This window comes from bacterium (genome assembly GCA_035380285.1).
Lineage (GTDB): Bacteria > Auribacterota > Erginobacteria > Erginobacterales > DAOSXE01 > DAOSXE01.
Map to the genome: position 1 here is coordinate 1 of DAOSXE010000014.1, position 48,333 is coordinate 48,333.

The window sequence follows — 48,333 nt, forward strand, 5'->3', positions numbered from 1 at the left end:
CCCTCCTTCTCCAGCGCCTCCCGGAGAACGTCGGGCTCCGCGCGCAGCCGGTTGGTCCGGGCAAAGACGGCGGGGATGCGCGCCGAACCCCGGCAGACGGCTTCGGCCCAGTCGGGGCCGCGGAATCCCAGCCAGCGCTCGATCATCCACAGGGGTATCGAATAGCGCCGGGACCACGCCTCGGGCCCGTCGCCGGAGGCGCCCGGCGGCAGGGAGCTCTTTTCCCGCAGGGCCCGGCGCAGAACCGCGTTGACGAACCCCGTCCAACGCGACCGGCCCAACCGCCGCAGCGTCTCCGCGGCCTGATGCAGAACCGCATATTCGGGGACCCGGTCGAAATAGAACAGGTGCGCCAGCGAAATTCTCAGCACCTGCCGGACCAGCGACCCGCGGGCGGGCGGACGGCCGGAGCAGAGAAGGTCGATGGTCTCGTCGATGGGCAGCAGATTCCTGACCGCGCCCTGGACGGTCGCGTACCAGAGCTTCCGATCCCGGGGGGAGAGTTTCCCGGCGCCGGGGAAACGCTCCATGAGGTCGGAGAGGTAGCCCTCCCCCCCCTCCCAGGCGGCCAGGACCCGCGCCGCGGCGACGCGGGAAGCGGTGCCGGCGGAGGAGTTCATCGCCCCAGGAAAACCTTGATCGCCTCTTCCACCATCTCCGCCGAGACCGTCGTATCCCGGCAGGGGCCCTGGGGGCGCTCGATGACCACCCCCAGAACCGGCTTCCTTTTCTTCTTGAGCATCCCTTCCAGCAGTTCGTTGAGACAGGCCACGGATACCACGCCTTTTACCTCGGGCCGGGCCAGCTCGGCCAGGGCGATTCCCCCGCCGGTGGCGATGGCCAGCCTGGTCCCGTAAGTCTCGGCCAGACGGTTGAGGTCCCCTACCCCGCAGCGGCCGCAGCGGCGGCATTCCCGGGGATCGACGGCCACGCGGGCGGTGCAGAGGCTGTTCTGGAGACAGCGGGGGCCCAGAATCAATACCTCGTCCGGGCGAAACCCGTATTTCCGGCGGCGGACGCGCCGGTTGTTCAGCAGAAGCAGCAGTTTTCTCACCGTGCCTTCCCTCCTTCCACCGGCGGGTATCCCCGCAGGAACTCCGGGGCCGTCAGCGCCTTTTTCCCGGGAACCTGGATTTCCGTTATTTCCACCGCGCCGGAACCCGCTGCGACCACCAGCCGTTCCCGCTCCGGCACGTGGACCGTGCCCGGCGCGCCCCAGTCCCCCGGCACGGCCCGGGCCCGAAGAATACGCACCTCGCGCTCGCGGCCGCCCGCGGGCAGAACGGTAAAACTCCCGGGCCAGGGGTGGAGCCCCCGGATCCGATTGACCGCGGCCGCCGAGGCCAGGGTCCAGTCGATCCTGCCGTCCTCCTTCCTCAACCGCGGTGCCGCGACCGCCCGGGAATGGTCCTGGGGAACGGCCCGGGCGGTTCCGGAGGCGATCGCCGCCGCCGTCTCCGCCAGGAGGACGGCGCCGGCCCGGGCCAGGCGGGCTTCCAGCGACGCCCGGTCGTCCTCGGGATCGATGGCCAGCGCGCGGGAAGCGAGGACGTCGCCGGCGTCGACCTCCTCGGCCAGATAGTGAACACAGACCCCGGTCTCCGCGTCGCCGTTGATCAGGGCCCAGGCCACCGGAGCCGCCCCCCGGTACCGGGGGAGCAGCGAGGGGTGGAGGTTGATCGCCCCCAGATGCGCCGACTCGATCAGGGCCGCCGGGATATAGGCGCCGTAGGCCGCGGCGACGATCAGGTCGGGGGCCAGCTTCCTGACCGCCTCGACGGTCCCCGGATCCCCCGGACGCTCGGGTTGCAGGACCGTCAACCCCAGACGGCGCCCCTCGACCGCGGCCGGAGGATCGGCCAGGCGCCGCCCCCGGCCCGCCGGACGCCCGGGGCGGGTGATCACTCCCAGGATCGGGTGCCCGGCGCCGGCCAATGTTTCGAGGGAAGGGACGCAGAACGAACCGGTCCCCATGAAAACCAGGGCGGGGAGGGATTTCACGGCAGGTTCCCGACCGGCGCGCCCAGCCCGATCCCGTTGCGCTCGAACCAGCCCCGGTTCATTTCCAGGGCATAGCGGTAGGGAACGGCGGGAGTATGCAGTACGGCCCCGTCGTCCGGAGCCATATCCTGAATTTCGACGATCAGCCCGTAGGGACTGATGAACGCGATGGAAAGGGGAACGCCGGTGTTTTTCATCCAGAACGCCCTCCGGGTCGTCTCCGGATAGGGAAAAAGCATCCCCTCGTCGTCTCCCAGGCTCTCCCGGTACATCAGCCCGCGTTCCTTCCGGGCGGGGGTATCGGCGACTTCCACCGTTATCCGCCGGGCGCCGATCGTGAGCTCCCGGCTGGGGCCCGGCTGGGGACGGGGCCCGCACCCCCAGGGCACCAGCAGGAGCGCGAACGCCCATCCCATCCTCGTTCGAATCACCGCCGCAGTTCCCCCAGATGCCGCGCGGCCAACCCGCAGTAGAGGAGGTAGGTCCCCAGGAAAATCAACCACATCATGGGGACGGGGGCCGGCAGCAGGGCCGAGGCCATGCCCAGAACCACCGGAACGGTGAGCGAGAACACGGCCGCCGCGAACGCTTTCCTGAACTCGACGCGTCCGATCTTATAGATGGAGGCAACGGCGTAAACGACCGCGCAGCCGAGCAGGGCCTGGAGCAGCCGGGCGATCAGGTACTGGATCAGATGCAGAACCGCGAACATCGGTCCCACGTGCATCAGGATCATCTTGACCGTCTCCCCCCAGGCCCGGACGTCGACGACCAGTTCCCCTTTCTCCCCCGCCATCGCCGCCAGGTCGAGGGGTTCGGGGAGGAACGGGGTCCAGAGCAGGATCCGGTCTCGGCCGACGATCATCCCTTCCTGGAACGGGGAATCGAAACCCGGTTCGTCGTCCTCCAGGTCGATACGGAAAACCAGGCCGTCGTCGCCCGCCGCCCGTGCTCCCCAGGCGGCGTCGGCCGAAAGTTCTCCGGCCGCGGCGGCGGCATCGAGGCGCGGCGAGAGCGTCTCCCATTTCAGTTCGGTTTCGGGGTCGGGATAAGCGGCCGCGGCCCACTCCGCCGCCGCGGCCAGGCCCCGGGCGCGGGAGCGGATCTTCTCCTCTTCCTCGGGGGAAGGCCGCTCGGAAGCGTCGGGAGCGAGCGAATCCAGGCGCGCCACCACGCGTTCGTACCCCTCGGCCAGTGTCTGCAGGCGCGCCCGGTAGGTTCCGGCGGTATAGGGGTTGTCGGAGCGGAAGGCGAAGGGAGAATTTTCGCAGCCGACGACGCCTTCCTTGACGGTTACCGCCGGAATCCCGGCGTCGAAACGGGTGCCGGTGCGGACGAGATAGCGGTAGGCTTCGAATACGTCCCGGGCGGTCAGAAGGGCGGTGGCGATCAGGACCAGAATGGCGAGGTAGCCGAAGACCCTGCCCCAGGAAGCCACGGTCAGTTCGCGGTACCCGGCCGGATTGCTCGCGGCCGTGACCGCCGTCTCCCGGAACCGGGGCCAGGTGTAGCCCAGGAAGCCCAGGGGCTTCTTCTCCGAAGCCGCTTTGTCGAGTTTTCCGAACATCGTCGTTTCCCGGGAACGCGCCGGACGCTCCCGCCCTTCGGGGCTCAGTCCACGACCTGGATCTGCGACGGGGAGTCGAGCTTGATCTGCATCGCTCCCTGATATTCGTCGATCCGGCCCTTCACCCGGACGGTCTTGTTCAGGTACTGCCGGGGGGGAAGGAAGCCGTTGTCGCTGCCGTCGCGGTTTTTCTTGTAGAAGATGAAGGTCAGGCTTTCCCTCCAGTTCCGGTCGACGTTCAGCTTGACCGGACCGCCCTTGCCCCGTTCCTCCGGGTCGTAGACGTTGATGATCCGCGTTTCCACCGTGACTTCGGCCCCCACTCCCTGTTTTATCGCCTCCTGCCAGGTCATGCCTCCCCCGGCGGCGGCGGCGACGCCGCCCGTCCCGGGCGCGGCGGTTTCGACGAAGACCCCCTCGTTGGCCCAATCCCCGTACATGGGGTTGGGGAGCACCACGAGGTCGGTCCCGAAGCGGGGAGCGGCCTCATCGAAAGAGACTTTCTTGGCGTCGTAGAGATCGTGGTTCTGGTCTCCGCAGAGCATGAGGATTTTCAAAGGGGGCAGCTTGGTCCCGGAAGGAAGGGTCTTGATCGTGCCTTGCTCGATGTCGCCGCGGCGCATGGTCTTGTCGCGGTCGAGGGCGTACGCCCCTTCCCTGACCAGGAGCACGTCGTAGGGGATGCCGACTTTTTTCAGGTTGGCGGCGGTGGCGTCCTTGACGTCCCCCTTGCGGTTGGTGCAGATGACGACTTTGCCGCCCAGCCGGCGGGCCAGAGCGCAGAACTCGGCCGCCCCGGGAAGAGCGGTGGCTTCCTCCTTCAAGCACCAGGTGGTCCAGAGGGGCCCGGAGTACTGTTCCCCCATCGCCTCCAGGTCGGCTTGAAACCGGACGTTGCTGAGGACGGTCTCGTCGGCGTCCAGGACGACGCACCAGGTTCCCGCCTGCTCGCCCGCGGCCAGTTTCTTCAGCCGCTCCATGCCGTTCAGATAAGCCTGGAGAACGCACTCCTTATACGTGTCCGCCGCCTGGCACCAGGCCACGGCGTTGCTCAGCCGGACTTCTTTAGCCCCGGCCGCGGGGATCAGGATCGACGCCAGAAAAACGACGGCGGCGAGTTTGAACCATTTCCGCTCCATGGTTGCTCTCCTTGTTGCCGGTTTATGGAAGTGTCTTCGATCGGTCAGGGAGTACTTTACCCGCTGGGCCTTCCGATCTCAAGACGATTCCCCGCGCCTGGAAGGAGGGAAGCGGTCGCGGTTGCCATTCCGCCGCGGGGGGGGTATGATCTCCGCAACCTCGAATCAAGGAAACGCCGATGAAGACCAAGAACCGCCACCCGCTCTCCCTCATCTCCCCGGACAGCCCCGTCCTCAAGGTTCTGGGCGAATTCCTGCAGCTTAAAAATCTCTACCGCCAGGGCTGGCTCAAGCGCCGGGTTCCGGAAGAAAGATGCGAATCGGTCGCCGACCACACCCTGGGCACCGCCATCCTCTCCATGTTCATGGTGGAAAATTATTATCCGGGGGCCGATCTGCTCAAAACCCTGCGCATGGCCCTGATCCACGAGGCCGGCGAAGTCTATGCCGGCGATATCACTCCGGTCGACGGCATCGCTCCCGAGGAGAAACACGCGCTGGAACAGGATTCCGCCGTCCGGGTCTTCGACGGGCTCCCCCAGGCCGAAGAATACCTGGCTCTGTGGGAGGAGTTCGAAGAGAGCGAAACCGTGGAGGCCCGGATCGTCAGACAGGCCGATCGCCTGGAGATGATGCTCCAGACCTGCTATTATGAAGCCGTCGGTTACTGGAATTTCACCGAGTTCTTCGACAACACCAGATCGCTGATGAAGGACCCTCCGTTCCGGGCCCTTTTTGGGGAAATCGAACGGATGCGGGTTCCCGTCTCGGAACCTTCGGGAGACAAGCCATGAAACTATTCGCCGTGGTCGCCGCCTTGATTCTGGGGGCGGGCGCCGTCTGCGCCCAGGAGGACTTCTACGCCGGCTCCAACTGGGAAGCCCCCGTCCCTCCGGAGGAGTTCGCACCCGAAGCCGGCGGAGTCGAAGCTCCTTCGCCCGCGCCCCGGACCTTCCTCCCCACCCCCGTCCAACCGCTCCCCGAATCTTCGCCCCTGCCCGCCCCCACCCTCCCCGTCCAGGGGGGGTTCGCCCCGAACTACTACCAGGGCGCCGGACAATACAACACCTCCGGACCCAACGTTCAGTATTTCGGCCCCGACGGCCAACCCCTGGGGACGACCCGCGACATCGGCGGAGGGAACACGCAGTATTACGACTCCCAGGGAGGGCTGGAACAGACCACCCGCACCGTCGGAGACACGACCACTTATTACGATTCCTCCGGCCAGATGACGGGGCGGGTCGAAGACCGCGGGGGCAACAAGCTTTTTTACGACGCCGCGGGAAGACTGACCCGGCGGGAGGTCGCCCAGGGCGACGCCACGTATTTCTATAACGGCAACGGCCAGCCCGAGGGGAGGATGGTCCAGGAGGGGGACGCCTTGACCTACTACGATTCCTCGGGACGCGTGAGCGAGCGCGTGGTCACCCGGGGAACCGACACCTATTACTACGGTCCCGACGGCCGCCAGACGCGGGTGCTCCGGAACTACTGAGGCCGCGGAGATGTCCGAACAACGCGACTTCATCCGCGACACCGTCCGTCAGGACCTCGACGCCGGTACGGTCGGCGCGGTCGTCACCCGGTTTCCCCCGGAACCCAACGGCTACCTTCATATCGGCCACGCCAAGAGCATCTGCCTGAACTTCGGCGTCGCCGAGGAGTTCGGGGGCCGCTGCCATCTGCGCTTCGACGACACCAACCCGGAGAAGGAGGACGAGGAGTACATCGACGCCATCCGCCGGGATATACGCTGGCTGGGGTTCGACTGGGGGGAACACGAGTACTTCGCTTCCGACTACTTCGAGCGCATGTACGGATACGCCCTCGACCTGATCCGCTCCGGCAAGGCCTACGTCGACGATCTTTCGTCCGACGAGATCAAGGCTTACCGGGGGACGTTGACCGAACCGGGAACGCCCAGTCCCTACCGGGGGCGTTCCCCCGAAGAGAACCTCGATCTCTTCCGGCGGATGCGCGACGGGGAGTTCCCGGACGGCTCCCGGGTCCTTCGGGCCAAGATCGACATGGCCTCTCCCAACCTGAACATGCGCGATCCCACCCTGTATCGGATCAAACATTCCTCCCACCATCGAACCGGGGACGCCTGGTGCCTCTACCCCATGTACGACTTCGCCCATTGTCTCGAGGATGCCGTCGAATCCGTCACCCACTCCATCTGCACCCTGGAATTCGAAGACCACCGCCCTCTTTACGACTGGGTCCTCGACAACCTTCCCGTCCCCGCCCGGCCCCGGCAGATCGAGTTCGCCCGGCTCAATCTGACCTATACGGTCATGAGCAAACGCCGCCTTCTGCATCTGGTGCGGGAGGGCGCGGTCTCGGGATGGGACGATCCCCGCATGCCGACCATCGCCGGCCTCAAGCGCCGGGGATACACTCCGGAGGCGATCCGGGAATTCTGCCGGCGCATCGGGGTGGCCAAGCGCGACAGCACCGTGGCCGTGGAACTCCTGGAGCACTGCCTGCGCGAGGACCTCAACCTCAGGGCGCCCCGCGCCATGGCCGTGCTCGATCCCCTGAAAGTGGTGATCGACAACTACCCCGAGGGCAAGGAAGAGATGCTGGAAGCCGTCAACAACCCCGAGGACCCCGGGGCCGGCACCCGGAAAGTCCCTTTTTCCCGGGAACTCTACATCGAACGCGCCGATTTCATGGAGGTCCCGGCCCGCAAGTTTCACCGTCTGGCCCCGGGCCGCGAGGTGCGTTTGCGCTACGGCTACTTCATCACCTGCGTCGAAACCGTCAAGAACGACGCCGGGGACGTGGCCGAGGTGCGCTGCGTCTACGATCCGCACACCCGGGGCGGCTACTCCCCCGACGGCAGGAAGGTCAAGGGAACCATCCACTGGGTGAGCGCTCCTCATTCCCGGGAAGGCACGGTCCGGCTCTACGACCGTTTGTTTTCGGTGGAAAACCCCGCGGCGGAAGAGGACTGGACATCCGTTCTCAACCCGGACTCGCTCCGAACTCTTGCCCGCTGCCGCCTGGAGCCGTCTCTGGGCGGGGCCCGGACCGGGGATATTTTCCAGTTCGAGAGGCTCGGGTATTTCTGCGCCGACCCCGACGGGGAGAATGCGTCGGAGCCGGTGTTCAACCGTACCGTCGGTCTTCGGGACACCTGGGCCAAAATCGCCGCCCGGGAAACCGATCCGGCTTGAGAAAACGGCGGTCCCGCCGTCGCGCGGGCGAAACCGAAGAGGCGAAGCTATGGGGATGCTGTCGTTTTTTGCCGTGCTCCTGGGAGTCTGCGCCCTGTTCGCTTACATCAACGAAAAGGTCCTGCGCCTGCCCGCCAATATCGGGCTGATGCTGATCTCCCTGGTCTGCGGAGGGACGATCATCGTTCTGCACCGGTTCGGCATCCACTTCTTTTTCCTGGAGGAGGTGGCCCTTCTTTCCGGCATCGACTTCAACCGCTTTCTGATGAAGGGGCTGCTCTGTTTCCTTCTCTTTGCCGGAGCGATCACGGTGCCCTCGGGCACCCTCCTGAAGAAGAAGTGGAGCGTGGCCATGCTCGCCCTCCTGGCCACCGTGATCTCCGCGGCGCTGGTCGGCGGCTTCGCCTATCTGATTTTCGCGTTGGTCGGCGCCCCCGTCGCCCTGGTCACGGCCATGATCTTCGGCTCCATCATCTGCCCCACCGATCCCATCGCCGCCATCGCCATCCTGGTTCCGATCGGCCTCCCTCCCAAAATCGAAACCCTCATCAACGGGGAATCCCTCTTCAACGACGGCGTCGGCGTCGTCCTTTTCACCACCTTCACCGCCCTCGCCTCCCACTCGCACGAAGCCGGACCGGTCGTCCTCTTCCTCCGCGAAGTGGCCGGAGGGCTGGGTCTGGGGGCGGTATTCGGGCTTCTCACCGTCTTTTTCCTCCGCGGCATCCGGGAGAATACCACCGCTCTCCTCATCACTCTGGCGGCCGTGACCGGCTGCTACGCCATCGGGCTGGCCCTGGTCGTCTCGGGGCCCATCGCCACGGTCGTGCTCGGTTTGATCGTCGGCGGCCATTTCGAAAGCCGCGGGCACCAGGATATGGTCGTGGGCAAAGCCCGCGATTTCTGGCATTTTCTCGACAACATCCTCAACGCCGTGCTCTTCGTCCTCCTCGGCCTCCAGGTACTCGACCTGAGCTGGTCCCGGGCCGCGATCGTCGCCCTCGTTCCCATGATCCCGGCCATTCTCGCTTCCCGCTGGCTGAGCGTGGCCGCCGCCATCTACCTCCTCAACCTCCCCCACCGCTCCCGGATACGGCATCTTCCCCTGATCAACCTCCTCACCTGGACCGGGATGCGAGGGGGGCTGGCCGTGGCCCTGGCCCTATCCCTGGACCCGAGCTTGGGGCGGAACCTGCTGCTCAACGTCACGTTCGGGGTCGTGGCCTTCTCGATCCTGGTCCAGGGTTTGACCGTCAAGGCCTTCTTCCCCGCCCGGGTGCTCCGGGGAATCTCCCGGGAGGTCTAGCGCCCATGGGAACAGCCGATCGGAAAAGCAGGAAGGCCGAGGAGCTGATGGCCGACTTCATCATCGACGCCCTGGGCGACGGCGGCGGAGACGACGAAAAGAGCGAGCGCATACGCCGCCTCAGCCGGGGACTGAACTTCCGGCCTCCCGCGCCCGGCGGCGAAGAGAAGGAACGCTAGGGAACTGCGCCGGGGCAATCGGCCAGCACCTGCAGGACCTGAGCGGTGCAGTAGACGTCCTCCCGCTTGAGACGGGACCCCCCCGGCGCCGGAAATCGGCCGCCGGCCCAGGAGCCATCGGCTTCCTGGCGGTTCAGCAACCAGGAAAGAGCGCGACGGATCCGCGGGTCGCGGGAGTCCAGTCCGCTCCCGAGCAGGGCCCGCAGGGCCAGGGCCGTTTCCAGCTGCTCCGACGGGCCGGAGGGGTCGCGGACGGAGGCGAAGGAAAATCCTCCGTCGGGGGTCTGGACGGAAAAGATGAAGTTCCGGGCGCGGTCGCGCAGGGCGTCGACCTCAGCCCCCCCGGGCCGGCTCCCCAGCGCGCTCAGGATCGGGGCCAGGGCGTAGAACGGGGTCCCGTAATAGTAGGGGTCGGACCCCCAGTTGCCCTCCTCCCGGAACGTGCGCGAAAGGAACTCCAGAGCCGCCCGCGACCGGAGCGGGGAAAGGCCCCGGTCGGCCAGGGCCCGGAGGGCGAACCCGGTGACGGAAGGGTAGTTGCGCCGCCCCCGGGGCACCGCGGAATTTCCGAGGTCCCACCCCCCCGCCGGAGGCTGGAGGCCTCGGATCCGCTGCGCCACGCGGTCCGCACTTTCCGAAACGCCGATCCCGCGGCTTTCCAGCCGACCCAGGAGCCGGCAGTATTCCGCCGAAGTTTCCAGACAATATTCGCCGCGACGGCCGCTGCGGTGCAGGAGCATCCCCCCGCCGTCCTCCCAGAAGCGGAGAAAGTCCAGGGCCTTCCGCACCGGCGGGGCCGAGGCCAGGTAGGCGTTCGTCTTCCAGGAGGCGATCGCCGTCAAGGCCTCCACCGTTTCCCAAACGTCGAACTTCCTCGACTCCGCCGCGGCGATGGCCCCGTCTTCGCGCTGCCGGGAGAGCAGAAACGAGATTCCCGACTCGACCGGGGCGGGAAGTTCGGCCTCGCCGGCGGGCGCCGGCGGCGGCGCGAACGATGCCGCCAGCAGAAGCAGAACCGCCGCGGCGGACGGGAAAAGCGCGCGCCGGGGAGTGATCCTCCGCTGCCGGGGTTCCACTTTCTAGCGACCCCGGGCGCGGCGGCTCATGGTCAGGCGCAGCGGCACTCCTTCGAATCCGAAAGCCGCGCGCAGGCAGTTGAGCAGGTAGGAGCGGTAGTTGGCCGTGATCAGAGCAGGGTTATTGACGAAAACCCGGAACACCGGGGGCTCGGTCTTGACCTGGGCGGCGTAGTAGATTTTCAAGCGCGATCCTTTCCGCCGGGGCGGCGGGGATTGTTCCTCGGCCCGGGCCAAGACCCGGTTAAGCAGGGAGGTCTGCACCGTCTTGCGTCTCTCCTGGGCGACGTAAGCGCAGACGTCCAGAAGACGGTCCAACCCGTGTCGACGGAGAGCGGAGATGAACACTACGGGGATGAACCCGGCGTAAGGGAGCTTCTCCTGCAACCGGCGGCGGTATTCTTTGGTGGTCAGCTCGCCGGAAACGTCCCACTTGTTGACGGCGACGACCACGCCCTTTCCTTTCTCCAAAGCCGTGCGGATGAAGCTGGAGTCGACGCGCCCGGGGTCTTCCCCCGGGTCCATGAGCAGAAGCACCACCTCCGCGCGGGCGATGGTCTCCATGGTTCGAGCCAAGGCGAAGCGGTCGAGGGGGGAGTGGTGCTTGGCCTTGCGGAAAAGGCCGGCGGTGTCGATGAGAAGAAAGCCGCGGCCGTCCTGATCGAAAGCGATATCGACCGGGTCCCGGGTCGTACCCGGAAGATCGTGGACCAAAGCCCGCTCGCTCCGGCTCAAGCGGTTGACCAGCGTGGACTTGCCCACGTTGGGACGTCCGACGATGGCGAGCGCCGTCCGCGCCGGCGCGGCGGAAGGTTGTCCCGGGGGGATCCGCTCCAGGATCGCGGATAAGAGTTCGCCGATTCCCAGTCCGTGGAGGGCGGAAACGGGCGGAACCGCCGGAAATCCCAGAACCGAGAATTCTCCGGAGGTCAGCTCCTTGCCGGGACTGTCCGCCTTGTTCATCACTACCAGGACCTTTTTCCCCTGCTCGCGCAGCCAGGAAGCTATTTCCCGGTCCGAAGGAAGCAGGCCGTCGCCGAGGTCCACCACCAGCAGGCAGAGATCCGCCTCGGCCACCGCCGGGCGCGCCTGGTCGAGGATCAGTTTCCCCATCCCTTCCTTCTCCCCCGGAAGCAGGCCGCCGGTATCGACGAGGCGGAAGGCCTGCCCGTTCCAGGCCACCTCTCCGTAGATGCGGTCCCGGGTGGTTCCGGCCTGGTCGTGGACGACCGCGACCCGTTTCCCCAAAAGACGGTTGAAAAGCGTGGACTTGCCCACGTTGGGGCGTCCGACGACGGCGACCAGGGCCGAGACCGGGGCGGCGACGCTCATCGGGAAAACCCCCGGTCGGCCCCGAGTTGGACCGCGCCCGAACGAGCGTAGTCCAGCCCCGAAACCACGGTCAGGAAAGCGGTCGCGTAGAAAATCGCCTCCGGGTGAGCGAACCCGAGCATGACCCAAACCACGGCTACCATCTGGCCCACCGCCGCGGATTTTCCCCACCAGCTGGGACGGACCGTCAGCGGCCGGCGGCGGAGCTTGATCGCCGCCGCGCCGGCCAGAAGCAGCAGGTCCCTGCCCAGAACCACCGCCGCGAACCAGAGGGGAACGGGGAAGCGTTCATAGCCGACGGCGTTCAGGACGGCCATGCCCGCCAGAGCGGTATTGAGGAAAAATTTGTCGGCCATGGGGTCGAGGAGCGCGCCCAACCGGGTCTGTTGGCCGAGAGAACGGGCCAGAAAGCCGTCGAGGCCGTCGCTGATCGATGCCAGCAGGAAGACGCCCAGGGCCGCCCAGTAATAGCCGCGGTGGCCGCTGCGGCAGTACGCGTAGAGCGCGAAGATGAACAGCGGGGGAACGAAGAACCGGGAGATCGTTATCTTGTTCGGCAGGTTCATCCTCGGTCGCCGCCCCCGGGTCGGCCCGGCCTCCGGGTTCAGTCCGTCCGCGCCAGGCGCTCCAGCGCCCGGTCGAGCCGCTTCAGGGTTTGTTCCCTTCCTAAAAACTCCATGACCTCGTAGATCCCGGGGCTGTCGGCGCGGCCCGTCAGAGCCACCCTCAGGGGGTGGAAGAAATCCCCGGGGGCGAGCCCCCGCTCGGCGATCAACCGCCCGTACCGGGCTTCCAGCTCGGCGGGGGCGAAAGGCTCCGCCGCCGCGGCCTGCTCCCGCGCCGACCGGAGGAGATCGGCCGTCCGCGGGTCGGCCCAGTACCGCTCGACCGCGGCCTCCTCCCAGGGCGGGGATTCTTCGAAAAGATACGCTCCCAGTTCCGGGATCTCTCCCAGAACCCTGACCCGGTGCCCCAGGAGCTCCACCGCCCGGCTCAACCGGTCCGGGGCCACCCCGCGCTCGCGCTTCCAGTCGTCGAGGACTTCGGCCGCGGCCCGGGCCCGGGCTTCCGGAGAAAGGTTGCGTAGGTGCAGCCCGTTCAACCATGCCAGCTTCTGATAATCGAACACCGCCGCGCGACGGATGATCCGCTTCAGGGAAAAACTTTTGACGATCTCGTCCACGGTCATGAATTCCCGTCCGTCGCCGGGCGACCAACCCAGCAGGGCCAGGTAGTTGACCAGGGCCGCGGGAATATAACCCTCTTCCCGGAACGCGGTTAGGGAAGTCGCCCCGTGGCGTTTGCTCAAGGGAGCCTTGTCCTCTCCCAGAATCAGGGGAAGGTGGGCGAATTTCGGGGGCTTCCAGCCCAGGGCCCGGTAGAGCAGAACCTGCTTGGGCGTATTGGGGATATGATCTTCCCCCCGGACGATGTGCGTTATCCCCATCTCCATGTCGTCGACCACGCAGGCGAAGTTATACGCGGGAGAGCCGTCCGATTTGATCAGGACTATGTCTTTGATCTCCGCGGTCGAGGTCGAAATTTTCTCTCTGACCAGATCGTGGAAAACGACCTCTTCGTCGGGGGGGACTCGGAAAATGACCGCCCCGCCCTCCCGGTAAGCCGCCCCCGATTCGAGCAGACCCAGGGCGTGGGGAAGATAGCGGTTCTCCTGCATGCGCTCGGATTGGAAATACGGACCCTCGTCCCAATCCAAGCCCAGCCAGGCCATCTCCTTGAGAATCTCTTCGGTCAACTCCGGCTGAGAACGCTGCCGGTCGGTGTCCTCCACCCGCAGGATGAAAACGCCCCCCGTTTTTCGGGCGTAGAGCCAGTTGAAGAGAGCGGTGCGGGCGCCTCCGATATGGAGGTGGCCGGTGGGGCTGGGGGCGAACCTGACCCGGGGTCCGTTATCGTTCTTCATGGTTCGAAGTCGTAGCCCTGTTCCAGCGCCTTGAGGTTGGCCTCGAGCAAATCCCGATGGCGGCCGGGAAGGAAACGGATCAGCGTCTCCTTCAGCGTGTCGGGATCGAGCAGGCGGGAGCGCCGCAGAAACGCCCCGAGCATGACCATGTTGGCGACCTTGGCGGAGCCCAGGGTTTCCGCCATCTCGGTGGCCGGGATACCGATTATCGTCCCCGAAGACGAGACCCGGCCGGGATCGGCCAGGGAACGGTTGCAGATGACGATTCCCCCCGTCTCGACGCGGGCCGAGAATTTGATCAGCGACGGCGTATTCAGAACCAGGGCGAAGTCCGGATGTTCGATGATCGGGGAGGCTATTTCCTCTTCGGAGACGATCAGATGGCAATGCGCGGTTCCGCCCCGCACTTCCGCCCCGTAGGAGGGGATGTAGGTGACGTTGAGGTTCTTTTCCATCCCCGCCCGGATGACGAGCTTCCCCGCCAGGAGTATCCCCTGCCCCCCGAAACCGGCGACGATGATCCGTTCCCTCATTCCGTCCCTCCGCCGGCGGTATCCTTGATCACCCCCAGGGGGAATTCGGGGATGACGACCTCGGTGATGTGCCGCCGCGCCTCGTCCGGCTCCATCCTCCAGTAGGTGGGGCACGGGGAGAGGATCTCCACCAGCGAATATCCCCGTCCCTGCACCTGATTTTCGAAAGCGCGGCGCAGGTACCCGCGCGCCTGACGGATATGGGCGGGAGTGTCCAGGGCCCCGCGGGCCAGGTAGACGGTCCCCCCCAGCGACGCCAGCAGCTCGCAGACCTTGATGGGGGGCCCCGTCTCTTCCAGGGAGCGGCCGCCGGGAGTGGTGACGGTCTCCTGCCCGACCATGGTGGTGGGGGCCATTTGACCGCCCGTCATGCCGTAGACGGAGTTATTGACGAAAACCACGGTGAAGTTCTCCCCCCGGTTGGCGGCGTGGATGGTTTCGGCCGTTCCGATCGCCGCCAGGTCGCCGTCCCCCTGGTACACGACCACGAAAAGATCGGGGCGGGCCCGTTTGATCCCGGTCGCCACCGCCGGCGGCCGGCCGTGAGACGCCTCGGTGACGTCGAAGTTGAAGTAGTAATACCCCAAGACCGCGCAGCCGACGGGAGCGATCCCCACCGCCCGTTCCCTCAACCCCATCTCGTCGATAAGTTCGGCGATCAAGCGGTGGACCACGCCGTGTCCGCACCCGGGACAATAGTGGGTGGGGGTATCGGTCAGGCTTTCCGGACGCCGGAACAGATAACGTTCTCCCCGTTCGTCGCTCACGGGTTCCCCTCCCGGGTCAACAGGCCGCGGGCCGCGGCCATGATTTCCTCCTCCGCGAATATCTCCCCGCCCCCGTTCCCGAAGAAGACCGTTTCGGCTCGGCCGCCGACGGCGATGCGGACATCGTCGATCATCTGGCCGCAGCTCATCTCCACCACCAGGAAGATCCGCCCCGGCGCCACCAGTTCGTTCAATCGGCGGGAGGGATAGGGCCAGAGGGTGACGGGGCGGAAAAGCCCGGCCCGCAGGCCGGCGGCGCGCAGGTCCCTGACCGCGTCCCGGCAGAGCCGGGCGCTGATCCCGTAGGCGACCATGATCAGATCGGCGTCGGCGCAGAGGTACTCCTCCCATCTGACTTCGTTTTCCTCGATCCGTCGGTAGGTTTCCTGAAGGGCCTCGTTATGCTCCCGCAACTCCCCGGGCCCCAGCAGCAGCGATCTGATCATCCGGGGAGGACGGCCCCGGGCCCCGGTCAAAGCCCAATCCTTGGGGGGGAGGGGGCGGGGGAGTGGGTCCCTGAACTCCACCGGCTCGATCATCTGCCCCAGCACTCCGTCGCCCAGGATCATCACCGGGGTCCGGTATTCGTCGGCGATATCGAAGGCGAGCATGGTCAGGTCCGCCAGCTCCTGAACCGATCCCCCCGCCAGGACCGGGGTCCGATAATCCCCGTGGCCGCCTCCCCGGGTGGCCTGGAAATAATCGGCCTGGGAAGGGCCGATGTTGCCCAGGCCCGGCCCTCCCCTCATCATGTTGACGATGACGGCCGGGAGACGGCAGCCCGCCAGGTAGGAGATGCCTTCCTGCTTCAGGCTGATCCCCGGGCTGGAGGAGGAAGTCATGGCCCGCTTCCCCACCGCCGAAGCCCCGAAGACCATGTTGATGGCGGCCAGTTCGCTTTCGGACTGCAGGAAGACGCGGCCGTGCTCCGGCATGTGCCGGGCCATGTAGGCGGTGAGCTCGTTCTGGGGAGTGATGGGATACCCGAAGTAACAATCGCAGCCGGCGCGGATCGCCGCTTCCGCCACCGCCTCGTTCCCGCAGACCAGCATTTTCCCGGTTTCAGGGTTCATTTCGTTTCCCCTCACCGCAACCGGTTTCCACGATGGTGATGGCGAGGTCGGGACAGACCAGGGCGCAGAGCCCGCAGCCGACGCATTCCTTCCCCGGTTGAGGTTGGGCGGGGTGCACGCCCCGAAGGTTGGTCCTGGGGGCGCGGACGAGAACTCCCCGGGGGCAGACATCGACACAAACGGTGCAGCCCTTGCAGTGTTCAAAATCGATACGAACTTCAGCCATAAGCGCCGACCTTCCTGCTGGCGCGCAAAAATAAAAGTATACCCTCCCCCGGCTTCGATTCAACCCCAAACGGAAGATCCGGTTCGGCGGCGATAAAGCTTGCCTCCCGTTATATTCACGCGTATAGTTCGGCGAGCGACCCGGAACAGCGCCGGGGCGCAGGCGGGCGGCAACCGAAACCGGAGCGGGAAAACCGCTCCCGCCGGACCAAGGTCCGGGAAAGGAGCTCCGATGAAACCTATCGCCTCGCTGCTGGCGGCGGCGGCCGCGGCATGTCTTCTCCCCTCCCGGGGGAGTTGCGCCGACGATTGGGAATGGTGGGTGGACCTGCCGGTTTCCGCCTCCCTCGCTCCCGGTCTCGAATTCAACGCCGTGGGTTCCCTCAAGTTCCGTGACGACATGTCCTACCTCTATAACCGGGGGGCCATCGCCGGCCCGTTGTTTTCTCCCTGGAAGTGGTTGGGACTGGGCCTCGACTACTGGTACCGGGAAACGAGAAAGTCGACCCAAGGCCCTTGGACCGACCAGCGCTCCCTGGTGGGCCGGTTCGACCTGCGCTGGAAAGCGGCCGATTGGCTGATCGCGCAGGATCTTAACCGACTCGAGTACGACACCGATCTGTGCCGATGGAGAATCCGGATCAAACCGCGGATATGCCTTCCCTTCCGGGCGGCCGGGCTGGCGTTCCGGGCCCTCGTCGACAACGAATTTTTCCTCTTCCTGGATTACCCGGGAGGGCGCACGACCTATTCCGAAAATAGGTTTTCCGTCGGCCTGATTCTTTCCGCCTTCGCCGGCCTCGATGTCCAGGTCGGCTACCGGCGGGTGGATACGGATACGGACAAAGGCTGGAGGGGGAGCAACGTTCTCTACAGCTGCATGAAAATCGCCTTTTGAGTTCTCTTTCCGAACCGCTATCCTGAAGGAGGATGACGATGAAATCGATAGTATGCGCGGTTTTTCTCCTGGCGTCCGCGGCGGCCGCCGCCGCCGGAGACGGTTCCCCTCCCCTGCGGATCGCGGTGGAGTTCACCGATCATGCCGCCGCCGCCCAGATAGCCCGCGCCCGGGGCTGGTTCGAGGAGGCGGGACTGCGGGTGGCCGCCTTCGACAGCTACGTCACCGGAATGGCTCTCTCCGCCGCCCTGGCCCGGGGGGACGTCGACGCCGCCTACATCTGCCTCGTGCCCGCCCTCAACGCCCGGATCAACGCCGGGATCGACATCCGCGTCGTCTGCGGAACCCACCTCTACGGCTACGGCCTGGTGGCCGACCGCCGGCGCGTGGGCGACCTGACCCGCCTGCTCGACCCGGAGATCCGGGTCGGCTGCGTCCGACAGGGCGGAGCGGTGGACGTGCTCATGAACCGGCTCGCGGACGCGCATTCGCTCGATCGGCGGCGGCTGGAAGCCAAGGTTCTGAGAATGAGCCCGCCCCGCCTGGTGCTGGCCCTGGCCGGCGGCCGGCTCGACGCCGCCTTTCTGCCCGAGCATTACGCCACCCTGGCCGAAGCCGGAGGGGCCGGGTTCCTGGCCTCGCCCCGGGATTGCTGGCCGGGCATGCCCGGGAGCGTTCTCGTCGTCCGGCGCGACCTCCTGGAAACCGCCCCGGAAACGGTGGAAAAACTGGCCGCGGTCACCGAGAAAGCCACCGCCTGGATCAACGCCCACCCCGCCGAGGCGGCGGCGGCCGTGGCCGAGGCCCTGGGTTCGCCCCGGGACACCGTCGCTCCGGGGGCGGGCGCGGACGAGCTCGACTCCCTGAAGATAACCTCCGAGACGATCGAGCGCTCGATGGGGCGGCTGGTCTACACCACCGAACTCGACCCGCAGGCCGTCCGCGCCACCATGGAATACATGCGGACCCTGGATTACATCCCCCGGGTCCTTCCCCTGGAGGAAGTGCTTGCGCCCCGGCTGCTGGAAAGGTAAGCGCGGACGGGGCTGGGCGCCGCTCGTCCCCATCCTGGCCTTCGTGGTTTGCTGGGAGCTGGGGGCCCGCCTGGAGCTCTTCCCCGGAAAACTCTTTCTTCCCCCCTTCAGCCGGGTGGCGGCCGAGTTCGGGCGCCTGATCGTGTCCGGGGTGCTCTGGGCGCAGTTCTATCCCAGCCTCGTCCGGGTCGCGGCCGGTTTTCTTCTCGGCGCCGCCGCCGGGCTGGCGGTGGGGACGGCGATGGGATGTTCCCGGCTGTTCGAGCGTTCGTTCTCCCCTCTCTTCAGCCTTTTCTATCCCATCCCCGCCCTGGGTTGGCTGCCGCTGTTCATGCTCTGGTTCGGGATCGGGCCGGTCCTCCCCGTCGCCGTCGTCTTCGTCTGCGCCTTTTTCCCCATTCTCTACACCACCGCCGGAGGCATTCGGGGAGTGGCGGAAGAATACGTCGACGTCGCCCGCACCCTGGGGGCGACCCGGATCACCGTCATCGGCAGGGTCCTGCTCCCTCTCTCCCTGCCCGCCGTCTTTACCGGGCTGCGGCTGGAGGCCGGCATGGCCTGGAGAGTGATCGTGGCGGCCGAGATGATCGCGGTCCCGACCGGAATCGGAGCCTTCCTGCTCAAATCGGAGAGCATGCTCCGGATCGACCGGATCATCGTCTGCCTGATGGTGCTGGCGGCGATGTGCCTGGCGTTCGAACGGCTTATTTCGATTCTGGAGAAACGCCTGACCGGCGCCTGGGCGCCCGCTTTCGGGCGGGAGCGGATTCCCGGCCCCCGGACGACGGGAGCGGGGTGAATGAAGATGCGCTCCCGGAAGCGGTGGAAAACGGCGAAAACTCCCGCCGGGGACCCGATCCCGGGCAGAAGCGGCATGAACGGCGGCGATCTCGTCGTCGAGGGGCTGGAGGTGGAGGTCGGGGCCTTCCGCCTCCGGGTCCCGGAGCTGGTCTGCTCCGGCGGCGGCTACCATATCCTGCTGGGGCCGACCGGGAGCGGCAAATCCACCTTGATCAAGTGCGTTCTGGGGCTGCTCCCGCCCCGGCGCGGCAGCATCAGGATCGGCGCAACGGAGATCGTGGGAACGCCCCCGGAAAAACGGGGGATGGGCTACCTACCCCAGCACCAGTCCCTGTTCCCACACCTCGACGTCGAGGAAAATATCCGTTTCAGCCTGCGCGCGGCGCGGGCCCCGGCCGACCGCGCCGACGACGCCGTCGAGCGCCTCTGCTCCCTCCTCCGCCTCCAGGAACTGCGGGGGCGGGCGGTCCGGGGGCTTTCCGGGGGCGAAAAGCAGAAAGTGGCCCTGGCCCGGGCCCTGGCGGGGGGGCCCCGGTTTCTGATTCTGGACGAGCCCTTCGGCTCGATCGACCCCGGCCAGCGCCGGCGCCTCTGGTTCGAGGTCCGCAAGGCCCTCGACCGGCTGCGGATATCCACCCTGCATATCACCCACGACCTGGAAGAGGCGTATACCCTCGGAGACCGCATCACCGTCATGATCGCCGGCGCGCCGGTCCAGAGTTCTTCCCGGGAGGACCTCTTCCGACGGCCGGCGGCGCCCGCGGTCGCCGAGTTCCTCAACTACCGCAATATCTTCACCGGGAAGGCCGAGCCCCTGCCCGGCGGCGATTCGAGCATCGATTGCGGCCCGTTCCGGATCCGGGTGGGGAACCCGCCGCCGCCCGGGGGAAGGGCGACCGTCTGCCTGCGGCCCCAGGACATCAAGATCATCCGGGACGACGCCCCCGTCCGGCGGGAACTGGCCGAAAACCTCATTTCCGGGACGATCGCCGCCGTCTTCCCCCTCCCCGAGCAGTGCGTGCTTCATTTCCGCGCCGACGGCAGCCGCAGCGAATTCGACCTGGAACTGAAGTTTCCGGATTTCATCCGCCAACGGCTGAATCTGCGCGAAGGAGCCGCCGTCCGGGTCGCCCCCTGGAAACCCGGGATCATCGTCTGGCCGGCCGCCCCCTGAATCTCGGGAACGCTTCCGAGAATATCTTTCGGCTTTGGTGGTTGCGGGAAGATCCGATGTGCTATAGTCCTTAAAACTGATTCCTGTTCAACCCAACCCGGCGGCGCCGGGTAACGAGACGGGTGCGTCTCGGAGGAAGGATTATATGAAACTGTCCCGTCTCATCGCCTGCCTGGCTGCCTGTTGCGCCCCGGCCCTGTACGCCGGGACCATCGCCGAGATTCAACAGGGCACCCTGACCGGCTCCCAAACCGTGACCGGAGTGGTCAACCTGGTCTATCCGAGCATGGAATTCTTCATCGCCGACGCCGACGGAGCCTACAACGGCATCTGCATCTCCCAGAGCACCTACGGCCCCGAGATCGGGGACAACGTCACCCTGACCGGAACGGTCTCCGCCAGCAACGGCCAGACCGTCATCAACAGCCTCACCGCCTTTTCCGTCAACTCCGAGGGCAACGATCCTTTCCCTCCCGTGACCGTGAGCACCGCCGACGTCGCTCTGGAGGAGTACGAAGGCTGCCTGGTCCGGGTCGAGGACGTCTACGTCAGCAACGAGAACATCGGCAGCGGAAAATGGCAGGTCCAGACCGGGTCGCCGGGAGCCGCCGCCACCGTCGACGACGAACTCGACTACAACTACTTCCCCAAAAACAGCGACGAGTTCGACGCCGTCGTCGGGATCGTCGAACGCGACACCACCAAGAACCCGGCCCAGTGGCTCCAGCCCCGCTTCACCGCCGATTTCGCGGCGCCCGAAGACATCATTCCCCACTACGCCCTCCACGGGACGGTGGTCACCATGGACGACGCCCGCAACGTCTACGACGGCTACTACATCGAGGTCCAGGGCGACCTGATCGCCGGAGTCACGCCCGACGCTCCGGGCGGGGTGGACGTAATCGAAGTCGACGGCCTGATCTTTCCCGCCCTGATCAACTCCCACGACCACCCCAGCAAGGACATCTGGGACATCATTCCCCTGCCCTACATCAGCAGCGCGGTCTACCCCGATATCCACGGCACCTACCAGTGCCTGAACGACTGGTCCGGCAGCGACGCCGAGCCGGCCACCAAGCAGATGTACAGCGACTTCCAGTACCAGGCGGAAGGGGAACTGACCGGATCCCTCTCCGACGCCTACGCCATCGCCAAGCTGGCCGAAGTCCGCATGGCCTCCAGCGGCTGCGCCGTCACCCAGGGGCAGTGCGTCGCCAGCGCCCACTACAACGACAACTCCAACAAGCTCGGGGTGGGGATCATCAACTGCGAGCGCTTCCCCGGCCGCGCGTACGACAGCGTCTTCCCCCGAACCGACGGGACCGATTGGACGGCCAAGCACGCCGATGCCGTCAACGGCAAGGTCGACCGCTACATCCTCCACCTCTGCCAGTCCTGGCCGACCGGCTGCGAAGCCCAGGACTGGAACTGGTGGAAGACCCTCCCTTCCTACGACGGGCGCACCACCATCATCCACGGCAACTCCCTCAACGCCGCCGACTTCGCCGAATTCACGACGGTGGACGGCAACCGGACCGCTCTCTCCTGGGCCTGCAAGTGCAACATCCTCTACTACGGCCAGACCGCCGACATTCCCGGCGCCCTGGCCGCGGGGGCCCTGGTCTCCATCGGCTGCGACGCCACCCCCTGGGGTAACCCCAACATGCTGGCCGAACTCAACTACTGCAAGTATTACAGCGATCAGGCCGGCTGGACCATCCAGTCCCTGGAGTTCGCCGACATGGTCACCCGCAACGGGGCGGTCGCCTGCGGCCGCGAAGACGACATGGGGACGATCGAAACCGGGAAGATCGCCAATTTCATGGTCATCGACGACGGGCCCGGGGACCCCTACGACGACCTCCTGATGGTGTCGGGCGCCGGCGCCGCCTACGATTACTCCTGCGGGCCCCGGGACGTCCGCCTCACCGTCTGCGCGGGGCGCCCCATCTACGGCGACGCCGATCTTTTCAATACCGTCAACTTCCCCTTCATCTTCCCCTCCTACCTCGAGGACGTCGAGATCTGCGGCACCGGCAAAAAACTTTCGATCGCGCGCCACAACTCCTCCAACATCGAGGGGGCGGGCGACCTCTTCCGCGACTTCTACGCCGAGTGGTGGGGAAAATACTACAAGAGCGGGCAGTACCCCTGCGATTTCGTCCCCGTCGACCCCGCCGGCTGGCTGCCCCCCACCCCCGTTCCCACCGCCACCCCTCTCCCCGGGACCTACGTCATCACCACGGGCGCCGACGACGCCCAGCAGCACGCCACCTACTTCGACAGCGGGGAAGCCTATCTGCACCTGGGCTCGCGCAGCGATACCATCGGCTGCTATTACACCGGCTTCCGCTTCACCGGAATCCAGGTGCCTCCGGGGGCGACCGTCACCTCGGCCGACCTGATCGTCACCCAGTACACCAGCTACAACACCGCCCTCAACAACCTCCACGTCGGCGCCGACGACGTCGACGATTCCCCCCAGTTCACCGCGGCCGACGACGGCCCGCTGCACCGGACCCTGACCTCGGCCCAGGTCGACTGGGCCCAGACGGCCTGGACCGTGAACCAGGAATACTCCTCGCCCGACCTCTCCGCGGTGGTCCAGGAGATCGTGGACCGTCCGGGGTGGGAGGCCGGCAACAGCCTGACCGTGATCGTCTACGCCGACGTCAACGGCGATCTCCGCCGCCGGATCTGGTCCTACAACGGCGACCCGACCAAATCGGCCCGCCTGGAGATCGAGTATTCCGCCGCCACCCCCACGCCCACCCCCGAGGGTTTCAAGACCCCCAGCACCACCCCGACCACGGCGCCCACCGCCACGCCCAGTGCCACGCCCTACGGATTCGAATCGCCCTCCCCCACCCCTTCCCCGCAGTACGTCAACCTCCTGCCCAACCCCAGTTTCGAAAGCTGGAGCAGCTCCACCTGCCCCGACGACTGGATTCCCTACTCCAACGTCGAGCTCGCCGCCGAGACCGCGATCACCCACTCGTCGGCGACCGCGCTGCGCCTGGAGCTTTCCACCACCGCGGGGGAGTACGGCCGCGGGCTCTACGCCGACGCCCAGCCCGTCACCGAGGGGAACCCCTACACCTTCCAGATGTGGGTCTACTCGGCTTCCCCCGGATCGATGGGGATCACCGCCAACTGGTACGTGGGCGGTTCCACGATCTACTGGGATACGGTGGTTTCGGCCTCCTCCGGCCAGTGGGAGCTGCTCACGGTCACCTCCACCGCTCCCGCCGGCGCGACCGACGCCCGCTGCTGGGTCCGCGGTTTCGCCGACAACACCTTCTGCGGATACGCCGACGACGGGGCCTGCTACGAAGGGCTTCCCGCCCCCACCCCCGTCCCCACGCCCGTTCCCGGCGGCGGGGGGAAAGCCGCCGGTGACTACGACGGCGACGGCACTTCCGACATCGCCGTCTTCCGGCCTTCGGTCGGACTCTGGGCGATCCGGTCCGTGACCCGGGCCTATTACGGCTTTGCCAGCGACACCCCGGTTCCCCAGGACTTCGACGGAAACGGTTCCTGGGAGATCGCGGTCTTCCGGCCCTCCAACGGCAAGTGGCTGGTCCGCGGCGGCGTCGCCGCCTACTACGGCGTCTCCGGCGACGAAACCGTTCCCGCCGACTACGACGGCGACGGGACCGCCGACATCGCCGTCTTCCGGCCCTCCAACGGCAAGTGGCTGGTCCGCGCCTCAACCTCCGCTTACTTCGGCGCCTCCGGCGACGAGACCGTCCCCGCCGACTACGACGGCGACGGGACCGCCGACATCGCCGTCTTCCGGCCCGGCCTGGGCAAATGGCTGATCCGCGGGGGCGTGGCGGCGTGGTTCGGCATCTCCACCGACGGCCCGGTTCCGGCCGACTACGACGGCGACGGGACGTCCGACATCGCGGTCTGGCGCCCCTCCAACGGCAAGTGGCTGGTGAGAGGGAAAACGGCCGTCTATTACGGAGTCGCCTCCGACGTTCCGGTTCCGGCCGACTACGACGGCGACGGGACCGACGACATCGGGCTCTTCCGGGCCGCCAAGGGCAAGTGGCTGGTCAACAACCCCTCGGTGGCGTCCGTCTATTTCGGATCCTCGTCCGACGAGCAGGTGACCAACCCCTATCCGGGGGATTGAGCGGAGGGGCAGCCTCCGCGGGCGCCGCGGTCGACCCCGCGGCGCCCGCGGACGCCTAAGTGCGCGCGAAGCGGACCTTGAAGCAGGCCCCTTTCTTGCGCTCCTCGAACTTGAGTTTCATCGGTTCGAGTTTCTCCACGAACCCCGGGTCGAGGTCCGAAAGGGGGCGGGGAACGCCGCCGGATAGGACCGGCGGATCGAAATACCTGACCTTGAGCTTGACGTGCTTGAAGTCGCAGTCGTCTTCGCCGGCTTCCTCCACTTCGAAGGGGGTGGTAAAGAGCCGGTAGTGTTTTTCGGGAAGTTCGGACCCGTGGGCGGAGATCCGAGCGAAGAGCGAAGCGTCGTCCCCGAAGAGGTCCTTCTCCCCGATCCATCCCCCCTCCCATCCGATCCTGATGATCTCGGTCAGAGCCTGATAGACGCAGGCTACCGAGGGCTCGTAAATGCACAGCCACATCGCTTCCAGCCCGGCCAGGGCGTAGCGCCGGGCGACGCCGGCGTCGGTGAAGACGATGTCGCGGCCGATCAAAAGTATGTTCTCCAGAACTTCGCGCCCCAGGCCGGGTTCGAGCCCGGTCGCGCCCACGAAGTCCCTGACGCCGTAATCGATGCGGTCGGCCCCCACGTCGGGAAGGGACTTTTTGATCTCCGGGCACCCGTCCGCCTCCGGGGGCGCGATCCCGTGGCGTTTCAGGATCTCCGAAACCTCGTCCAGCCCCTCGATCAGGTGCATGTTTTTCTCGTGATAATCCTCGCCGCTGCTGGCCATGGCCATATCGACCATGTGCGAAAATGCGGTATGGCCGAGATCGTGCAGGAGCCCGGCGACCTGGATTTCCGGGGACGCCCCCACCTTCTCCAGAACTCTCCACACTCCCAGGGAGTGTTCGAAACGGGTGACCTGATAGCGCCCGGGGAAAACCAGGTCCACTCCCCCGTACTGGTTGACCCCCCGTAGGCGCTGAAAAGGCCGGGACTCGACCAGTTCCCGGATAACGGCGGGGCCGACTTCGAACTCCCCGTAAATGCGATCGCGTACTTTCATGGTTATCGTTCTCCTTGGCCCGACGGCCGCGTGAAGCCACCATACCCCGAAACCGGTCCGGGCCGAAACGCTTTTCCCGGGGTGGCGACGGCCTCTCCTCAGCCTCCGCTCGCCGGCGCCAGACGCCCGGACCCGCCGGCGAGGTCCTTCAGGCCCCGGGCGACCGCCCCGGTCATCATGTCGCTCCGGGCCCGCCATTCCCACTGGCCGGAGGGGACGCCGGGGCGGTTCATCCTGGCTCCGCTTCCCAGGCCCAGGACGTCCTGGAGGGGGATGACCACGGTGTCGGCCGCGGAAGCGCAAAGGATCTCCATGAAGGCGCGGTGAACGCGGTCGGCGGGGACGGGCCCGAGGTAGTCGTCCACCCGGCGCCGCGTCTCCGGGTCCAGTCCGAGGTACCATCCGGCGATGGTGTCGTCGTCGTGAGTCCCGGTCGTCACCGAGCAGTGAACCGGGTAGTTTTCGGGCAGGTTATAGTTGTCGGGGTTGCCGTCGAAGGCGAATTGCAGGCCGCGGACCCCGGCGTAGCCCAGTTCGTCCATCAACCGTTCCACCTCGGAGTGGATCTCCGGCTCCCGGGCTTCGGCGATGACGGGCAGCGGTCCCAGTTCCTCTTCGGCTCCCCGGAAAAACTCCAGGCCGGGACCGCGCTCCCACTCGCCTTCGGCGGAAGTCTCGGCCCCGGGGGGGATATGCCAGCAGGCGTAGAAACCCGAGAAATGGTCGATGCGGAGGATGTCGACCAGACCGAGAACCGCGGCCAGGCGCGCCCGCCACCAGCGGAAACGGTGGCGCCCCATCTCCTTCCAGTCGTAGAGGGGGTTTCCCCATATCTGGCTGACGTGGCGCGGCGGTTTGGGCGGCGCGCCCGAAAGCGCGAGCCGCCGCCCTTCGGAATCGAGGAGGAAAAGCTCCCGGTGTCGCCAGACGTCGGCGCTGTCGTAACTGACGAAGATGGGCACGTCCCCGATCAGGGCCACTCCCCGGGCGGCGGCGCGGTGCCGCAGCCGCTCCCACTGCCCGGCGAAAAGGTATTGGACGAACCGGCTCCGGGAGGCGGACGCCCTCAGCTCCTTTTCCCACCGGGACCGTTCCCGGGAAAGGCACCGGGAAACGGCGGAGGGCCATTCCGTCCAGGGCAGCCCCTGAAAGTGGCGTTTCAGGGAGATGAAGAGGGCGTAATCGTCCAGCCAGTACGCCTGGCGCCGGCAGAAAGAAACGAAGTCCCGGGCCTGGCTCAGGCCGGCCTCGGCCCGGAACCTTTCCCAGGCCGCGTCCAGGCAACGGTACTTGAAAGCCGCGACCGCCTCGTAATCGACCCGATCTTCGGGGAAAGCGGGCCCGGATGACGCGGCGGAGCGATCGAGGAGCCCCTCTTCGACCAGGCTTTCGATATCGATCAGCAGGGGGTTGCCGGCGAAGGCCGAAGGACTGGAATAGGGTGAGTTGCCGTACCCGGTCGGGTTCAGGGGAAGCAACTGCCAGAGCCGTTGTCCGGACTCGGCCAGGAAATCCACGAACCGAAGCGCCTCCCTGCCCAGGCTCCCGATCCCGTGCGGGCCGGGAAGAGACGTGCAGTGCAGAAGGATCCCCGCCCTCCGGGGAAATTCCCGTGGCCGATGTGCCGGTTCCATAGTCTCCGCCTTTCCTCTCCGATTCGCTCCGGGAGCCGAGGCCGCCCTTCAGAGCGCCTCGGCGATTTTCTTCAAAAGTCCCCTGAGCTCGTTCCGGTCCCGAAAATTCACCACCAGTTTCTCGCTGCTGCGCCCCTGACGGATGGTGAAACGGTTCCGCCATTCCCCGGGGAGTTTTCCGATCACCGTCCGTTCCACCCGGTTCAGCTCTGCTTCGCGCTCGGTCAGTTCCGCCTGAGGGCGGGCCAGGTCGACCTCCAGTTCCGTCTCTTTGACGTTGAGCCCCTCGGCCGCGATCCGGTCCGCCAGTTTCAGCTGAAGGGAACGGTCGCTCAGGCGCATCAGGGCCTCGGCGTGGCCGTAGGTGATGCTCTCGTTCTCGAGCAATTCCAGAACCCGGGGGTGGATTCCTTCCAGAAGCCGCAGTTGCGCCCGGATGTAGCCCGGCGTCCTGCCCACCCGCTTCGCCAGTTCTTCGGGCTCCAGGCCCTCCCCGATCGCCGTCGCCAGGGCGCGGGCGCGCTCCAGGGGGGAGATATCGACCCGAACCAGGTTTTCGGCCAGAACCGCAACCGGAACGGCGACAGTCTTCTCGACCGCCAGGACCGGTACGCTCTTCCATCCCAGTTTTTTCACCGCCGCCAAACGCCGGCTCCCCGAAACCAGGTCCCAGCCTTCCGGCGCGGGCTTCACCACGGGAGGAGAGAGCAGCCCCAGTTCCCGAATCGATTCCGCCAGCCGGTCCACCTCTTCTTCCCGGGTCTGGAAGCGAAGCAAGGGAACCGGGTCCCTCACTTCCTCCGGTCGTACCGTCATCAGTCTCATAACCGCCTCCCCCGACATTCTCGTGCGCCGGTCCGGTTAGTGTACCGTCCGAACGGAATCGGGACAAGCGCTCTCCTCGCTTGGCCGCCGGATCGAGGGATGGTATCCTCCGGACATGCGGGAGCGTCGCCTCCATCCGTCGCGGCTCCGGGAACTCTGCTCCCGGGGCGAGTTCATGCGGCCCACCGCGGGGTTCTGTCCGGGTTACGTCCAGGCCAACCTGGTGGTCGTCCCCGCCGAATCCGCCCGGGACTTCCGTGAATTCTGCCGACGCAACCCTGCGCCCTGCCCCCTGTTGGAGACGGTCGGGCCCGGATCCCACCGGTCCTCCGTCCTCGCTCCCGGGGCCGACCTCCTGACCGAGCTGCCCCAGTACCGGGTCTGGGAATACGGGGTCCTGACCTCGGAACCCGGGGATATCCGCGACCTCTACCGGGAAGACTGGGTGTTTTTTCTGTTGGGATGCAGTTTTACTTTCGAGGAGGATCTGGCCGCCGCCGGGGTCCCGCTCCGCCACCACCGGGAGGACCGCAACGTCAGCATGTACCGGACCTCCATTCCCCTCGATCAGGTCGGCCCCTTCGGAGGGACGATGGTGGTCAGCATGCGCCCGATCCCGTCGGCGATGGTGGAAAAAGTGCGACGCATAACCGGAGCCCACGGCCGCCACCACGGCGCCCCCGTTCACGTCGGGGCCCCGGAAGCGATCGGCATCGCCGATCTCGACCGCCCCGAATACGGAGACCGGGCCCGGATGCGGAAGGGAGACGTCCCCGTTTTCTGGGCCTGCGGGGTCACCCCCCAGGAGGCCCTGCGCGGTGCGGCCCTTCCCCTGGCCGTCACCCACGCACCGGGGCATATGTTCGTGGGCGACCTCCGGGCCGGGCGGCGGGCCCCGACCCCGGGGGACGCGTGAGGGCGGCGGAGAAACTCGCCGGGCTCGTGGGGGAGACCGCGGACGCACTGGTCGTGCTCAGGTCGGGGGCTCGGGCCGAGCGGCTGGGCGTGGCGGACCCTTACGCCCGCTGGTTCGTGACCGGAACCGGGGTGAAACTCTGCCGCATGGCTCGCAGAATCGATCCCGTCTACCGGGAATACAACCTGGCCCGCTATCTTCACACCACTTCGCGGCTGCGGGCCCTCGCCCCCGGGTTCGAGCAGGCGCTCTTTCTCGGCGCCGGCTTCGATTTCCGGGCCCTGACCCTGCCCGAACTGGCGGGGGGGCGCCTCCGGGTTTTCGAGGTCGACGCTCCCGAAAAACTCGACCTGAAACGCCGGGGGCTGGAGGCTCGCGGGATCTCCCTGCCCTCCGGGAACAGGTACGTGCCCGCGCGTCTGGAACGCCCCGGGCTGCGGGAGCGGCTGGCCCTCGCCGGGCTGGACCCTTCCCGGCCCGTCCTGGTCCTGGCCGAAGGGGTCCTCTTCTACATGCCGGCCCGCGTTACCGCGGCGCTGCTCGCGCCTTCCTTCCTGGGCCTGGCCCCGGGAAGCCGCTGGATCTTCGATTGCTGGACGAAAGACCGCGTCGAGGGGTTGAACGCCCGGCTCGCCGCCGCCGGGGCGGCGGCATTCTTCCGCGCCTTTCCCTGGAAAATAGCCGCGCAAACCCTTCCCGGACGTATCCGGCGCCTCGGGTATCGAACGGTGGAGATGGCCCCCCTGGAGGATATCGCCCGCCGGGCCGGGCTCGAAAAAACTTCCGACGACTTTTCCCGAAGCTGGTGGCTCGTCGAAGCGGCGGTCTGAACCCGCCGGCTCAGCCCACCCAGCGCTTGAGAATCGCGGCTTCAGTGGTCTCGATCACCTCGCTCATCATCCGCACCGCTTCCACCGGGTGTTTCCCGATCGCCGTCTCTCCCGAGAGCATGACATAGTCGGTCCCGTCGATGATGGCGTTGGCGACGTCGGTGACCTCGGCCCGGGTGGGGCGGGAATGTTCCCCCATCGACTCCAGCATCTGGGTGGCCGTAATCGCCGGTTTCTGCTTCCAGTTGCATTTCTTGATCAGGACCTTCTGGATGATGGGAACGTCCTGAATCGGCATCGACACCCCCATGTCCCCCCGGGCGATCATGATGCCGTCGGAGGCATCGATGATCGAGTCCGCGGCGGCGATTCCCTCGCGGTTCTCGATCTTGGCGATCACGGCGACGCCCGGCAGACGGTTCCCGATCAGGGACCGCACCGCCTCGACGTCCCCGGCCCCGCGGACGAAGGACTGGGCGATGAAGTCCACTCTATGGGCGACGCCGTATTCGACGTCCTCGGCGTCCTTGGGGGTGAAGGCCGGGAATTCCAGTTTCGCCCCGGGGAGGTTGACCCCCTTGAACTCCCGGATCGGGCCTTCGACCAGGACCCGGGCCTTGACCCGGTCGGGCTGGATCTCCTTGATCTCCAAAACGATATTCCCGTCGTCGATAAAGACGTGTTGCGCCCCCGCGAAATCCTCGAAGGACCCCTCGTAATCGAGGGGGAGATATTTCCCCTCGCCGGGTTTGAGGTCGCGGACGAGCCAGACGACGCCGCCCCGGGACGTTTCCAGCGGGCGCCGGCGGCGCAGGTGCCCGACCCGGATCCGTGGGCCTTCCAGGTCGAGCAGAACCCGCAGGCGCCGACGGGAAGACCGCCCGATCTTTCCCACCGCCGCCAGCATCCGGTCCCGATCCTCGAACCGGGTATGGGAACAATTGATCCGGACCACGTCCAGGCCGGCTTTCGTCATCTTGCGAATCACCGCTTCGCTCTCCGAAGCCGGTCCCAGGGTGGCGATTATTCCGGTCCTGGCCATATCGAACCTCCCTCGCTGGCGCCTTCGATTTCGGCCGATGGTAGCGCAGGCCCCGGCCTCGGGCAACGGCTTTCGGAAGACCCGGGCGCCCGCGCTTGCCCCGGCGGGGGGGCGGTGGTAGTATCTGGCCCGCAACCGCAACCGGGGATGGTGCCATGCCTAATTCGCGCGTCTTCACCGAGGCTTACAAGCCCTACTGCCTCGAGGTCTTTTACGGTCCCATGTGGTCCAAAAAAACCCTCAACGTTCTCATCCGGCTCGATATCCTCAAACGCAAACGCATTCCCTACCAGGTTTTCAAACCCCGGATCGACACGCGCTACTTCCCCGACGCCATCGTTTCCCGCTTCGATTCCTTCACCGACCGTCCGCACGACGATGTCAGCCGGTTCCTCCGCGAACCGGCCGAGGTTTTCGACGAACGCTCTCCCGAGGGGATCGTCGAGGCGCTGCGCCCCGGCACCAGGGTGGTCGTCATCAGCGAGGTTCAGCTTGCCCGCGACGATATCGCCGAAGTGGTCAGCTTCCTGCAGAAGCGGGGACTCTACCTGATCTGCGAGGGTTTGAACCTCGACTATACCGGCGAATACTTCAGCCACGGCATGTCCAACATCATCAACCGGGCCACCCACCCCCATTCCCTGCATGCCGTCTGCAACCATCCCGGATGCGCCGAAGCCGCTTATTTCACCCAGAAACTCCAGCCCGACGGCTCCCCCGCCCCCTATGTCCCCCAGCGCCGCGACCGGCTGGCCATCGGCGATTACTGCTACGAGCCCCGGTGCATACTTCACCACCGGGTGCCGGGACGGCCGGAGCTTCCGGACCGGGCCTGAACCGCTCCTCCGGACTCAGGGCCGGAGACGGTTCCGGGCCGCCGCGCGGACGAAGGCCCGGAAAAGAGGATGGCCCCGGAGGGGGCGCGACGTGAATTCCGGATGGAACTGGACCGCCACGAACCAGGGGTGGGCCGGGATCTCCACCACCTCGACCAGCCCGGTTTCGGGGTTGACGCCGGTGATCCGCAGGCCCTTCTCTTCCAGGCGCCGGCGGTATTCGGCGTTGAACTCGTACCGGTGGCGGTGGCGTTCGCGGATCGCGTTTTTCCCGTAGGCGGCGGCGGCGCGGCTCCCCGCCAGCAGTTCGCAGGAATATCCCCCCAGCCGCATCGTCCCCCCCAGTTTCCGGACCCTTTTCTGCTCTTCCATCATGGTGATGACCGGGTGGGGTGTGCCGGGATCGAACTCGGTGCTGTGGGCGCCGGAGAGGCCGGCGACGCCGCGGGCGTAGTCGATGACCGCCGCCTGCATTCCCAGGCAAATCCCCAGGAAGGGAAGGCCCCGGCGGCGGGCATACCCGACCACTCCGATCTTCCCTTCCACCCCCCGGTCGCCGAAGCCGCCCGGGACGAGAACTCCGTCCACCCCCTTGAGCAGCCGGGAAGCCGGCGCTTCCTCCACGTCCACCGCCCGGATTTCGAGGTCGAACCCTTCGATCCCGGCCGCGTGCTGAAGGGCCGCGCGGATGCTCTTGTACGCATCCTTGAGCTCGGTATATTTGCCGGCCACGGCGATGACTACCCGGGGACGGCCGGGGGCGCCGGCGGCCGCCACCATCTTCCTCCACGCCCCCAGGTTGGACCGGCCTTGAGGAAGGGCCAGCAGTTCCAGGATCAGCCGGTCGAGCCCTTCCCCCCGGAGCAGGAGGGGCACGGAATAAATGGAGGCTCCCACGTCTTTCTCCTGGATCACCGCCCGGCGTTCGACGTTGCAGAACAGTGCGATCTTGGCCTTCATCGATTCGGGCATATCGTATTCGGTGCGGCAGATAAGCACCTGGGGCCTGATGCCGATCTCCCGGAGTTTGGCCACGCTGTGCTGGGTAGGTTTGGTCTTCAGTTCTTCCGCGGCCCGGATATAGGGGACCAGGGTGAGGTGGACGTGACAGACCCGAGCCTCCCCTTCTTCCTGGCTCAACTGGCGGACCGCCTCCAGGAAAGGCAGGCTCTCGATGTCCCCCACCGTCCCTCCGACTTCGACGATCACCACTTCGCATCCGGGGGAAACGGCGCGAATGCGGTCCTTGATCTCGTCGGTGACGTGGGGCACGACCTGAACCGTCTTGCCCAGGTAGCCTCCATCCCGTTCCCTGGAGAGAACGGCGGCGTAGATCTGTCCGGCGGTGACGTTGTTTTCCCTGCGGGTCATCTGATCCAGAAAACGTTCGTAGTGCCCCAGGTCCAGATCGGTTTCGGCGCCGTCGTCGGTGACGAAGACCTCCCCGTGCTGGTAAGGGCTCATGGTCCCGGGGTCGACGTTGAGGTAGGGGTCGAACTTGAGCATGTTCACCCGCAGGCCCCGGCTTTTGAGCAGGCAGCCGATCGAGGCCGCGGTGATGCCCTTGCCCAGGGAAGAAACCACCCCGCCGGTGATGATGATGTACCTGGTCTGCGCGATCTTCGCCATCGACCGTCCTCCTCCCTCCGTTCCCGAACCTCCGGCACCGGATTGTCTCCGCCGCGAAGTTCGATTATGGTAGAATTATAAATTAACGAATTGACGCCGAACACCACGGATTTCGGGGAAACCGTTTTCCCCGGCGCCGAACGAAAGGTTGATTCGAACATGCCGATTTCCGCTTTTCCGCTCGTGCTCCTGGCCGCGGCCGCGATCGCCGCGACCCCGGAGGAGACTCCCGCGCGGCCCCCTTCCCCGGCGTTCCGAGGCGAAACCGCGGCGGCGATCGCGGATCCTCTTCCCGCCGGCCCCCACATCCTCTTCATCAACTCCTACCACCCCGGCTACGTATGGAGCGACGACATCCTGGCCGCCTTCCGCGAGGAAATCGCCGCCTACGCTCCGCCCCCGGAAATTTTCGTGGAGTACCTCGACACCAAGCATTTTTACGGCAAGAACTATTTCTCCCTGGTCCGGAGCATCCTGGCGGCCAAGTATCCTCGCGACCTGTTCGACCTGGTCGTCGTCTCCGACGACCGCGCCTTCGAGTTCATGCTCGAACGGGGAGACTCCCTCTTCCCCCGGGTTCCCGTGGTCTTCTGCGGCGTCAACAACTTCGACCCCGCGCTCCTCGCCGGACGGGACAACTACACCGGGGTGCTGGAGGACATCCGGATCGAACCGGCCCTGGAGATGATCGAGACCATCCACCCCGACGTCCGGCGGGTCTACCTGGTGGGGGGCTCGACCGGGGTGGCCCAGAACACTCTCAAGTTCTTCGCCCGAAGCTTCGGAGAAGATTCCCGTTTCCGCTCCCTGCAGGTCGAGATCCTCTCCGGAGCGGAACTGACCACGGCCGGGATGCTGGAGAAACTGCAACAGGCCGAACCCGGGTCGGTCGTTCTTTTCATGGCCTGGTTCCGCGATCGCAACGGGGTTTTCGTCGACGAGAAGAAGCTGGCGGCCGAAATCGTCGCCACCTGTCCCGTCCCGGTCTACAGCATGGTCAACCTCTACCAGGGGATGGTGGGGGGAAGATTCCTCACCGCCCGGGAGCAGGGCCGGACCGCCGCCGTGCTGGCGCGCCGGATCCTGGAGGGGACACCCCCTTCGGCGATACCGGTATCGGGCGCCCGGGAACCCGTCTACGTCTTCGACGACCGCCAGTTGGGCAGATGGGGGATCCTCCCCGAGACCCTCCCCCGTCCCCATACCCTCCTCAACCGTCCTCCCGGGCTGTACCGGACGTACCGGCGGTTTCTCCTGGGGGGGGCGGCTTTTATCCTGGTGGAATCCGGCCTGATCGTCGGCCTGGTTCTGCTCGTGGTCAGGATGCGAAGGACCCGCAAGCTCCTGCGGGAGAGCGAGGAGAAATACCGCCTGGTCGTGGACAACCTCCGTTCGGGGGTGGTGGTCATTCAGAAGGGGTTGATCGTCTTCGCCAACAGTTACATCCGCGAGATTCTCGGCGGCGGCCGGGATGACTTGGTGGGGAAAACCGCCGATACCGTCATCCGGGCGCACTCCAGTCTTTTGCAGGCGGCCGAGGAACTGCCCGACCTCAGCCGCCCTTTCCCTGCCGAGCCTCTGCTCGAACTCGTCGACGGGGAGGGCGAGCTCCGGCGCTTCGAGATCCGCTTCGCCCGGATTCCCTGGCAGGGACGGCCGGCGGTTCTGGCGGTCATGTTCGACATCACCGACAAATCGAGAATGGAAGAGCAGCTCCGCCAGACCATGAAGATGGAGGCGGTCGGGCGGCTGGCCGGCGGCATCGCCCACGATTTCAACAACATCCTCCATGTCATTCTCGGTTTCGCCCAGGTCCTGACGCATTCCTTCCCTCCCGGATCCCGGGAGCGGGGCAATTTGGAAAACATCGTCGTCGCCGGGAACAGGGGGGCCGATCTGACCCGGCAGCTTCTGGCTTTCAGCCGCCGCGAAACCCCGGCGGCGGAGTCGATCAACCCGGTCGAAGCCGTGGGCAAATCGGTGGAGCTGATCGAGCGCATCATCGGCGAAAACATCCGGATCGAGCGCCGGGACCGGGGGGGCACCGCTGCGATCCGGATCGAGCCGGTGCAGCTCGATCAGATCCTGATGAACCTCTGCCTCAATTCCCGGGACGCCATGCCCGGGGGCGGAACCATCTCGATCTCCGTCGACGATTACCACCCCCCGCGGGAGTTCTACGTCGTTCATCCCGAGCTGACGGCCGCCCGCTACGTCCGGATCACCGTCGCCGACGAAGGCGGAGGAATCGCTCCGGAACGCCTCGAACACGTCCTCGAACCGTTCTACACCACCAAGGAAGCCGGGAAAGGCACCGGGCTCGGTCTCTCCACCGTCTACGCCATCGTCCGCCGACACGGCGGAGCCCTCGACATCAGCAGTTCTCCCGGAGTGGGGACCACGATCAGCGTCTTTCTCCCCGCCGAAGACGACGGACCCCGGTCCGATGCCGATCCCGACCAGGGCGCCGAATCGGGAGCGCCGGGGAAGCTGAAGACCATTCTTTTGGCCGAGGACGACGACATGGCCCGGGCCCTGGCCGCGGGTTCCCTGCGCCGGAAAGGGTTCGACCTCATCGAAGCCGAGGACGGCGAGCGGGCTTTGGAACTTCTGCGCCGGCACTTGGACACGGTCGATTTCCTGGTCCTGGACGTCGTCATGCCCGGAAAAAACGGCCGGGAAGTGTACGAGGAGGCGCAACGGCTCCGGCCCGGGATCCCCGTTCTCTTCTGCACCGGCTACAGCCGAAACTGCCTGGGAGACGACCTGCTCGACGCGCTTCCCCCCGGTTCCCTCCTGCAGAAACCCTATACCGAAGAAGAACTGCTTCGGGCCATCGCCCGGTTCGCCTCCCTTCCCGCCCCGGCGCCGGCTTCTTCTCCCGCCGACGGCGGGGCGCGGGCGGCCGGGGGGGCTTGAGAACGTCATGTCCGGCCCCACCGTGCTCTCGATCGACTGGGAAAACCTCCCCCCCCGGGAGCGGACGGTGCTTTGTTTCCTCGTCGTCGGGGGCGACCTTCTCCTCATCCGGAAAAAAACCGGGTTGGGGCGGGGGATGTTCAACGTCCCCGGGGGCCGGATCGAACCCGGGGAAGACCCCCTCGACGCCGCCGTCCGGGAAACCCGGGAAGAAACCGGGCTCACCCCCCGCGGCCTCGTTCCCGCCGGAAACCTGCTTTTTTATTTCGCCGAGGGTTTTCTCCATACCTGCCGGGTCTTCTCCGCCGGAGCGTTCGAGGGCACGGCGGTGCGGACCCGGGAAGCCGACCCGCTCTGGGTGCCGGTGGAGGCCATCCCCTATCGACGAATGTGGGAGGGAGACCGGCACTGGATCCCGCTGGTGCTGGCCGGGAAGCCGTTTTCCGGGAAACTCGTCTTCGACGGCGAGCGTCTTCTCGACGCCGAAGTGATTCCTGATCCGGAGACCCGGTAGCCGCCGGGCGGCGGCGTCAACCGTCCCCGGGAACGACGACCACGCACTCCCGTTCGGCGTCGATTTCGAGATCGCCGAAGACCAGGGGCGAGCGTTCCTTCATCAGCCGGAGAATCTCCACGAAAACCCGGCGGATCTCCCATTGGGCCCGGCGTTCCCCCCGCAACCGGATCATGTGGCGGAGCTGGCGGAAATTGGCGGAAAAGACGATCTCGCTGGTGACGGCGTTGGGGAGGACGAACCGCGCGTCCTCGCCGGGTATTCCCATCCGCCGGAACGCGGCGTAGGCCTCGCGGACCGATTCGACGGTCCGGCGGAAAAGCTCCAGCGCTTCCGGCCGGGCGCCGATGCTGTCGGGAACGACGACCTCGAAATCCTGTTCGTCCACGTAGCGCTGCGATTGCTGGGAAAACGAGCAGAGGCGGTGGCGGACCAGTTGATGGGTGAAAGCCCGGGTGCAACCCCGCACCCGAAAGGTAACCGAGGCGTGTTCGAGCACCGAGTGGTGGCCCAGGCGGACCAGGTTCCGGATCAAGCGCCGGTCCGAGTCCTCCCCGGCGCGGCCGAAGGACAGGTAACAGGTGCGGGCGGCGTCGGCGATGACCCGGTCCGGATCGGGAGTGGCGGCGAGGATGCTGATCTCCATCCCCTACTCCACCGCGTAGTTGCCCGCGTGCCGGTCGGACAGTTCGCCTTTCTTGGACCGGTTCCAGTTGTCGATCCGGCTGAAGTAACCCACCACCCGGCTCAACCCGTAGACGTTTTCGGAACCGCAGCCCGCGCATTCGCGCCGGAGTCCGCGTTCGGTCCGCTCGCAGTCCTGGCAGATGGTGAACTCCGGGGAAATGGTGAGTTGGGCCGCCTTGGTCTTTTCCCAGGTCCGCCGGACCAGCTTGAGAATGGCTTCCGGAGAAGGCTTCTTTTCCCCGACGAACGCGTGGATGATGGCCCCGGACTCGATCATGGTATGGAAGCGGCTCTGGCGCTCGATCCGGTCGATCAGGCCGACGGGGGCGGCGGCGGCGAAATGCACCGAGTTGGTGTAGTAATATTGATCCAGTTCCCGGTTCCCCTTCACCACCGCCTCCGATTCCGGATACTCCCGGAGATCGACCTTGGCGAAACGCCGGGAAGCCGATTCCGCCGGGCTTTCCTCCAGGGTGATCTTGAGTCCGCTCCGTTCGGACAGGCTTCGGGCCTTGAGAAACATGTGGGAGACGATCCGCAGCCCCAGCTTGTAGACGTCGTCGGTTTCGTGCAGTTCCTTCCCGGTCAGAAACGCCACGGCCTCGTTCAAACCGATCAAGCCGATGATATACGTCGCGGCTTCGAGATCGACGTAGGGCCTTCCGTCGGCCGCCGGTTTCCCGATCTCCCACAAGGGCAGCCCGGGGCGGGACATGATCTCGGCGATGAACTTCTTCTTCTGCAGGTGCGCCGCCAGGCAGAGGTCCATGCTCTCCTCGACGTCGGAGATAAAGAGGTCCCAGACCCTGCCGGGATCGCCCCCCGCGCCCCGGACCGCCCGGTAAGCCGCCTGGGGCAGGTTGACGGTGACGTTCTGGAACCCGCAGAACCGCAAGGATTCGGGGTGTTCGATCATGTAGGCGTCGGTCACTTTCGTCCGCAGCCGGCAGCAGGCGGAAAGAGTGATCTCGTCGCGGTCGAAGATAAAGTAGGGGGTGCCGTTCTCGGAAGCGATCTCGCAGGCGTACCGGAAAAGCCGGTATTGCTCGGGGTCGCTGAAGGTTTCGGCGTTGATGTGAAAATCCATTTTGGGAAAGGCGAAGATGTGCCCGTAGGCGTCGCCGTCCCGCCAGACGTCCATCATCGCCCGGGCGAAAGCCATGGCTTCGGGCTGGTAGTCTCCGTAGGTCTTGCCGGTGTAACGCCCCCCCGGCCCGACGGCCGGGACCGACTTGAGGTGGCGCGGTATCCCGGTATGGATGTTGGCGTCGAGGAAAAGCGCCTGCCCCCCCCGGGAGAAAGCGGATTGGGAGAGGGAAAAAATCAGTTGTTGGGCCTCTTGCCGGATCTCTTCGGGAGCCAGCCCCACCAGGAAGGGGGCGTAAAAAATATTGATGAACCCGATCCCCAGCGCTCCGGCGTAGTACGCCTGCATCGCCGCCAAAAAGGTATTGAGCTGGCCGGTCAGGCTCCGGGCGTGGCGGGCCGGGGCGGAGACGATGTCGAGGTTCTGCAGGCGCAGGCCGTATTTTTTCAGGTACTCCAGGGAGTGGGAGCTGCAATAGACCCGGACCGGGTAGCCGAGGTCGTGGAGGTGGAGCCGGCCGGAGAAGTGGGCCTGGGCGACCTCGGGCGAAAAGACGTGGCGCAGGGCGTACTGCTTCAGGGTGATCTCGGCGATGGCCAGGTTGACGGCCTCGGGGTTGTGGGAGGCGATGTTGCTGTTTTCCTGGCTCTTGGCGAAGATCAGCTTTTCCAGGTCGCCGACCGGGACCCCCATGTCCGCCTGGCCCGAGATCCGGGCCCCGTAGCCGGCCTTGAGCAGCTCGTTGTCGACCAGTTCCCGAATGAAACCGGTGGTGACCTGGTGGAGGCTGGATTTAAGCAGCCGTTTCTCCACGGTATGGGCGATTTTTCGAGCCGGCTTTTCTTCCAGCCCCGCTTGTTCCCGCAAAGCTTCCACGATCTTGCCCCGGTCCCACTGAAAGAGTTCCGAGTCGGACTCCGCCACCACCATCAGGGAAAGATCGGTGGAATCGGCCGAACCGCGCCCGGACTTGACCACCCGGATCACTTTTTCGGCTTCGTTCTTGCGGCGGCGCAGGTCGGCGTAGGCTCGGGCGACCAGGTCTTCCCCGGAAGCGTCGGCCACCAGTTCGACCGCCTGGGCGATGGTGTCGGTGAGGAGGGTCTCCCCGGGCAGGAAGTGCTCCCGCAGGTAACCGTCGACCCGGTCGGCCAGGAGCCGGGCCTGCTTCCGGTCCAACCGGCCGGTGAGGCGGCCGGCCTGGTAGATGCTTTCGGTCACCTTGCTCTTGCGGAAGGGCAGGATTCTTCCGTCGCGTTTGCGAACCAGGGGAATGTAGCTCATTCTCGGCCTCCCGAAAGCTTCTCGCCCCGGACCCGGCATTCGGCGACCAGGTCGGAGGCGATGGCGCGCATTTTCGACAATTGTTCGTCGGGGAAAGGGGAAACCCGGTCGAAGCGTCCGTCCAGACACCCCCCGGGCCGGAACTGCTGAATGATGTAGCGCGCCGACGCGCCCAGCCACTCCGCGATCGCGCGGATATCCTCTCCATCCGCCAATCCGGGTACCGCGGTGGTCCGGAACTCGACCTCGACCCCGGCCTCGCGCAGCATCTCCGCCGAGGCCCGAACGGCTCCGAAATCGACCTCGCGGCCGCAGGCTTCCCGGTAACGCTCCGCCGTCGGAGCGGACTTGACGTCCATGGCCACCGCGTCCACCAGCCCGGCGTCGAGCAGGCGTTCCAGGATTCGGGGCCGGGAACCGTTGGTGTCGAGCTTGACCCGGTGGCCGGCCCGTTTCAGGCCGCCGAGCCAGCGGTCGAGCCCGCCCTGGAGAGTCGGTTCCCCCCCGGTCACGACCACGCCGTCGATCCAACCCCGGATTGCCCGCAAACGTCCGCCGATTTCCTCCGCGTCCGTCGCCGCCTCCGGCCCGGCCGCGGGCACCAAGCCGGGGTTGTGGCAATAGGGGCAGGAAAAGTTGCAGCCCTGGGTAAAGACCACCGAGCTGACCTTTCCCTCCCAATCGCAGAGGGAAGTCTCCAGGAATCCGGCCAGGCGCACGCTTATCCCTCCGCCGCCCCCAGCGCTTTTTCCAGGTCGACCGCGGGCGGGGCCTGCGCTTCCCAGCGGACCGACTCCTCGCCTTCCCGCAGCACGATGACCGTGGGGACTTCCAGGGCGTTCCGGAGAGACCCTTCCACCAGCCCGTCGACGGTATCCAAATCGTGCTCGACCACGGCCACCCGTTCCCGGTTTTCAAGGACCGTTTTCACCGCCGCCTTGGCTTCCTCGCAGACGGGACAAGCGCTTTTGGAAAAAATCAAAACCGTTACGCCCGGACCCGTCTCGTTCCGGACGGTTTTTTGCCCGGCTTCCCGGGCGGCGGCGAGGACGGCCGGATCGATCCGGCAGGCCCCGTCGCGACATACCGATCCCGACGAATTCATACAATACAACCCTCCCTTTAGCGGGCATTTAATGCCGTTTCGCGGCCGGCTGGCGCCGGCCTTCCCCGGGGGGCGATGTTCCCCGAGAAACCGTTCCGCGGACCGGAAACCGGGGAGTTCCCGGCCCATGGATCGACGCAGCCGCCGGCTCGGGCTTGCCTGAAAATTGCCGGTTTTTTGCGTCTTGGGTTATGTTTACAAATCGAAAGGGAAAAGTCAAAACTTTTTATAATTTTTCGGCAAATTTTGGGCAAAAAAAGAAAAATGATTAGATACAAAAGGCACAAACGGGCACAAGAGGAGATAGTTTTAGCCACAAAAGGCACAAGAGGCACAAGAGGATTGTAGAGGCTTGAAAACGGACTGAAGATGCCCAGCCGCGGACAGTGGAAGTAACATTCCTTTGGTTATAAGGGATTCTATAACCCTATATGCAGGTCAATGCGAGGACCCGAAGGGGACGAAGCAATCTCTTTACAGGGAGCTTAATGATGGCTTCGTCGCTCCATCTCCCGCCTTCCTGAACCCTGAACCCTGTTCCCCCTCCCCTTCATGAACTTCATGGGAGGGAAAGCATAGGGCATAGGGCATGGAGCATAGAGGGGGAAGATTCAGAATACAGAATACAGAATACAGAATACAGAATACAGAATTCAGTATTCAGGAGCCCCCCACCTTACCCCCTGGAGATTTCTGCACCTGATTACTCTGATTAACTCTGATTGAGAGAGAATTTTAATGGGGCCCCTGAACCCTAAAGAGTGTGGTTTTCCCTATGCTCTCTGCTCTATGCTCTCTGCTTCTCTCCCCTGAACCCTGAACCCTCTTCCCGTACGGGATCAAGCATCCAGGCCGAGAAGGGCCCGGAACTCCCGCTCGTCCAGGACCGGGACCCCCAGTTCGGCCGCCGTGCGCGCCTTGGAGCCCGGGTTGGCGCCAACCACCACGTAGTCGGTCTTGGCGCTCACCGACGAAGCCGCCTTACCTCCCCGCGCGACCACGGCGGCGGCGGCTTCCTCACGGGTCAGGCCGTCCAGGGTCCCGGTGAGGACGAAGGTTTTCCCCGATACCCCTTCCACTTTCCGGGCCGGCTCCTTTTCTTCCTCCTCCAGCCTCACCCCGGCGGCGCCCAACCGCTCGATCTGCTCCCGGTTGCGCCGGATTTCGAAGAACTCCCGGATGGAGGCGGCCATGATCGGCCCGATGTCGGGGATCTCCTCCAGCTCCTCCACTCCGGCTTTCATGATCGCGGGCAGGGAGCCGAAGCGCGCGGCCAGGGCGCGGGCGCCGGCCACTCCCACGTGCCTGATCCCCAGGCCGAAGATCAGGCGGAAGAGCGGACGGCGGCGGGAGTCGTCGAGGGCCGCGACCAGGTTGGCGGCGGATTTCTCCCCCATCCGCTCCAGGGGAGCCAACACCTCCCGGTCGAGCCCGTACAGGTCGGCGACCGAGGAGACCAGCCCCCGCGAAACCAACTGGTCGATCGACTTCGGCCCCAGCCCCTCGATGTCCATGGCCCGGCGGGAAGCGAAATGGGCGATCCTTTCCCGGACCTGGGCCGGGCAGGAGATGTTCCCGCAGCGGTAGGCGACTTCCCCCTCGGCCCGCTTGACCGGGCCGCCGCAGGACGGGCAACGGTCGGGCATCGAGAATTTTTTTTCGGAGCCGGTCCTCAGTTCCTTCAGGGGCCTCACCACCTGGGGGATGATCTCTCCGGCTTTCTCCACCACCACCGTGTCCCCGATCCTGATGTCCTTGCGGTCGATCTCGTCCTGGTTGTGGAGGCTGGCCCGCTTGACCACGGTCCCCGCCAGGGCGACCGGGACCAGTTCCGCCACCGGGGTCAACCGCCCCAGACGTCCGACCTGGACGGTGACGGCTTCCAGGCGGGTCGTCGCCTGCTGCGCGGGAAACTTGTAGGCGATCTGCCAGCGGGGAGCCTTCGAGGTCGCCCCCAGTTCCTCCTGGAGCCGCAGGGAATCGACCTTCACCACCAGGCCGTCCACCTGGTAGGGGAGCGGCTCCCGCCGGCCTTCCCATTCCCGGCAGACCCCGATGACCTCCTCGATCCCCGAGCAGAGGACGGAGTGGGGCTCCACCTCGAACCCCAGCGCTTTCAGTTTCTTCAGCAGCTCCCAGTGGCTGTCGATCCCCAGTTCGGCCTGGTTGGGGGAACTGTAGATCCAGCAGCGCAGGCGGCGGCGCGCGGTGACCCGGGGATCGAGCTGCTTCAGGGAACCGGCGGCCAGGTTGCGGGGGTTGGCGTAGACCGGCTCCCCCGCTTCTTCCCGGACGGCGTTGATCGCGGCGAAGTCCTCTCGGGCGATGTAGACCTCCCCCCTTACCTCGAACTCCCCGGGCACGGCGCCTTCCAGGCGCAGGGGGACGGAACGGATGGTGCGGATGTTGGCGGTGACGTCGTCCCCTGTGGTGCCGTCTCCCCGGGTGGCCCCGGTCCGGAGGATCCCGTCCCGGTAGATCAAGGCGATCGAGACCCCGTCGATCTTCAACTCCACCGTGTAGGAAAACCCGGTCTCCGGGACCAGGCGCCGGTTACGTCGCTCGAACTCCCGCAGGTCCGCTTCCGAGTAGGTGTTGTCCATGGAGAGCATGGGGACTCGGTGGCGGAAGGGGGCGAAGGCCTCCGCCGGCTCCCCTCCCACCCGGAGCGTGGGGGAGTCCGCCGAGGCCAGCTCGGGGAAGCGCCGCTCCAGCTCCAGCAGCTCGTGGTAGAGGAGATCGAATTCGTAGTCGGTGATCTCGGGCCGGTTTTCCGCGTAGTAGAGGCGCTCGTGGCGCCGAATCTCGTCCCGGAGCGCCCGGATCCGTTTCTCGGCGGCGGCGCGGTTCAAGCCCTACCTCCCCTCCCCCAGCCGTTCCGCCAGCCAGGAAGGAAGCCCGGCATCGAGGATGGCGGCGCGGGCGGCGGAGACCGGATAGGTCAACCGCACGATTTCGCCGGAGCCGGTCGCGGGGTCGTAGACCGCGAAGGAGGCCCGGGGATCGCCGTCGCGCGGCTGTCCGACGCTCCCGGGGTTGATCAGCAGCCTGTCTCCGGGCTCAAGCCGGAACCGGGGACCCGGCTCCGGACGCAGCGAACCTCCCCGCTCGCGGTAGACGACCGGGAGGTGGGTATGGCCGAAAAAACCCACCGGGGCCCGCATCCGCTCGAAGGCGTCCCAGACGTCGCCGAGCCCGGTAATGTACTTCCAGGGCCGAGCCGGGTCGAGGTTGGCGTGGAAAAGGAGAGCGCCCTCCCACTCGGCGGTCATGGGCAGGGAGCCCAGGCGCTCGCGCTCGGAGGCCGACAGCCTCCGGCGCGTGGCGAGCATGGCTTCCCGGGCGGCTTCGTTGAAGTAGGGGAGATCGTCATCGTCGGCCGCGGCCTGATCGTGGTTGCCCCGAACCGCGATCTCGGCCCGGGCCGAAACCGCGGCCAGGCATTCGCGGGGGTGGGCGCCGTAGCCGACGACGTCCCCCAGGCAGACCAGTCGCCGGAGGCCCCGGCGGCCGATCCATTCCAGGACCGTTTCCAGGGCCTGTTTGTTGGCGTGGATGTCCGAAAGTACAGCTATCATGGCCTCCGCTCCCGGGCTGCCTTCAGATTGTATCGGGAAGCGGCCGGGAAAGAAAAGCCAAGAAAAGCCCCGGCCGGCGCCGGGGCGGGAAAAGTCGGGGCGCCGGGATTTGAACCCGGGACCTCACGGTCCCGAACCGTGCGCGCTAGCCGGACTGCGCCACGCCCCGAATGGTTCCGCGTAAGCCGGCGGCTGGCCGGCGGCCTACGCGCGGACGGTAAACGTTAGTCGATTCCCGCCCGATTGTCAAATTCAAGTATGGCCGGTATTCCCCTTCTCCGCGGCTCCCTCTCGGGCCCGGGACTTCATCACCCGCTTGTGTATCCAGATGTAGCCCGCGAAGAAGATCAGGCAGGCGGGGACGATCCAGATCATGTTCTCGGAAACCGCCGCTTTGCCCTGGTGGACGATGTCGGCGTAGCTCATTTCCGCGGTCCCGGCTCCCAGGTGGTAGCCGATGGCCATGAGCACGGCGATCCAGATTCCGGCCCCCAGGGCGGTGAAAAGGCTGAAGCGTCCGAAGTTCATCCGCGACAGGCCCGCCGGCAGGGAGATCAGCTGCCGGATGGCGGGGATAAGACGGGAGACGAAGGTGGCCACCTCCCCGTATTCCCGGAAGATGGCCTCCGATCGGTCCAGCTTTTCCGGGGGGAGGAAAAAGTATCTGCCGTAGCGGTGCAGCACCGGTCGGCCGAGCTTGAGGGCCAGAAAATAATTGAAGTAAGCTCCCGCCATCGAACCCAGGAGCCCGAGGGCGAACGCCGCCGCCAGCGCCACGCCGACCTCCCCCGGGAAGAACTCCCCCCGGGCGGCCCAGAAGCCGGCCGGGATCATGATGATCTCGCTGGGGAACGGAATCAGGGAAGATTCGATCGCCATGAAGACGAAAACCAGCAACGGGCCCTTCCAGGTGATCATCAGGGCGGCGAGTGTCTCCAGGAACGGTATCAGGTGTTCTGTCATCCGGGGCACCTCCTGCGTCTGCGGATGCTGTCGGCAACCCGGTAGGGTATGACAAGGATACGCCGGCGTCCACGGAAAAGACGCGCGATCAACGGTTCCGGGACCGCCAGAGGAGCCGGATGAAACGGAGGGTATCGCGGCCGGGATGAATCTTGCTCGTCTCCCCCGAATAGATGGTGGGGATGGGGGTGGAAGCTATCCGGAAACCCCGGCGCGCGGCCTGGATCAGCATTTCCGACTCGGTGTCGTAGTTGCTGGTGGTCAGTTCCAGTTCCCGGAGCAGGTCCGCGGAGAGAAGCCGGTACCCGCACTGGGTGTCGGGGACCCGCTGCCCTATCAGCGAAGAGAGGATCGCGGACATGAAGCGGTTGGTGAGGAAGCGGATCCGGGGCATCCCCTCCGCGTTTTCCATCCGGTTCCCGACCACCATCCCCGCCCCTTCCCCCCGCCAGGTCCGGACGAAACCCGGCAACGCTTCCGGCGGGTGCTGGCCGTCGCCGTCGATGACGACGAGGGCGGGCCAATTCCGTCGGCGCGCCTCGGCGAAGGCCTCGCGCAGGGAGGCGCCTTTCCCCCGGTTCCGGGAATGGCGGACGACTTCGGCCCCGGCGGCCTCGGCCAGTTCGGCGGTCCCGTCGGTGGAACCGTCGTCCACCACCAGGACCCAGCGGGCGTGGCGGAGAGAGCGGGCCACCACGTCGGCCACGGCGCGGGCCTCGTTGTAGGCGGGGATGACGACCCCGATCGCTTCCGGCCCCCCGGAGTCCGCCGGGATCCCCTCAGCTTTTATATTCATCGGGCCAGATCCGGTAGTAGACGTACCACTGGTCGAGGTGATCCCCGATCACTTCTTCCAGGCGGCGAACCATGGCTTCCCTGATCGACCGCTCCACTTCCGCTTCGGGCCGGGAGCGGTCGACTTCGATCGGGGGGGTGAAGGTGAGACGGTAGCGGTGGGTTCCCTCCCGGACCATGTATCCGATGAGGACGCCGGCCCCCGTCCGGGCGGCGAGGGCCGAAGGCCCCCGGGGGATCTGAGCGGGAGCGCCGAAGAAGCCCATGACCACCCCCCGCTCGGTGACGTCCCGATCCCCGAGGATGACCAGGACCTCGTTGTTGCGCAGGGCGCGCAGGCTGGCCCGGGCCGCCGACCCCACCGGGATCACCTTCATGCCGCCCAGGGCCCGCTGCTGGGTAAAAAGCCGGTTGAGTTTGGTGTTGCCATGGGAGAGCGCGACCGCGTTGATCGGAAAACCCAGACCCGCGAATACCACTCCCGCCAGTTCCCAGTTGCCCAGGTGGGCCGTCACCCCCACCAACCCCTTCCCCTCCCGCAGACCCAGGGCGATATTCTCCTCTCCCTCCACTTCCACCAGGTTTTCCATCTCCTTCTCTTCCAGGGCGGAGAAGCGGAAAAAGTCGATGAGGTAGTAGGCGAAATTCCTGAAATTCTTGCGGACGATCCGGCGGATACGCCGCCGGGCGGCGGAGGAACGGATATCTTCCGCCCGATATTCGAGAACGTGCTTCAGGTTGGCCTTAAAATTCTTCCGGTTCCGGGAAGCGAACAGGTAGTAGATCTCGGCCACGACCGCTCCCACGGCGTACGCCGCCCGGGGGGGGAGCTTCTGTACCAGGGCCTTGATCAGTCGAAACCGTAGATACATCGCTTATCCCGTCAATATCAGGTCGGCGGCGTCCTGGGCGGCCCGCGGCCGGCGCAGCCGCCCCGCCGCTTCCCGCATTTTCCGCGCCGTATCGGCATCGCCGAGGATGGACGCGACCATCTCCGCGGCCTGGCGTTTTCCCGCGGCCTTCAGGGCCGCGCCTTCGGCCTGGAGAAAGAGGGCGTTGCCCGTCTCCTGTCCCGGAATGGGATCGACCAGCACCATCGGCACCTGTTTGATCAGGGCCTCGGTCACGGTCAGCCCCCCCGGCTTGGAAACGATCACGTCCGCTATCTCCATCAACTCGTCAATTGAATCAATAAATCCGAAAACATGCAAGGGACGGGCGGTCCGCAGCCGTTTCAAACGGGCCAGCAGCCGGTAATTCCTGCCCGTCACCGCCACCGTCTGGAACTCGGCGGCGGCGGCCTCCAGTTCCCCGACCAGTTTCAGGAGGTTACCCTGCCCTTCTCCCCCCCCCATGACCAGGACGATCGGGCCCGGCCCGAAACCGTACTTGTTTCGGATCGCTTCCGGGTCCGATTTCGATCCGAAGCGCAAAGAAGCGGGGATTCCGGTGATTTTCAGCCGTTCCGGAGGCGCCCCCAGGGCGGCCAGGCGGACCTGCGCTTCCCGGCTGGGGAGAAGAAACAGGTCGATCCCTTCGTCCACCCAGTAACCGTGCACCAGGTAATCGGTGGGGACGGCCACCAGTCTCATCCGCGAGCCCGAGACTTGCTTCCAGGCCGCCGCCAGGCCGGCGGGCAGGGCCTGGGTGCACACCGTCGCCGCCGGCGAGAGGTCGGCCATGAGATCGTCGAGACGGTGGCATTGCCGGCGGTAGAACCGCTTCAGGGGCGCGGCCACGCGGCCCCGGACCGTCCCCTGGTCGTACACCCCCGGCCAAACGGTCAGAAGCAGCCGGTACGCCGCCGCCAGCGCCCGCACCGGGCGGGGGTCCCAGAGTTCGAGGATGTCGAATTCGACCACCCGCAGACCGGGGTCGGCCCGGCGCAGGGCGCTGCCCAGCGCCCGGGCCGCCCGGGCATGGCCCTGGCCGACGGAGATATACAACAGCAGAACCGTCTTTGCCTGCCCGCTTTTCTTCACCGCCTCCGATTATAGCTCCGCGCCCCTTAAGCGGCAATCACCCGCCCGGGAACTCCGTCTCCCTTATTCGGGAAGCGGATGGAGCACCGGCAGGTCGGTGGCCTGCCCGTACCAGGCGGTCAGTCCGTTGCGGACCAGCCACTTCCCCTGGGCGGAGCGGAAGACGGCCACGTCGGCGGTCCCGTCCCCGTCGTAGTCGGCCGAGACCGGGGTGTCGTCGACGGCTCCGAACCAGGCGGTGAGCCCGTCGCGGACCAGCCACTTCCCCTGGGCGGAGCGGAAGACGGCCACGTCGGCGGTCCCG

The 48,333-nt window shown here is 66.2% G+C and carries 45 protein-coding genes and 1 tRNA gene; 15 read left to right on the forward strand and 31 right to left on the reverse strand.

Annotated features, from left to right (window positions below):
• The 6 genes from PLZ73_06765 to PLZ73_06790 all read right to left on the reverse strand — a co-directional run.
• A partial coding sequence (locus PLZ73_06765) for a transcription antitermination factor NusB (protein ID HOO77573.1) occupies positions 1-620 on the reverse strand: 620 nt, incomplete at its 3' end.
• Positions 617-1,054, reverse strand: coding sequence for a DUF116 domain-containing protein (locus PLZ73_06770; protein HOO77574.1), 438 nt, complete (start codon positions 1,052-1,054; stop codon positions 617-619). The genes PLZ73_06765 and PLZ73_06770, both read right to left, overlap by 4 nt.
• Positions 1,051-2,001, reverse strand: coding sequence for a methionyl-tRNA formyltransferase (gene fmt, locus PLZ73_06775; protein ID HOO77575.1), 951 nt, complete (start codon positions 1,999-2,001; stop codon positions 1,051-1,053). Before fmt ends, PLZ73_06770 begins: the two co-directional genes overlap by 4 nt.
• A complete protein-coding gene (locus tag PLZ73_06780; GenBank protein ID HOO77576.1) occupies positions 1,998-2,432 on the reverse strand; it encodes a DUF192 domain-containing protein in 435 nt (144 codons plus the stop codon). The genes fmt and PLZ73_06780 overlap by 4 nt, the downstream gene beginning before the upstream one ends.
• Positions 2,429-3,568, reverse strand: coding sequence for a DUF1189 family protein (locus tag PLZ73_06785; GenBank protein ID HOO77577.1), 1,140 nt, complete (start codon positions 3,566-3,568; stop codon positions 2,429-2,431). The genes PLZ73_06780 and PLZ73_06785 overlap by 4 nt, the downstream gene beginning before the upstream one ends.
• Positions 3,569-3,612: 44 nt before the next feature.
• A complete protein-coding gene (locus PLZ73_06790; protein HOO77578.1) occupies positions 3,613-4,707 on the reverse strand; it encodes an HAD family acid phosphatase in 1,095 nt (364 codons plus the stop codon).
• A 179-nt stretch (positions 4,708-4,886) separates the two neighbouring features.
• On the opposite strand from PLZ73_06790, the gene PLZ73_06795 reads away from it, so the two are divergent.
• The 5 genes from PLZ73_06795 to PLZ73_06815 are packed head-to-tail and all read left to right on the forward strand — an operon-like array spanning position 4,887 to position 9,377.
• Complete coding sequence (locus PLZ73_06795) at positions 4,887-5,501, forward strand: HD domain-containing protein (GenBank protein HOO77579.1); 615 nt, start codon at positions 4,887-4,889, stop codon at positions 5,499-5,501.
• Entirely contained in the window at positions 5,498-6,205 is a 708-nt protein-coding gene (locus PLZ73_06800) for a hypothetical protein (GenBank protein ID HOO77580.1), read from the forward strand. Before PLZ73_06795 ends, PLZ73_06800 begins: the two co-directional genes overlap by 4 nt.
• A 10-nt stretch (positions 6,206-6,215) precedes the next feature.
• Positions 6,216-7,892: a glutamine--tRNA ligase/YqeY domain fusion protein gene (locus PLZ73_06805; GenBank protein ID HOO77581.1), complete on the forward strand. Its 1,677-nt coding sequence runs from the start codon at positions 6,216-6,218 to the stop codon at positions 7,890-7,892.
• Positions 7,893-7,947: 55 nt separating this feature from the next.
• Positions 7,948-9,198, forward strand: a complete 1,251-nt coding sequence (locus tag PLZ73_06810; GenBank protein ID HOO77582.1) for a sodium:proton antiporter — start codon at positions 7,948-7,950, stop codon at positions 9,196-9,198.
• A 5-nt stretch (positions 9,199-9,203) separates the two neighbouring features.
• Positions 9,204-9,377 carry a hypothetical protein gene (locus PLZ73_06815; GenBank protein ID HOO77583.1) on the forward strand — a complete coding sequence of 58 codons (174 nt, stop codon included), beginning with the start codon at positions 9,204-9,206 and terminating at the stop codon, positions 9,375-9,377.
• Here the strand turns inward: PLZ73_06815 and PLZ73_06820 are convergent.
• From PLZ73_06820 to PLZ73_06855, 8 genes are read right to left on the reverse strand one after another with little or no spacing between them, the layout of a single operon-like run.
• Positions 9,374-10,453, reverse strand: coding sequence for a prenyltransferase/squalene oxidase repeat-containing protein (locus PLZ73_06820; protein ID HOO77584.1), 1,080 nt, complete (start codon positions 10,451-10,453; stop codon positions 9,374-9,376). The genes PLZ73_06815 and PLZ73_06820 overlap by 4 nt on opposite strands.
• Before the next feature lie 3 nt (positions 10,454-10,456).
• Positions 10,457-11,785, reverse strand: a complete 1,329-nt coding sequence (gene der / locus PLZ73_06825) for a ribosome biogenesis GTPase Der (protein ID HOO77585.1) — start codon at positions 11,783-11,785, stop codon at positions 10,457-10,459.
• The gene (locus PLZ73_06830) at positions 11,782-12,351 is read right to left on the reverse strand and encodes a CDP-alcohol phosphatidyltransferase family protein (GenBank protein ID HOO77586.1); all 570 of its coding nucleotides are present in this window, start codon (positions 12,349-12,351) and stop codon (positions 11,782-11,784) included. The genes der and PLZ73_06830 overlap by 4 nt, the downstream gene beginning before the upstream one ends.
• A 38-nt stretch (positions 12,352-12,389) precedes the next feature.
• Entirely contained in the window at positions 12,390-13,709 is a 1,320-nt protein-coding gene (gene gltX, locus PLZ73_06835; GenBank protein ID HOO77587.1) for a glutamate--tRNA ligase, read from the reverse strand.
• Complete coding sequence (locus PLZ73_06840) at positions 13,706-14,242, reverse strand: 2-oxoacid:acceptor oxidoreductase family protein (GenBank protein ID HOO77588.1); 537 nt, start codon at positions 14,240-14,242, stop codon at positions 13,706-13,708. The genes gltX and PLZ73_06840 overlap by 4 nt, the downstream gene beginning before the upstream one ends.
• Entirely contained in the window at positions 14,239-15,009 is a 771-nt protein-coding gene (locus PLZ73_06845) for a thiamine pyrophosphate-dependent enzyme (GenBank protein HOO77589.1), read from the reverse strand. The genes PLZ73_06840 and PLZ73_06845 overlap by 4 nt, the downstream gene beginning before the upstream one ends.
• Positions 15,006-16,082: a 3-methyl-2-oxobutanoate dehydrogenase subunit VorB gene (locus tag PLZ73_06850; protein ID HOO77590.1), complete on the reverse strand. Its 1,077-nt coding sequence runs from the start codon at positions 16,080-16,082 to the stop codon at positions 15,006-15,008. Before PLZ73_06850 ends, PLZ73_06845 begins: the two co-directional genes overlap by 4 nt.
• A complete protein-coding gene (locus tag PLZ73_06855; protein ID HOO77591.1) occupies positions 16,072-16,308 on the reverse strand; it encodes a 4Fe-4S dicluster domain-containing protein in 237 nt (78 codons plus the stop codon). Before PLZ73_06855 ends, PLZ73_06850 begins: the two co-directional genes overlap by 11 nt.
• Before the next feature lie 231 nt (positions 16,309-16,539).
• On the opposite strand from PLZ73_06855, the gene PLZ73_06860 reads away from it, so the two are divergent.
• The 5 genes from PLZ73_06860 (at position 16,540) to PLZ73_06880 (ending at position 24,355) form a co-directional block, all read left to right on the forward strand.
• A complete protein-coding gene (locus tag PLZ73_06860) occupies positions 16,540-17,205 on the forward strand; it encodes a DUF2490 domain-containing protein (GenBank protein ID HOO77592.1) in 666 nt (221 codons plus the stop codon).
• Between the two features lie 38 nt (positions 17,206-17,243).
• Positions 17,244-18,239 (forward strand): ABC transporter substrate-binding protein, encoded by a 996-nt coding sequence (locus PLZ73_06865; GenBank protein HOO77593.1) that lies wholly within the window; start codon positions 17,244-17,246, stop codon positions 18,237-18,239.
• Complete coding sequence (locus PLZ73_06870; protein HOO77594.1) at positions 18,214-19,038, forward strand: ABC transporter permease; 825 nt, start codon at positions 18,214-18,216, stop codon at positions 19,036-19,038. Before PLZ73_06865 ends, PLZ73_06870 begins: the two co-directional genes overlap by 26 nt.
• Positions 19,039-20,214: an ABC transporter ATP-binding protein gene (locus tag PLZ73_06875; protein HOO77595.1), complete on the forward strand. Its 1,176-nt coding sequence runs from the start codon at positions 19,039-19,041 to the stop codon at positions 20,212-20,214.
• Between the two features lie 145 nt (positions 20,215-20,359).
• On the forward strand, positions 20,360-24,355 hold the full coding sequence (locus PLZ73_06880) for an amidohydrolase family protein (protein ID HOO77596.1): 3,996 nt from the start codon (positions 20,360-20,362) through the stop codon (positions 24,353-24,355).
• A 55-nt stretch (positions 24,356-24,410) separates the two neighbouring features.
• Here PLZ73_06880 and PLZ73_06885 read toward each other — a convergent pair whose 3' ends face one another.
• The 3 genes from PLZ73_06885 to PLZ73_06895 form a co-directional block, all read right to left on the reverse strand.
• The gene (locus PLZ73_06885; protein HOO77597.1) at positions 24,411-25,403 is read right to left on the reverse strand and encodes an HD domain-containing protein; all 993 of its coding nucleotides are present in this window, start codon (positions 25,401-25,403) and stop codon (positions 24,411-24,413) included.
• Between the two features lie 98 nt (positions 25,404-25,501).
• The gene (gene malQ / locus PLZ73_06890; protein ID HOO77598.1) at positions 25,502-27,037 is read right to left on the reverse strand and encodes a 4-alpha-glucanotransferase; all 1,536 of its coding nucleotides are present in this window, start codon (positions 27,035-27,037) and stop codon (positions 25,502-25,504) included.
• A 48-nt stretch (positions 27,038-27,085) separates the two neighbouring features.
• Complete coding sequence (locus PLZ73_06895; protein HOO77599.1) at positions 27,086-27,862, reverse strand: ParB/RepB/Spo0J family partition protein; 777 nt, start codon at positions 27,860-27,862, stop codon at positions 27,086-27,088.
• Between the two features lie 115 nt (positions 27,863-27,977).
• Between PLZ73_06895 and PLZ73_06900 the strand changes: the two genes are divergently transcribed.
• Positions 27,978-28,778, forward strand: a complete 801-nt coding sequence (locus PLZ73_06900; protein ID HOO77600.1) for a putative hydro-lyase — start codon at positions 27,978-27,980, stop codon at positions 28,776-28,778.
• A complete protein-coding gene (locus PLZ73_06905) occupies positions 28,775-29,608 on the forward strand; it encodes a class I SAM-dependent methyltransferase (protein HOO77601.1) in 834 nt (277 codons plus the stop codon). The genes PLZ73_06900 and PLZ73_06905 overlap by 4 nt, the downstream gene beginning before the upstream one ends.
• A 10-nt stretch (positions 29,609-29,618) precedes the next feature.
• On the opposite strand, the gene pyk is transcribed toward PLZ73_06905, so the two are convergent.
• Positions 29,619-30,650 carry a pyruvate kinase gene (gene pyk, locus PLZ73_06910; protein HOO77602.1) on the reverse strand — a complete coding sequence of 344 codons (1,032 nt, stop codon included), beginning with the start codon at positions 30,648-30,650 and terminating at the stop codon, positions 29,619-29,621.
• 155 nt (positions 30,651-30,805) lie between these two features.
• On the opposite strand from pyk, the gene PLZ73_06915 reads away from it, so the two are divergent.
• Positions 30,806-31,486 carry a hypothetical protein gene (locus tag PLZ73_06915; GenBank protein ID HOO77603.1) on the forward strand — a complete coding sequence of 227 codons (681 nt, stop codon included), beginning with the start codon at positions 30,806-30,808 and terminating at the stop codon, positions 31,484-31,486.
• A gap of 15 nt (positions 31,487-31,501) precedes the next feature.
• Here PLZ73_06915 and PLZ73_06920 read toward each other — a convergent pair whose 3' ends face one another.
• Complete coding sequence (locus tag PLZ73_06920; GenBank protein ID HOO77604.1) at positions 31,502-33,115, reverse strand: CTP synthase; 1,614 nt, start codon at positions 33,113-33,115, stop codon at positions 31,502-31,504.
• 159 nt (positions 33,116-33,274) lie between these two features.
• On the opposite strand from PLZ73_06920, the gene PLZ73_06925 reads away from it, so the two are divergent.
• Both PLZ73_06925 and PLZ73_06930 read left to right on the forward strand, forming a co-directional pair.
• Complete coding sequence (locus PLZ73_06925; protein ID HOO77605.1) at positions 33,275-36,034, forward strand: ATP-binding protein; 2,760 nt, start codon at positions 33,275-33,277, stop codon at positions 36,032-36,034.
• A 7-nt stretch (positions 36,035-36,041) separates the two neighbouring features.
• Positions 36,042-36,548 (forward strand): 8-oxo-dGTP diphosphatase, encoded by a 507-nt coding sequence (locus PLZ73_06930; protein ID HOO77606.1) that lies wholly within the window; start codon positions 36,042-36,044, stop codon positions 36,546-36,548.
• Between the two features lie 16 nt (positions 36,549-36,564).
• Here PLZ73_06930 and thyX read toward each other — a convergent pair whose 3' ends face one another.
• The 12 genes from thyX to PLZ73_06990 all read right to left on the reverse strand — a co-directional run.
• Positions 36,565-37,194, reverse strand: coding sequence for an FAD-dependent thymidylate synthase (gene thyX, locus PLZ73_06935; GenBank protein ID HOO77607.1), 630 nt, complete (start codon positions 37,192-37,194; stop codon positions 36,565-36,567).
• A gap of 3 nt (positions 37,195-37,197) precedes the next feature.
• A complete protein-coding gene (nrdD, locus tag PLZ73_06940) occupies positions 37,198-39,606 on the reverse strand; it encodes an anaerobic ribonucleoside-triphosphate reductase (GenBank protein ID HOO77608.1) in 2,409 nt (802 codons plus the stop codon).
• Positions 39,603-40,325 (reverse strand): anaerobic ribonucleoside-triphosphate reductase activating protein, encoded by a 723-nt coding sequence (locus PLZ73_06945; protein ID HOO77609.1) that lies wholly within the window; start codon positions 40,323-40,325, stop codon positions 39,603-39,605. Before PLZ73_06945 ends, nrdD begins: the two co-directional genes overlap by 4 nt.
• Positions 40,326-40,327: 2 nt before the next feature.
• Positions 40,328-40,711, reverse strand: coding sequence for a glutaredoxin family protein (locus PLZ73_06950; protein HOO77610.1), 384 nt, complete (start codon positions 40,709-40,711; stop codon positions 40,328-40,330).
• Positions 40,712-41,550: 839 nt separating this feature from the next.
• Positions 41,551-43,563, reverse strand: coding sequence for an NAD-dependent DNA ligase LigA (gene ligA / locus PLZ73_06955; GenBank protein ID HOO77611.1), 2,013 nt, complete (start codon positions 43,561-43,563; stop codon positions 41,551-41,553).
• Between the two features lie 3 nt (positions 43,564-43,566).
• A complete protein-coding gene (locus tag PLZ73_06960; GenBank protein ID HOO77612.1) occupies positions 43,567-44,289 on the reverse strand; it encodes a metallophosphoesterase family protein in 723 nt (240 codons plus the stop codon).
• 94 nt (positions 44,290-44,383) lie between these two features.
• Positions 44,384-44,458: transfer RNA gene (locus PLZ73_06965), tRNA-Pro, on the reverse strand.
• A gap of 83 nt (positions 44,459-44,541) precedes the next feature.
• On the reverse strand, positions 44,542-45,252 hold the full coding sequence (locus tag PLZ73_06970; GenBank protein HOO77613.1) for a DedA family protein: 711 nt from the start codon (positions 45,250-45,252) through the stop codon (positions 44,542-44,544).
• Positions 45,253-45,340: 88 nt separating this feature from the next.
• Positions 45,341-46,048 (reverse strand): glycosyltransferase family 2 protein, encoded by a 708-nt coding sequence (locus PLZ73_06975; GenBank protein ID HOO77614.1) that lies wholly within the window; start codon positions 46,046-46,048, stop codon positions 45,341-45,343.
• Complete coding sequence (locus tag PLZ73_06980; GenBank protein HOO77615.1) at positions 46,032-46,919, reverse strand: lysophospholipid acyltransferase family protein; 888 nt, start codon at positions 46,917-46,919, stop codon at positions 46,032-46,034. The genes PLZ73_06975 and PLZ73_06980 overlap by 17 nt, the downstream gene beginning before the upstream one ends.
• Positions 46,920-46,922: 3 nt before the next feature.
• Positions 46,923-48,029, reverse strand: coding sequence for a glycosyltransferase (locus PLZ73_06985; GenBank protein HOO77616.1), 1,107 nt, complete (start codon positions 48,027-48,029; stop codon positions 46,923-46,925).
• 63 nt (positions 48,030-48,092) lie between these two features.
• Positions 48,093-48,333 (reverse strand): VCBS repeat-containing protein (locus PLZ73_06990; protein HOO77617.1); only part of this gene is annotated, 241 nt, incomplete at its 5' end.

Excerpts from the sequence above, each read along its gene's own strand:
- PLZ73_06785 (HOO77577.1), bottom strand. The coding sequence starts at position 3,568 with ATGTTCGGAAAACTCGACAAAGCGGCTTCGGAGAAGAAGCCCCTGGGC.
- PLZ73_06790 (HOO77578.1), bottom strand. The coding sequence starts at position 4,707 with ATGGAGCGGAAATGGTTCAAACTCGCCGCCGTCGTTTTTCTGGCGTCG.
- PLZ73_06795 (HOO77579.1), top strand. The coding sequence starts at position 4,887 with ATGAAGACCAAGAACCGCCACCCGCTCTCCCTCATCTCCCCGGACAGC.
- PLZ73_06800 (HOO77580.1), top strand. The coding sequence starts at position 5,498 with ATGAAACTATTCGCCGTGGTCGCCGCCTTGATTCTGGGGGCGGGCGCC.
- PLZ73_06805 (HOO77581.1), top strand. The coding sequence starts at position 6,216 with ATGTCCGAACAACGCGACTTCATCCGCGACACCGTCCGTCAGGACCTC.
- PLZ73_06810 (HOO77582.1), top strand. The coding sequence starts at position 7,948 with ATGCTGTCGTTTTTTGCCGTGCTCCTGGGAGTCTGCGCCCTGTTCGCT.
- PLZ73_06815 (HOO77583.1), top strand. The coding sequence starts at position 9,204 with ATGGGAACAGCCGATCGGAAAAGCAGGAAGGCCGAGGAGCTGATGGCC.
- der (HOO77585.1), bottom strand. The coding sequence starts at position 11,785 with ATGAGCGTCGCCGCCCCGGTCTCGGCCCTGGTCGCCGTCGTCGGACGC.
- PLZ73_06830 (HOO77586.1), bottom strand. The coding sequence starts at position 12,351 with ATGAACCTGCCGAACAAGATAACGATCTCCCGGTTCTTCGTTCCCCCG.
- gltX (HOO77587.1), bottom strand. The coding sequence starts at position 13,709 with ATGAAGAACGATAACGGACCCCGGGTCAGGTTCGCCCCCAGCCCCACC.
- PLZ73_06840 (HOO77588.1), bottom strand. The coding sequence starts at position 14,242 with ATGAGGGAACGGATCATCGTCGCCGGTTTCGGGGGGCAGGGGATACTC.
- PLZ73_06850 (HOO77590.1), bottom strand. The coding sequence starts at position 16,082 with ATGAACCCTGAAACCGGGAAAATGCTGGTCTGCGGGAACGAGGCGGTG.
- PLZ73_06855 (HOO77591.1), bottom strand. The coding sequence starts at position 16,308 with ATGGCTGAAGTTCGTATCGATTTTGAACACTGCAAGGGCTGCACCGTT.
- PLZ73_06860 (HOO77592.1), top strand. The coding sequence starts at position 16,540 with ATGAAACCTATCGCCTCGCTGCTGGCGGCGGCGGCCGCGGCATGTCTT.
- PLZ73_06865 (HOO77593.1), top strand. The coding sequence starts at position 17,244 with ATGAAATCGATAGTATGCGCGGTTTTTCTCCTGGCGTCCGCGGCGGCC.
- PLZ73_06875 (HOO77595.1), top strand. The coding sequence starts at position 19,039 with ATGAAGATGCGCTCCCGGAAGCGGTGGAAAACGGCGAAAACTCCCGCC.
- PLZ73_06880 (HOO77596.1), top strand. The coding sequence starts at position 20,360 with ATGAAACTGTCCCGTCTCATCGCCTGCCTGGCTGCCTGTTGCGCCCCG.
- PLZ73_06885 (HOO77597.1), bottom strand. The coding sequence starts at position 25,403 with ATGAAAGTACGCGATCGCATTTACGGGGAGTTCGAAGTCGGCCCCGCC.
- malQ (HOO77598.1), bottom strand. The coding sequence starts at position 27,037 with ATGGAACCGGCACATCGGCCACGGGAATTTCCCCGGAGGGCGGGGATC.
- PLZ73_06895 (HOO77599.1), bottom strand. The coding sequence starts at position 27,862 with ATGAGACTGATGACGGTACGACCGGAGGAAGTGAGGGACCCGGTTCCC.
- PLZ73_06900 (HOO77600.1), top strand. The coding sequence starts at position 27,978 with ATGCGGGAGCGTCGCCTCCATCCGTCGCGGCTCCGGGAACTCTGCTCC.
- pyk (HOO77602.1), bottom strand. The coding sequence starts at position 30,650 with ATGGCCAGGACCGGAATAATCGCCACCCTGGGACCGGCTTCGGAGAGC.
- PLZ73_06915 (HOO77603.1), top strand. The coding sequence starts at position 30,806 with ATGCCTAATTCGCGCGTCTTCACCGAGGCTTACAAGCCCTACTGCCTC.
- PLZ73_06920 (HOO77604.1), bottom strand. The coding sequence starts at position 33,115 with ATGGCGAAGATCGCGCAGACCAGGTACATCATCATCACCGGCGGGGTG.
- PLZ73_06925 (HOO77605.1), top strand. The coding sequence starts at position 33,275 with ATGCCGATTTCCGCTTTTCCGCTCGTGCTCCTGGCCGCGGCCGCGATC.
- PLZ73_06930 (HOO77606.1), top strand. The coding sequence starts at position 36,042 with ATGTCCGGCCCCACCGTGCTCTCGATCGACTGGGAAAACCTCCCCCCC.
- thyX (HOO77607.1), bottom strand. The coding sequence starts at position 37,194 with ATGGAGATCAGCATCCTCGCCGCCACTCCCGATCCGGACCGGGTCATC.
- nrdD (HOO77608.1), bottom strand. The coding sequence starts at position 39,606 with ATGAGCTACATTCCCCTGGTTCGCAAACGCGACGGAAGAATCCTGCCC.
- PLZ73_06950 (HOO77610.1), bottom strand. The coding sequence starts at position 40,711 with ATGAATTCGTCGGGATCGGTATGTCGCGACGGGGCCTGCCGGATCGAT.
- PLZ73_06960 (HOO77612.1), bottom strand. The coding sequence starts at position 44,289 with ATGATAGCTGTACTTTCGGACATCCACGCCAACAAACAGGCCCTGGAA.
- PLZ73_06970 (HOO77613.1), bottom strand. The coding sequence starts at position 45,252 with ATGACAGAACACCTGATACCGTTCCTGGAGACACTCGCCGCCCTGATG.
- PLZ73_06975 (HOO77614.1), bottom strand. The coding sequence starts at position 46,048 with ATGAATATAAAAGCTGAGGGGATCCCGGCGGACTCCGGGGGGCCGGAA.
- PLZ73_06980 (HOO77615.1), bottom strand. The coding sequence starts at position 46,919 with ATGTATCTACGGTTTCGACTGATCAAGGCCCTGGTACAGAAGCTCCCC.